At 47.8% G+C, this 54,680-nt stretch carries 48 protein-coding genes and 1 pseudogene (1 of these 49 only partly in view); 19 read left to right on the forward strand and 30 right to left on the reverse strand.

The features are described 5' to 3' along the window. From COW15_RS14905 to COW15_RS15010, 22 genes are all read right to left on the reverse strand, one after another. A protein-coding gene (locus tag COW15_RS14905; protein WP_007651015.1) for a rod shape-determining protein crosses the window boundary here: on the reverse strand, positions 1–905 show its 5' portion. Its footprint begins 145 nt before the window's first position; only the first 905 of its 1,050 coding nucleotides appear in the window; its start codon is at positions 903–905; the stop codon falls past the left edge of the window. 342 nt (positions 906–1,247) lie between these two features. Then, the gene (locus COW15_RS14910) at positions 1,248–5,813 is read right to left on the reverse strand and encodes a DUF6701 domain-containing protein (protein WP_293633337.1); all 4,566 of its coding nucleotides are present in this window, start codon (positions 5,811–5,813) and stop codon (positions 1,248–1,250) included. A 40-nt stretch (positions 5,814–5,853) separates the two neighbouring features. Beyond that, on the reverse strand, positions 5,854–6,300 hold the full coding sequence (locus COW15_RS14915; RefSeq protein ID WP_293633293.1) for an MSHA biogenesis protein MshP: 447 nt from the start codon (positions 6,298–6,300) through the stop codon (positions 5,854–5,856). Further along, the gene (locus tag COW15_RS14920; RefSeq protein ID WP_293633294.1) at positions 6,290–7,153 is read right to left on the reverse strand and encodes a type II secretion system protein; all 864 of its coding nucleotides are present in this window, start codon (positions 7,151–7,153) and stop codon (positions 6,290–6,292) included. Before COW15_RS14920 ends, COW15_RS14915 begins: the two co-directional genes overlap by 11 nt. Next, positions 7,153–7,707: a type II secretion system protein gene (locus COW15_RS14925; RefSeq protein WP_293633295.1), complete on the reverse strand. Its 555-nt coding sequence runs from the start codon at positions 7,705–7,707 to the stop codon at positions 7,153–7,155. Before COW15_RS14925 ends, COW15_RS14920 begins: the two co-directional genes overlap by 1 nt. Beyond that, positions 7,697–8,185, reverse strand: coding sequence for a prepilin-type N-terminal cleavage/methylation domain-containing protein (locus COW15_RS14930; protein ID WP_293633296.1), 489 nt, complete (start codon positions 8,183–8,185; stop codon positions 7,697–7,699). The genes COW15_RS14925 and COW15_RS14930 overlap by 11 nt, the downstream gene beginning before the upstream one ends. Positions 8,186–8,420: 235 nt before the next feature. Further along, entirely contained in the window at positions 8,421–8,936 is a 516-nt protein-coding gene (locus COW15_RS14935; protein WP_293633297.1) for a type II secretion system protein, read from the reverse strand. Between the two features lie 111 nt (positions 8,937–9,047). Continuing rightward, positions 9,048–9,665, reverse strand: coding sequence for a prepilin-type N-terminal cleavage/methylation domain-containing protein (locus COW15_RS14940; protein WP_293633298.1), 618 nt, complete (start codon positions 9,663–9,665; stop codon positions 9,048–9,050). Between the two features lie 76 nt (positions 9,666–9,741). Beyond that, positions 9,742–10,236, reverse strand: a complete 495-nt coding sequence (locus COW15_RS14945) for an MSHA biogenesis protein MshF (protein ID WP_293633299.1) — start codon at positions 10,234–10,236, stop codon at positions 9,742–9,744. 41 nt (positions 10,237–10,277) lie between these two features. Next, positions 10,278–11,498: a type II secretion system F family protein gene (locus COW15_RS14950; RefSeq protein ID WP_293633300.1), complete on the reverse strand. Its 1,221-nt coding sequence runs from the start codon at positions 11,496–11,498 to the stop codon at positions 10,278–10,280. A gap of 2 nt (positions 11,499–11,500) precedes the next feature. Further along, positions 11,501–13,261 (reverse strand): GspE/PulE family protein, encoded by a 1,761-nt coding sequence (locus COW15_RS14955; RefSeq protein ID WP_293633301.1) that lies wholly within the window; start codon positions 13,259–13,261, stop codon positions 11,501–11,503. Then, complete coding sequence (locus COW15_RS14960) at positions 13,258–14,370, reverse strand: tetratricopeptide repeat protein (RefSeq protein ID WP_293633302.1); 1,113 nt, start codon at positions 14,368–14,370, stop codon at positions 13,258–13,260. The genes COW15_RS14955 and COW15_RS14960 overlap by 4 nt, the downstream gene beginning before the upstream one ends. Next, positions 14,367–15,305, reverse strand: coding sequence for an AAA family ATPase (locus COW15_RS14965; RefSeq protein ID WP_293633303.1), 939 nt, complete (start codon positions 15,303–15,305; stop codon positions 14,367–14,369). Before COW15_RS14965 ends, COW15_RS14960 begins: the two co-directional genes overlap by 4 nt. A gap of 6 nt (positions 15,306–15,311) precedes the next feature. Continuing rightward, positions 15,312–16,994 (reverse strand): pilus (MSHA type) biogenesis protein MshL, encoded by a 1,683-nt coding sequence (mshL, locus tag COW15_RS14970; RefSeq protein ID WP_293633304.1) that lies wholly within the window; start codon positions 16,992–16,994, stop codon positions 15,312–15,314. A gap of 14 nt (positions 16,995–17,008) precedes the next feature. Continuing rightward, complete coding sequence (locus tag COW15_RS14975) at positions 17,009–17,326, reverse strand: MSHA biogenesis protein MshK (protein WP_293633305.1); 318 nt, start codon at positions 17,324–17,326, stop codon at positions 17,009–17,011. Next, complete coding sequence (locus COW15_RS14980) at positions 17,313–17,963, reverse strand: MSHA biogenesis protein MshJ (RefSeq protein WP_293633306.1); 651 nt, start codon at positions 17,961–17,963, stop codon at positions 17,313–17,315. The genes COW15_RS14975 and COW15_RS14980 overlap by 14 nt, the downstream gene beginning before the upstream one ends. Beyond that, entirely contained in the window at positions 17,960–18,562 is a 603-nt protein-coding gene (locus COW15_RS14985) for a PilN domain-containing protein (RefSeq protein ID WP_293633307.1), read from the reverse strand. Before COW15_RS14985 ends, COW15_RS14980 begins: the two co-directional genes overlap by 4 nt. Next, a complete protein-coding gene (locus tag COW15_RS14990; RefSeq protein ID WP_293633308.1) occupies positions 18,559–19,437 on the reverse strand; it encodes an MSHA biogenesis protein MshI in 879 nt (292 codons plus the stop codon). Before COW15_RS14990 ends, COW15_RS14985 begins: the two co-directional genes overlap by 4 nt. 249 nt (positions 19,438–19,686) lie before the next feature. Then, a complete protein-coding gene (gene csrD / locus COW15_RS14995) occupies positions 19,687–21,588 on the reverse strand; it encodes an RNase E specificity factor CsrD (RefSeq protein WP_293633309.1) in 1,902 nt (633 codons plus the stop codon). 173 nt (positions 21,589–21,761) lie between these two features. Beyond that, positions 21,762–23,006, reverse strand: a complete 1,245-nt coding sequence (locus COW15_RS15000) for a malic enzyme-like NAD(P)-binding protein (protein WP_293633310.1) — start codon at positions 23,004–23,006, stop codon at positions 21,762–21,764. A 535-nt stretch (positions 23,007–23,541) separates the two neighbouring features. Beyond that, the gene (gene rpmE / locus COW15_RS15005; RefSeq protein WP_063883331.1) at positions 23,542–23,754 is read right to left on the reverse strand and encodes a 50S ribosomal protein L31; all 213 of its coding nucleotides are present in this window, start codon (positions 23,752–23,754) and stop codon (positions 23,542–23,544) included. A gap of 413 nt (positions 23,755–24,167) precedes the next feature. Beyond that, a complete protein-coding gene (locus tag COW15_RS15010) occupies positions 24,168–25,049 on the reverse strand; it encodes a FimV/HubP family polar landmark protein (RefSeq protein WP_293633311.1) in 882 nt (293 codons plus the stop codon). A gap of 104 nt (positions 25,050–25,153) precedes the next feature. Between COW15_RS15010 and priA the strand changes: the two genes are divergently transcribed. The 3 genes from priA to COW15_RS15025 all read left to right on the forward strand — a co-directional run bounded on the left by priA (position 25,154) and on the right by COW15_RS15025 (position 29,939). Then, entirely contained in the window at positions 25,154–27,349 is a 2,196-nt protein-coding gene (priA, locus tag COW15_RS15015; RefSeq protein ID WP_293633338.1) for a primosomal protein N', read from the forward strand. A 133-nt stretch (positions 27,350–27,482) separates the two neighbouring features. Further along, complete coding sequence (argS, locus tag COW15_RS15020) at positions 27,483–29,228, forward strand: arginine--tRNA ligase (RefSeq protein ID WP_293633312.1); 1,746 nt, start codon at positions 27,483–27,485, stop codon at positions 29,226–29,228. Positions 29,229–29,231: 3 nt separating this feature from the next. Next, a complete protein-coding gene (locus COW15_RS15025; protein WP_293633313.1) occupies positions 29,232–29,939 on the forward strand; it encodes an SPOR domain-containing protein in 708 nt (235 codons plus the stop codon). 100 nt (positions 29,940–30,039) lie between these two features. Here the strand turns inward: COW15_RS15025 and COW15_RS15030 are convergent, their stop codons facing one another. Genes COW15_RS15030 through COW15_RS15040 form a run of 3 tightly spaced genes read right to left on the reverse strand, consistent with a single transcriptional unit; the run spans position 30,040 to position 32,398 of the window. Beyond that, a complete protein-coding gene (locus COW15_RS15030; RefSeq protein WP_293633314.1) occupies positions 30,040–30,981 on the reverse strand; it encodes a stomatin-like protein in 942 nt (313 codons plus the stop codon). Beyond that, on the reverse strand, positions 30,981–31,916 hold the full coding sequence (locus tag COW15_RS15035) for a slipin family protein (protein WP_293633315.1): 936 nt from the start codon (positions 31,914–31,916) through the stop codon (positions 30,981–30,983). The genes COW15_RS15030 and COW15_RS15035 overlap by 1 nt, the downstream gene beginning before the upstream one ends. An 11-nt stretch (positions 31,917–31,927) precedes the next feature. Beyond that, a complete protein-coding gene (locus tag COW15_RS15040; protein WP_293633316.1) occupies positions 31,928–32,398 on the reverse strand; it encodes an NfeD family protein in 471 nt (156 codons plus the stop codon). A gap of 485 nt (positions 32,399–32,883) precedes the next feature. On the opposite strand from COW15_RS15040, the gene COW15_RS15045 reads away from it, so the two are divergent. Then, positions 32,884–33,636, forward strand: coding sequence for an outer membrane protein OmpK (locus tag COW15_RS15045; RefSeq protein ID WP_293633317.1), 753 nt, complete (start codon positions 32,884–32,886; stop codon positions 33,634–33,636). Positions 33,637–33,741: 105 nt separating this feature from the next. On the opposite strand, the gene udp is transcribed toward COW15_RS15045, so the two are convergent. Beyond that, entirely contained in the window at positions 33,742–34,500 is a 759-nt protein-coding gene (udp, locus tag COW15_RS15050; RefSeq protein WP_293633318.1) for a uridine phosphorylase, read from the reverse strand. A gap of 413 nt (positions 34,501–34,913) precedes the next feature. Between udp and COW15_RS15055 the strand changes: the two genes are divergently transcribed. Next, complete coding sequence (locus tag COW15_RS15055) at positions 34,914–35,132, forward strand: DUF465 domain-containing protein (protein WP_293633319.1); 219 nt, start codon at positions 34,914–34,916, stop codon at positions 35,130–35,132. Positions 35,133–35,176: 44 nt separating this feature from the next. Here the strand turns inward: COW15_RS15055 and COW15_RS15060 are convergent, their stop codons facing one another. Then, the gene (locus COW15_RS15060) at positions 35,177–36,352 is read right to left on the reverse strand and encodes a type III PLP-dependent enzyme (protein WP_293633320.1); all 1,176 of its coding nucleotides are present in this window, start codon (positions 36,350–36,352) and stop codon (positions 35,177–35,179) included. 337 nt (positions 36,353–36,689) lie between these two features. Beyond that, a complete protein-coding gene (locus COW15_RS15065) occupies positions 36,690–37,169 on the reverse strand; it encodes a hypothetical protein (RefSeq protein ID WP_293633321.1) in 480 nt (159 codons plus the stop codon). A gap of 170 nt (positions 37,170–37,339) precedes the next feature. Here COW15_RS15065 and COW15_RS15070 point away from each other — a divergent pair, with 170 nt between their 5' ends. Together COW15_RS15070 and COW15_RS15075 are read left to right on the forward strand one after the other, a co-directional pair. Beyond that, positions 37,340–38,176: a mechanosensitive ion channel family protein gene (locus COW15_RS15070; RefSeq protein WP_293633322.1), complete on the forward strand. Its 837-nt coding sequence runs from the start codon at positions 37,340–37,342 to the stop codon at positions 38,174–38,176. Positions 38,177–38,293: 117 nt separating this feature from the next. Continuing rightward, positions 38,294–39,832 carry a tetratricopeptide repeat protein gene (locus COW15_RS15075; RefSeq protein WP_293633323.1) on the forward strand — a complete coding sequence of 513 codons (1,539 nt, stop codon included), beginning with the start codon at positions 38,294–38,296 and terminating at the stop codon, positions 39,830–39,832. Positions 39,833–39,896: 64 nt separating this feature from the next. Here the strand turns inward: COW15_RS15075 and COW15_RS15080 are convergent, their stop codons facing one another. Continuing rightward, positions 39,897–40,736, reverse strand: coding sequence for a LysR family transcriptional regulator (locus COW15_RS15080; RefSeq protein WP_293633324.1), 840 nt, complete (start codon positions 40,734–40,736; stop codon positions 39,897–39,899). A gap of 161 nt (positions 40,737–40,897) precedes the next feature. On the opposite strand from COW15_RS15080, the gene COW15_RS15085 reads away from it, so the two are divergent. From COW15_RS15085 to COW15_RS15105, 5 genes are all read left to right on the forward strand, one after another. Next, a complete protein-coding gene (locus COW15_RS15085; protein WP_293633325.1) occupies positions 40,898–41,629 on the forward strand; it encodes an SDR family oxidoreductase in 732 nt (243 codons plus the stop codon). Between the two features lie 508 nt (positions 41,630–42,137). Next, the gene (locus COW15_RS15090; protein ID WP_293633326.1) at positions 42,138–42,467 is read left to right on the forward strand and encodes a c-type cytochrome; all 330 of its coding nucleotides are present in this window, start codon (positions 42,138–42,140) and stop codon (positions 42,465–42,467) included. Between the two features lie 179 nt (positions 42,468–42,646). Further along, positions 42,647–44,377, forward strand: coding sequence for a DUF3373 domain-containing protein (locus COW15_RS15095; RefSeq protein WP_293633327.1), 1,731 nt, complete (start codon positions 42,647–42,649; stop codon positions 44,375–44,377). 55 nt (positions 44,378–44,432) lie between these two features. Then, entirely contained in the window at positions 44,433–45,821 is a 1,389-nt protein-coding gene (locus COW15_RS15100; RefSeq protein WP_293633328.1) for a tetrathionate reductase family octaheme c-type cytochrome, read from the forward strand. Between the two features lie 299 nt (positions 45,822–46,120). Continuing rightward, positions 46,121–47,281 (forward strand): putative sulfate/molybdate transporter, encoded by a 1,161-nt coding sequence (locus COW15_RS15105; RefSeq protein ID WP_293633339.1) that lies wholly within the window; start codon positions 46,121–46,123, stop codon positions 47,279–47,281. Positions 47,282–47,310: 29 nt separating this feature from the next. On the opposite strand, the gene COW15_RS15110 is transcribed toward COW15_RS15105, so the two are convergent. Next, the gene (locus COW15_RS15110; protein ID WP_293633329.1) at positions 47,311–49,116 is read right to left on the reverse strand and encodes a PhnD/SsuA/transferrin family substrate-binding protein; all 1,806 of its coding nucleotides are present in this window, start codon (positions 49,114–49,116) and stop codon (positions 47,311–47,313) included. Between the two features lie 206 nt (positions 49,117–49,322). Here COW15_RS15110 and COW15_RS15115 point away from each other — a divergent pair, with 206 nt between their 5' ends. From COW15_RS15115 to COW15_RS15140, 7 genes and pseudogenes are all read left to right on the forward strand, one after another. Next, positions 49,323–49,925: a response regulator gene (locus COW15_RS15115; protein ID WP_293633340.1), complete on the forward strand. Its 603-nt coding sequence runs from the start codon at positions 49,323–49,325 to the stop codon at positions 49,923–49,925. A 406-nt stretch (positions 49,926–50,331) separates the two neighbouring features. Next, a complete protein-coding gene (locus tag COW15_RS15120) occupies positions 50,332–50,607 on the forward strand; it encodes a hypothetical protein (protein ID WP_293633330.1) in 276 nt (91 codons plus the stop codon). Positions 50,608–50,622: 15 nt separating this feature from the next. Beyond that, positions 50,623–50,817, forward strand: a pseudogene (locus tag COW15_RS20770) (dihydrofolate reductase); the annotation flags it as partial. Between the two features lie 160 nt (positions 50,818–50,977). Continuing rightward, positions 50,978–51,502, forward strand: coding sequence for an ATP-dependent protease subunit HslV (gene hslV, locus COW15_RS15125; protein WP_007651135.1), 525 nt, complete (start codon positions 50,978–50,980; stop codon positions 51,500–51,502). Between the two features lie 19 nt (positions 51,503–51,521). Further along, the gene (hslU, locus tag COW15_RS15130) at positions 51,522–52,850 is read left to right on the forward strand and encodes an ATP-dependent protease ATPase subunit HslU (protein ID WP_293633331.1); all 1,329 of its coding nucleotides are present in this window, start codon (positions 51,522–51,524) and stop codon (positions 52,848–52,850) included. A gap of 190 nt (positions 52,851–53,040) precedes the next feature. Next, positions 53,041–53,427 carry a DUF971 domain-containing protein gene (locus tag COW15_RS15135; protein ID WP_293633332.1) on the forward strand — a complete coding sequence of 129 codons (387 nt, stop codon included), beginning with the start codon at positions 53,041–53,043 and terminating at the stop codon, positions 53,425–53,427. A 502-nt stretch (positions 53,428–53,929) separates the two neighbouring features. Then, the gene (locus COW15_RS15140) at positions 53,930–54,517 is read left to right on the forward strand and encodes a DMP19 family protein (RefSeq protein WP_293633333.1); all 588 of its coding nucleotides are present in this window, start codon (positions 53,930–53,932) and stop codon (positions 54,515–54,517) included. Positions 54,518–54,680 lie beyond the last annotated feature (163 nt).

Genomic DNA, 54,680 nt, shown 5'->3' on the forward strand with positions numbered 1-54,680 from the left:
CGCAGTAAGGCGCCGCCGCCGGTTAACACCATGCCGCGCTCAGAAATATCAGAGGCCAATTCTGGTGGTGATTGCTCTAATGCCACCATGACCGCACTCACGATGCCCGATAACGGCTCTTGCAGCGCTTCTAAAATCTCGTTGCTGTTCAAGGTAAAGCTACGGGGTACGCCTTCAGCTAAGTTACGGCCGCGGACTTCGATTTCTAATACTTCATCACCTGGGTATGCGGTGCCGATTGTGTGCTTGATGCGCTCAGCCGTAGCTTCACCAATTAAGCTGCCATAGTTACGGCGGACATAGTTGATAATGGCATCATCAAACTTATCACCACCGATACGCACGGAAGATGAATACACCACACCGTTCAAGGAGATAATCGCGACTTCAGTGGTACCACCACCGATATCGACGACCATAGAACCCGTCGCTTCAGAGACAGGTAAACCCGCACCAATCGCCGCGGCCATTGGCTCTTCAATTAAATAAACCTCACGGGCCCCCGCGCCCATGGCTGACTCACGAATCGCACGGCGTTCAACCTGTGTCGCACCAACAGGAACACAGACTAAAACCCGTGGGCTTGGGCGAAAAAAGCTATTGTTGTGCACTTGTTTGATAAAGTGCTGCAGCATTTTTTCAGTCACATAAAAGTCAGCGATCACACCGTCTTTCATTGGGCGGATAGCTTGAATATTGCCGGGTGTTCGCCCTAGCATTTGTTTGGCTTCTGTGCCGACTGCGGCAACAGATTTCTGACCAGAGCTATTACGCTCACCACGTATAGCAACAACAGAAGGCTCATTGAGGACTATGCCTTCGTCACGAACATAAATTAATGTGTTAGCTGTACCCAAATCGATCGATAGATCATTAGAAAAAATGCCACGCAGCTTCTTGAACATGTAACTAGCCTGTATTCTGTGGAGTCAGAAGAAAAGAAAAATCAGCTAACTTTATCAATGCCACCCTGATTCCACAAGACCGTTGAGGTTAACAATCGCTAATGGAGTGATTTTTTTTCAAATGCGCTCCTCAAAAACAGTATTTAAGCGGAAAACACGCTTTATTGACTAAATTACCAACAACCAAAAACCGAAAGACATACAAGCTTGCAACATAAACAAAGCATCCATTTTGCATTTTCAGTGGCCACTCAGTTGCACTCGGGTGTTTAAAAAATATTCAACCTATGATTTCCCACTAAAGCGAGGTCAAAATTTAGTGGGATAGATTACTAAAACTAATTAATTGACCTCCCGCCAGTAGATGATTCTGTCGTTGCCTCGGTAACGGCCAAAAAAGGCACTCGCGCGGGGATCGGATAAGGTCGTTGGCGTTATGTCATTCCAGTTCCAATACCATTCGAGCCAAGCGGGTACATCTAAGGGCGCCGTCACTTGTCCGCGATATAACTCACCACTGGTTGTGATCGCTCGCCAGAGTAAATCAAATTGGCCCATTTGAAATGCCGATGCTGCGCCGGAACGATTAATGCTCTGTCCTGTGGTCAAATCTGGGTCAAAGTGATAGCCAAGGCCAGTATCATCAATTTGCGAACCCAGACCATACACAGCCGTTGTGCAGCTATCATCGGTATTTAATATCCAACTCGTCCCACTCCAGTATTCGGCCCTGGTCGGCATCTTCAGGGTTTCTGTTTCTGGGCCGTAGGTATTATCCATTATCACTCGGCCATGGCGCAGGGTTTGAGTGCTGATTTTCTTAGCATTACAGTGAGTGCATAGGCCTGTTGATGCCGCATCCATATCGGGTGAGGCTACATAGCTGAAAATACCATTAGGACGGGGATCGTTATCCAGTGCTTGCACCCCAATATCGAGTGACTCGAAGGGGCCGCCCTGATACAGATTACTCAATACATTAGGAGTTACTCGGCTAACGTTAGCGCGATAAGTGGCATCGACAGTCGCCACACCTTGGCTCCAACTCGCGGCATTGATAGGTAAGGCACTCAAACGGCTCTGGAGATCGATACCATTATTATTGTCTTCACCCACCAATCTTGCGGTCGCGAGGGAGAATGGCGGGAAATAGTTTTGCGTCACATCCCCACCAATGTTGAGCGCACTTAAGGTCATTGACATAGGAAATGGCTGATCCATATAGCTAAAGCTGCCACAGGCAGCAATAACCGAAACATCAGCCACTAAAAATCTGTCGGGCACAAAACGACCTAAATTAGCTGAGTAGGCAATGGGGATATTTAAACTGCCTGCAGCCCCCAGATAGTTCGGCGTCGCCTGCGCTGTGATTTGGAATACGCCGACTTCACTAATGCTCTGATTATTGAGGGTATTGAGATTATTGGCCTGCGCCGAGTGACTGTAGGATGCCACGCCTAATACCCCATCGTGGCCACCACTGGCAATGCTTGGCGCTATGACTCTAGTTGTAAGTTTCATCTGCGCGTCGCTAAAGTTAGCGGTTGGCAGGTTGCCACTGCAAAAATCGGCATCATTATCGGACTCCCAAGCCACAGCTTGCACTGTTATCCCAAAATCTTGCCCCGCCTTGCGATAGACATTACAGCTCATATTGGCACTTGGACAAAGGGCGCTGGTATCGACGGGTTTGACGCATAATCCCGCTGGCACGCTCACAAATTGATCTGCGCCCGTCATCACTAAATCTTGCTCATCACCACTGCCGAGGTATTGGGCAGATAATGCTAGCTTGCCCGCATCTGGGTAATTGACCGAGATGCTTGACTGCCCTGCGGCATCAAACACTAGGTTTAATGCCGTGGGCGTAGCGCTCGAAGTGCTAATCGCCGAGCTATTAATAGTGACGGCTTGGGGCGAAATAGGGACACTTGGTGTTTGATACCCGCTCCAAAAATTTACACTCTTCGTTTGCCCCTGAAAACTCGGCACACATTGCTGGCTTGCATCGGATTTTTTCACCGCTTTGACTAACACATCGACAGATTTATTGGCCAGTTTATCGGGAACATCGAAAATAAAACCGCTATCGGCAAAGGTGAGTGAGCAATTATTTTCACTTAACGCGCCCGCGCCAATCCGGCACAGGGTTTTACTTAAAGGTTTAGTCGTAGGATTTGAGCCCTTGACCCCCAGAGTCACAACCCCAGGCGTATTACGCCTCAGTTGCAATTGCGTCGTACCATTGGTGAAACTGACTTGATTCCCCCCAATCCACACCCCATCGGCCGCAGAATCGGGCAATAAAGTCGCCGTAAGGGGATCGGTGAAAAGCTGGCTACAACTCGCATTCGCACAGGCTCTGATGGTCACAGTCTCAGGATTACAGGTTAATCCCTGGCCCGTATGATCAAATTCGAAGTGATCGATTTGAGCACCAATAGGATTCGATTTAAGTGCACAAATCTGCACATTATCAATCTCATGATTATTATTCGAGCCACCAGTAGAACCTGTTAGCGACAGCAGAAAATCATTGGGGATTGCGGCCTGCCCAGCTTCCGCAGCCGCATCAAACATGGGCACTAAGGTCACAAATCCCGACCCAGTATTGCGCTCAATTTTAACCATAGACCGACCAGCAGATTGGGAGTCGATCGTGATTTTATACCTATGGGCGGGCGACACATTATTGTTATCTACCACTGGTGATAGGCAGCTACCACTGGTATTGGTCGTACCGTCATTACAAGCCCCATGTAAATAGCGATAGCCACTGGTCCCCACACCCGAACCGCGAACCGCGACCGACTGGCGCCGCTGGCCAATATTATAACTGCCGCCCTCACCGGAGAAATTACCGTACTCATCGACCCCAACCCCAAGCCAACCACCGGCAAAACCGCTAATACCGGGTTTATAGCCATAACCTAGGGGGCCGCCAAAGGCACCGGGCTGCGGAGTGATAGACGCATCCGACAACACTAAGGCAATACCGTCGGCACCATTGCCACCGTAGGCATAATGGTCAAACTGGATCTCCACAAGGTTATCTGCGGCTGGAAAGAGCCTTTGATAGGTCGATGCCGTAGATTGGTTCGATTGGGCCTCGGTTAAACGTAAACGACCACCTTGAATCGAAGGAGTAAAGGTTCCGCTACTTCTGGAAACGATCCAATCGTTGCTTAATGTACTCAAGGAGAAATTATCGTTAAAGCACTGCAGCACAACAGGTGCGATTTTCTCTAACGCCACAAAACCATAGTCTTCAGACACATGACTACGGTCAGCGTCTTTATAGGTATCCTCATCATTAACCATACTGACGTGCGATGGGGTAAGGGTACAACGTCTTAGCCAACCACCATCACTTCCATTGTGAGATGACTTACCCGCCACCAAGGTGGGTTCATTTTCAAACCCAGTAAGCGTTGTTGTGTAAGCACATTGTTGGGTTAACGAACTTCCTGATTGATGAGTTATTGCATTGGCAAACTGATAACGAACATCTTCACCACTAAGAACTATTGTTCCGACACTAGGCTCAAGGGCAAGATAAGCAATGGTTTCATCGTCGAGCGACTTTTTATGTCCGGGTTCGCAACGTCGATTATTGCTATTTCCACTATAAACTTCGGAAGTATCTAAATTTAATTGGATGCCGCCACTATAGGACTGGGACACACTGGTTAACCAACAGTCATTATTGCGGGTTTGCAACTGATTTAACCTGACGGTCAAGCCTGAATCCAAAGGCTGATTGACCCAGGATGACGAAGACATATTCAAGGCACTATTTGTCACTACTGTCCCCGCCGTTAAGCGTTTACCATTCGATAATATATAGTTGCCAGGAGTTACAGCGATCCAATGCACTTCTGGCATAGTGACCGCCGCAGTGCTACTTGGCGGTTGCCGCTGAGTCCAACTAAAACCAGTCGCTGATACGCTACTGATAAACGCCGACGAGGGACCATCGCCACTTGGATTTGACGACGAAATTGTCGGCATTAAAAACACTAGCGGCGTGACACCAGCCGGAAACGCATGCTCGAAGGTAACGGAGGTTGAAGTTGCTTTACCAAATTGCAAATCGAGTTGCGGGTTAGTCCTGCTACGGGCATTGATTGTTGCATCTGTGTTCATCTCGAGATAACGGGCGGTAACTCGGCCATTAATGATTGATGAAGTATTCATCTGCAATCTCGCGTCGCTATAGACAAAGCCATTAATACTAGTAGTGTCATTCAAGTTAATGTCGCTATAGCCTATTAAGGTCAAATTATTATTGCCCACTTGATTCACTGAACCATTAGTGAGCCCGACACTATTGCGCACAAATATTCTGACATCACCAAGCAATTCGATTTGCGCACTACCATTAATTTGTAAAGTATCTACCCAGTAATCACCGGCTGACAGCACCAATTTCGCGTCACCACCGAGCTCAATTGAGCGAAACACATATTCAGAAAACGTGGAAGAAGTAGTCAACGTACAAGTATTATATAAAGCAATAGCACCATATTGATTGGTACCGCTATTGCCGACATTAATCGATTGGCCTGCGGTGCAATAAGAGATCCCACCGCCACTTTGTGAATTGCTAGGAAAATCTGAGCTATTGAGTTTTAGCCCTCTTAAATCGCTTCCTGTTATGCTGCACTGTCTTGAGCCACCTAATGCCGTATCGCAACCATTTTCCGCTAAGCCACTGCCGACAGAACAAAAATTTAACGCTAATCCAGCTGTGCCATTGATTTTGGCGTTGGTGTACTGCTTAAACTGTTCACTGTTGATTTGATGACACACGTTGTTGTTATTACCGTGCTGGCCCTGAGCAACAGCAGGGAAATAAATATTGTCATCAATCGGGCCATAGGCGAACGTAGGCACGGCCAACAGCATGGCAACTAGGCTTAAACCAAGATACACACAAAAACGAAAACTAATCACGGGCTTCTACCTCGACTTGGCGGCTAACACGGGTATCACCACTCTCACAAACCGCTTGGCTGGTAATACGGTACTGGGTGACAGATCCCACCGAATACGCAGTGCAACTTAAAGTCACGTTACAGGCATGAAAACCGACCACAGCGGGTGGCGTCCAAGTACTATTTGCCGAACAAACGCCCACGGCACCATTAAGTGGAAATAACAGTGCTAACGCCGCATCGGCGCCGCTATTGGCCGCGGCTAATGCCCGCGTTCCCCACACTTCCTGAGTCAATCCCGTATCCGCATCTTCAACTATGTTGATTAAAGCTGCGGCCAATAGAAACATCACAGTAATCACAAAAATGCCAATAATGAGTGCACTTCCACCTTGGTGGGAGCGCAATGTCACCCTATATGGTCTTGGACGCTCTGGGCTAAAAAAGTTAGGGGACATTGATCACCTGCACTTGATGTCGATATTGGAAGGTTTCACCATTAACCGTAAATCTAGGTTGCAAATGCACCATGGCATTATTCACTAAGGTGGATGGCGTTAGTGTCATCGGCAAATCACTGCTATCGGTGAAACTATTAATCATATTTTGCGCCATCAACACCCCTGCCCCCATATCAATAGGGCGAGGCTGGCTGTTATTAAACTGATACCCAGTATAGCGCTGCAATATTAACTCATTACTAGATGGCACTTTTTCAAAGCAATAACTGACAGGTGCAGAAGCAAAATAAATCCGTTGTCGCGGTGACGCCTCGGCAAAGCGAGTTGACGCCATAAAGGTAAGAGTGACTTGATTAGCCAGATTAGGCGGCTCACCTGGGGGGGTAAAAGTTTTAATCTGTGCCCGCTTTTGTCTGGCGCTGTTATAGACATCGCTATCGATCAAAGGATAAATCCAAATATATTGGTTTTCCTTAATCTTATCGGTCGCATTGAGAATCACAGTTCCCGTTAAGGCAGTCGCATTCGGTGCTATCGGCATAGATAAATAAGTGGTGCTGGCTTCGGTAGGCACAAATTCAACACATTGATAGGTTAACGAATCACTATTAACACGCACACTGTTAGGCAGGGCGCTGCGTAGCTCACGGGTCATACGCTCGACGGCAAAACGGCTCTGGCTTAACACTTGATCGACCGAACTCGATTCGACAAAAATTCGCGTGCCAAAAATAATAAAACTGCTCACCCCCACCACCAGAATGCCTAAGATAAGGATCACAGTGACCATCTCGACTAAGGTAAAACCTCGTGTGGATGTTTGCATACGCTTTGCTGATAAAGAGCCCATTAGTAATTACTCCTCACCATATTGTAAGTAATCACTTCACCATCTGGCGTAGTCACATTAATGGTCACTAACTTAGTATTGGGCGCAGGCCCATAGGCGACTGCGACATTTAAACGATAGTTAGGGTAAGCCTGCGCATAGGTTTGGCTTGAGTTGAGCATAGTCGCGGTTTCAGTTAAGCCGTGGTAATCGTCAACATCATCATAATCGTTGCGACTTTCTCCCTCATCTGCCCATTTCCACTGTGATGGCCCTAAATTGGTCACACTTGAGCAAGGCAGCCCTAGCGGACTCCCACAGGCGGGTACGCCCCCATTGGCATTGGTATTTTCATCGTAGCGCTTACCCCAGATTTCATTCATCACCGAATGGGCCAGTTCGGCGCTTTGCACCCTATGTAAGGTCTTCGCCGCGCGATCCGCCTGGGGAAATAACATACTGCTGAGCATCACTATGGCAATGGCGATCACTAACATGCCGACCACTAACTCAATCAGAGTAAATCCCCGAGGGTGAACCGGGCTTAATCGAATACCTCTAGCGCTAATTGGCATAGATGTAACCCTCGCTAGAGATATTGATGATCACAGTCTCATTGGCGGTGACTTTAATACAGTTGCCATTACAGCCCAACGAAGGCCGGCCATGGGTATCAAAATCAATATTAAAGCCACTGGCATCGTTACTCACTAACGCAAGGCTCGCTCCACCTTGGAATGCTTGGGCATAGAGTGGATTGGGTGAGAGCACAGCACCCGTGCAACCAGTACTATCACGGCCCGCAAATTGACTCGTCTGATAACCTGAACTCGATACGGCGAGGCGATAACATCTATCGGTATTATTGAGGGCCTTTTGCTGCACTTGACGCAGTTCGGCGATAAATTCATTACGCAGGCTATAGGCGCTATAGGATGATTGAGTAAACAGACGCGGCAAGACAGTCACAGCCAAAATCGAAATCAAGATAATGGTCGTCACTAACTCAACTAAGGTAAATCCAGTCTGTTTCGCCATGGGAAAATTAACCATTGTCCATATTAGGTTCTAGGTTCTAGGTTCTAGGTTCTAGGTTCTAGGTTCTAGGTTCTAGGTTCTAGGTTCTAGGTTCTAGGTTCAGTTTCTGCCAACCGTTTGATTAAGGCAAATAAATTGCTATAAATTTGGATGCAAATTCTAAGTAAATTCATTTTGTTGCAACCGATATAACACACCTGTTTTACCTAAAAAAAAGGCCTGCTAGGCAGGCCTTTTTCCGTAGTTCACATTAACAACCACTATCTGTAATAACATATTTAGGCAGTTCAGCAGGGGTTACTGGCGTTGCTGATGTATTAGCAGCTTTTGCTTCTGTATAAGTTAAAAAGCAATTATCAGGAGCACCATGAGCATAAATTTTAGCAGTCCCGGGTGTTCCTGCAGTTGGATCTATAATCCAATCTGCAGTACTAAGCTGAGGATCAGCTTTAACGTCGAAAGTAATATCCATACCAGCTTCTAATGACGCTTTTGTTGCTAGCATATAACCATCAAGAATTGCGATTGTTCCAGTGTCTCCCAACGAAACGCTCGGCTGTGATCCCTTTTCTTTACCAGCTAATGCAGCTTTTGAATAAACTAGGCTATTAGCACCTTGGATTGCACCTTTTACACCCTGTAATGCGGAAGCTCTTGCATCTTTTTGCAGGTTAATAAACTTAGGGGCCGCTGTGACAGCAAGAATACCTAAGATAATGATTACAACGACTAATTCAATTAAGGTAAAACCTTGTTGTCTTTTCATATAAAACTACCTTTTTCCTTGAGGACGATTAAAATTACGCAACTTATAAACTAAACTACTTATAAACCAAGCAACTAAAAATACAAAATAAATTAATACCTTAAATTACTATCAAGGTGAGAATGGGGTTTGGGTAAAGCTTAATACTGTGCCTGTACCAGGGTTATATACCACACCTTTAGCACCCGCTGTGGATAAATCCGGTGCAGGTGTTGGCACACCCGTCGTTTGATTTAGCACTAGTGAGGCCACTTGATGGTAAACACATAAATCTAAACCTGTGACAACCGCACCGGTAATGGCATTGGCACTGCCACCCGCGCCATCGATAACCCGTACCGTATAACGTTGATTGCGGGCATCCTGAGTGTAAAGCACATTACGCGGAGCGCTCTGCAACACAGTATTAAACACTTCTTGGCAACTGGCATCCGTCATAGTAGTCACATCAGTCACAGAGGTACCCGTTGGATAACCAAAACGTGGATCGAGAGAAACTGACGTACCATCCAGGATGACGCTGTTATTTTGGCGTCCATCGACTTCCCACTGCGAGCGCACAAAGCTCACCGCCGTCGATAACCCACCCGCGACACCATCAACGCTCGCATCTTGGGCATCATCAGTCACATTTAAAAAACGCGGAATTGCCGTTGCGGCCAACAGACCTAAAATCACTATTACTATGACCAATTCGATTAATGAAAAACCATTTTGCTTAGTTTTCATCAGCTTCTCCCTATTTTTAACGATATCCATTCTAACAGCTAAATCAGTTTAAAAAAGCCTGTTACTTAACAATATTTTATTTTTGCGTCAAAAAAATGACCCTGCCAGAGTTAAGTTGATAGCCGATACTATCGCCATTTTGCGAGCGATAACGACAGCTAGTGTCCTTGGAAAGAAACTCTCCTACTAAGGTGTCTTCCTGCAGTTCACTTCCCATTAACTGCAGCCATAACTCCTGACAGCCTAGATGATCTAACTGCTTAGGCTGTGGCCAACCTAAGGCACTCATCTTAACAACGCTTTGCCCTACAGTTTGGCTTTGATCGGTAAACACCTCCCAATCTAACTGTAACTGTGCAGGTTTGCCAAGGGATAACCACTGGGAGCGCACCATAGCGAGGACGTTCAAAAAACGCGTATGCTCCAATTCCACGCTCCGAGCTGCAACCTGCGGCATAGTGGAGAAATACCTAATGCCGATGACTGCCATCATCACTAACACTAAAATAATAGTGATCATACGTCCGTAGACCCGCAATAGATCGCCTTCGGCCTTCTGCTGGCTCTGCATCTATTTATCCCCTTCTAATGGCAAATGTGGGGTTATCACTATCATCTGCCACCTTTAACCACATTGAGCATATCCCACATCGGTAGATAGATCCCTAAGGCTAGGACCAATACTATCGCGGCAACAATCCCAATAAGAATAGGTTCTAATTTGGCGGTGAGGTTTTTAAGATCATAGTCCACCTCACCCTCATAGAAGTCGGCGGCATCATTTAACAGTTGATCTATTTGCCCAGTTTCTTCACCTACGGCAACCATTTGCAATACTAAAGGGGTAAATAATTTACTCTGGTTTGATACCCTTAGCATGGAATCGCCAGACTCAATTCCGTGGCGCATGCCGACGATTTTGTCATGCATATAGGCATTATCCACGGCATCTGCCACTAAGCTCAGCGCCTGCGTCATAGGGACACCAGCACTGAGCATCATGGAAAAACTGCGGCAATAACGCGACAGCGTCGAACGCTCAATAATTGAACCTACCGCTGGGATATGGAGCTTCCACTTATCCCACTGTTTTTCGCCTTTTTCCGTATGGTGCCAATAACGGATGCCGACTATGGTTCCCACCAATGCCACTAGCATCAAGGGCCAATAATGGACAAAAAGATTTGATGTTCCAATCAGTATCTTAGTTGCCCAAGGTAAATCGGCACCGAAACGGGCAAACATTTCGGCAAACTTAGGGATCACCATAATATTTAAGATCACCATGGCGATAGTGATGGCGATCAGCACAAATATCGGATAACGCATAGCCGCCTTAATGCGGCGGCGGGTTTCCTGTTCACGCTCAATATAACCAGATAGCTGGATAAAGGCATCCTCTAACTTACCGGTATTTTCCCCCACATGCACCATAGAAACGAACAGAGAATCAAATACATCGGGATGTTGATTCATCGCCGATGAGAGGGGGCGCCCCGCGGTAAGCTGCTCGGAAATATCATTGAGGGCATCTTTCATCCGCTGTGAATGGGCGGTTTCAGATAATCCCGCAATGGCCCGTAGAATAGGAATGCCGGAACGGGTCAGGGAGTACATTTGCCGGGTAAAAATTTGTAGTTCATCTAAACCGACTTTGCTGCCAACCAGCTGAGCCAATGAAAATGATCGCACGACCTTAGCAACTTTCACCTCGAGGGGGATAATGCCTCGGGCCAAGAGCATATCTGCGGCGGCGCTTTCCGAGGTCGCATCCAACTGCCCGGTCACTGGCTGGCCCTGCCCACTGCGTCCACGGTATTGATATATAGGCATAATTACGCCTCAAAGCCTTGTTGGCTCATCATATCCTTAGATAAGGGGATCAGTGATTCACTCACATCCTCCACCAGCTTCGCCACCTCTTCAATGGTGGTCATACCTTCACTCAAATATTGTAGTGCCGATTCGGCAAGCGGGGTAAAGTTGGGGCTCTGCAGGGCTGCGTGGGCAAAATTCTGTGGGTTACCCGAACGCATAGCATCAATCATATTCTCATCCAGTTCGAGGATTTCAAAAATACCGATCCGACCACGATAACCGCTGCCGTTACAACTTTGACAACCCGTGCCGATCCTAAAGTTTGCCGCCGAAAAATCTTTGCGGCTCACACTGCTAAGCCAGGCTTTTTCCTGCGCGCTGGGCTGATAGTCTACCCCGCAGTTATGGCAAACACGGCGCACTAAACGCTGGGCAATAATCACCCTTAAGGCACTCGCCACTAAATAACTGGCGGCGCCCATATCGAGCAAACGCAGCGCACTGGTAACCGCATCGTTAGTGTGCAGAGTGGATAATACAAAGTGGCCCGTCAAGGCACCGCGCAAACCAATTTCAACGGTTTCTTGGTCACGCATTTCCCCGACCATGATAATGTCCGGGTCTTGACGTAATGTGGTACGCAGTACGTTAGAAAAATCGAGTCCAATCTTATGGTTAACTTGAACTTGGTTAATTCGCGGTAATTGATATTCGACCGGATCTTCCACCGTAATGATCTTACGATCGGCGGTATTCAGCTCGCTTAAGATGCCGTATAGCGTGGTGGTTTTGCCGCTACCCGTAGGCCCAGTCACGAGTAACATGCCATGGGGGCGCTTAATCTGCTTACGAATACGCGCCAAAATATGCGCTGGCATACCCGTTTCGTTTAAGGTCAGCAAACCCGCCGATTGGTCGAGTAGACGCATCACCACAGACTCACCGTGATAAATCGGCATAGTCGACATACGGACGTCAATTTGGTGGCCCTTAATTTCCATATGGAAACGGCCATCCTGTGGCAAACGTTTTTCAGAAATATCGAGGCCTGCCATTAACTTAAGCCGCAGGACTAAGGCGGCGGCAATATTCACTTCGTTCAGTATCGTTTCATGCAACTGGCCATCGATACGCTGGCGAATACGCAGGGCTTTATCACCAGGCTCAATATGGATATCCGAGGCGCGCATCTGTACCGCATCCTCGAAAATCGACTGTAGCAACTTAACGACTGTGGTTTCGTTATCGCTGTCGCCCGAGGTTAAGCTTGCCAAATCAAACATTTGATCGGCGGCATATTCCTCTTCGAGCTTGCCCGCAATTTGCGCAATCTGATCCGTGCGGCGATATAAATTATCAAAGGCTTGCAGCAGTTGCTGTTCGGGTGCGACCGCTAAAGTAAGCTTTTTCGGTGCAACTAAGATTTCTAAGTGATCGAGTGCCTGCAGATCCGCCGGATCGCTCATCGCGACTAGCACGCTGTCACCCCGATCTTCCACCGCCAGTGCGCGGAAACGCCGCGCCTGCACTTCGGGAATTAACTGCACAACCTCTGCGGGAATAGGGCGCTTACTAATATCCAGTAGCGGCAAATTCAGCTGCTGCGACAGAAACTGCAACAACTGATGTTCGGTAATTGAGCGTAGATCGATAAGGGTTCGGCCCAGTTTATGGCCGGTGTTTCGCTGCTCGGAGAGGGCCTGCTGTAGCTGTTCCTCGGTAATAATGGATTCTTGAACTAACAGATCGCCCAAACGCATCTTTAATCTGGGTTTCATTGGCTATCTCCTAGTTGGTTTAATCGTTGTTCTATAAAAGCGGTGGCCTGCATTGAGAGCCCTGGATGGCTTAATGCGCTGCGATAGGCTTGGCTGGCTTGAGCAAATTGCTGTTGTGAATCCAGTGCATAGCCTAAGCCCATCCACCATTTCCCCTGCTGTGGCTCAAGCTGCAATAACTGCCGATAGGCCTGCTCTGCCAGGGTAAATTGACCTTGTTTTTGAGCTAAATCGCTCTGCGCTAACCATTTCTGCCGCGCTAACACATGGCTATCGGGAATGTTCGCTAGGCTAGTTAAGGCTGATTCTGTATCTCCCATCGCCTGCTGCACACGGGCTAATAGCAGCGTGAATTCAAATTCTTGTGGATATAATAGCCAGCCTTGCTGTAATACTTGCGCCGCATCGGGTAATTGCCCCTGCCCATAATACAGTGCAGCCAGTTGTTTGCGCGCTTCGTGTAGGCTGGGATCTAAATTTAACGCTTTATTATAGTGCTCAATCGCCTTACTCCAGTCTGCTCGCTTATCTGCATCGATCGCCATGATAAGTTGTTTTTGGGCTAATTGAGTCGGTGTGAGCTTGACTTCCGTCACCGCCATTTTGCCTGCGGCTTGCACTGGTTCAGCAATAGGTTCGGGTGTTGGGGTGAGTTTATGTTCGGCAACGGATTGAGGATGGGGTTCAGTTTCTATTTCTGTTTCGGGGCCAAGAGCCACGCCCGTTACAGGAACCTGAGCCACGGGATCATCAACAGGCAATGCGATATCAACAGCATGCACAACTGCATCGACAGCGGGCACAGTTACTGATGACGCGAGTTCTGTAGTCGCTATTGGCTGTGATGCTTGTGCTTGTGATGCTTGCAATTGCGGCTGCTGCTCTAATTGCGGTTGCGGTTGCGAAACAACATTGTCCTGTTTGTTTATCCCTTGAAAGGCATAAACCGACAAAGCCCCGAGAAGCAAACAGACCACTCCGATCAACCAGCTTTTTTTGGAATGTCCGACGCGCCCCATATATTGCATTTGTGGCGACGTAATATTGGAAAGTTGATGTCCCTGCTGGCGCTTATCGAGGTCCTGCAGCATCTTGTTAATCACGCTCATACTCTATTCCCCCACAGTTGCAGGAGATCCACACCCGAGACAGTGATGGCAAAAATTAAGGCAGATAGGGCAACCAAGGCCAGTGCGAAATACGTTCGCCATTTCCACGCTTTGAATGCATCTCGGCTCGCATCTTCGGTGTCTAAAATGGCACCACGCACGTGGGAAGCCTGTACTTTGGTCGCGCCCTCACCAAAGCTTAACAATAAGGATTTGTGAGCTAATATATTGATCAATCTAGGAATACCTCGGGATGCATAGGCGATTCTCCGGGCGAGTTTGGCGTTAAACAAGGGTTCACCCGCCCGCCCTGCAATCGCTAATCGATGGCGAATATAGGCATCGACTTCATCCCATGTCAGTGGGCGCAGGTTATAGCTGAAGGTAATACGTTGGCGTAGCTGTCGAAATGCTTGCCGCTTGAGCCTGTCATCCAGCTCTGGCTGCCCAAACAACACCACTTGGAGCAATTTACGGCTCTCGGTTTCAAGGTTAGTGAATAAGCGTAGGGCTTCGAGGCTGTCATCGGGTAGCGCTTGGGCCTCATCGAGCACTAATACGATCGAGTGCCCATGGGCACTTAAGGCAAGCAACTGCTGCTGGATCAGCCCTGTAAGCTGCTGCTGATCCATATCGGCAGCGTATTTTAGACCGAGTTCGTTGGCGACCGCCCAGCGCAGTTCGGCGGGCGTGAGATAGGGATTCGGCAAATAAGCACAGTGAAAACCACTCGGCAGTTCATTAATTAACTTCCGACAAATTAAGGTTTTACCAGTACCAACCTCCCCCGTGACCTTGATAAAACCCTCCCCCGTTTGCAGGGCCATTTGCAGCACTTGCAAGGCTTCCACATGTGGCGATAACCCGAAAAAAAATCCGGTATTAGGTGTTAAGGAAAAGGGGGTTTGGCTTAGGCCAAAATGCTTCAAATACATAGAAGCTTACTTATTCTCCGGATACCAACGATCGAGTAAGGACTTAGAACGCTCTAACTCATTCTTCCAAGTGTCGCCGCCAACCACAGTCGGCTTGAGCAAAATAATCAGCTCAGTTTTCTTTTTTTGTTTACTGCGATTTTTAAAGAGTTCTCCCATAAATGGGATATCCCCCAGCAAGGGCACCTGTGAGACGACTTCAATATTCTCACTCTTCATCAAACCACCGATCACCACCACATCGCCAGAGGAGGCGCGGATCACGGTATCGGATTCACGAATTTCACTCTGCGCCAATGGCAGCTCTAACGAGTCGGAGCTGACTTTAATTTCCTTTGTCTGCTCTTTAACATCGATAACCGATGGATGCACATGGAGCAATACGTTACCGTCTTTATCAATTTGTGGGGTAACATCGAGGGCTATGCCCGAGAAAAACGGTGTTAATTCAACCTGTGGCGTCGTGACTGGCGTTGTCCCAGCGACTGTGGTTGAGGAAACATCGGTGACAAAATACTCATCGGTGCCGACTTTAATGACCGCTTTTTGATTATTAGACGCCGTGACTCTTGGGCTGGAGAGCACATCCACATCTCCTTGGGTATCTAGCAAGTTGATCATGGTCGCGAAATCAGAGCCTTTGATGCTAATTGAGGTTACCCCCCCAATGGCGGATGTGATCTTATCGCTTAGACCGGGGCCCGCCGAGGTGCCAAAATTGATATTGGTATTACCCACATGGCCTAAGACGTTTTCCCACTGGATCCCCTGCTGATAACCATCGGATAGGGTCACTTCTAAAATTTTAGCCTCGAGGATCACCTGGCGCTGTAGGTGACTCTCGGCCGAACTTAAAAACGTACGCACCTGACGTAGCTCATTCGGATAGGCGCGAATTGTCACTAAACCTGCCTGTGGCGTCACGACCACTTGGCGGCCATTACCCGTGTCACCGATAATCGCCGTCAGCGTCTCCTTCAATTCTCCCCAAAAATCCGTCTTAGTGCGGGAACGAATAAAAGTGCCGTTGGTACTGTCACTGTTATTGCTGCTCGAGTTACTGCCATTATTCGAATTATTATTCGAGCTATCGTTGAAGTTACTGTTGTTCGAGTTGCTATTCGAGTTGCCGTTGTTCGAATTATTATTGTCGGAGATCCGCCCAGAGCTAACCGAAGTCAACGACAGGCCATCACGCTCCATATATAAATAATTCAGTGGGAATGTTTCGGTACGCATTCCCGCAGGGAATACCCTTAGGACTCGGCCTTCTCGGCTAACTTCATAGCCGTAAATATCTTCAACGACTTGAATAGCTTCACTTAAGGTAACGCCTTTAAGTGAAAGAGAAATAGTACCTTGTACATCTGGGTGCACAGCGACACTCAGGGGTGTGCCTTGTACTAGGCTCGGGAAAAACACTTTTGCATCCACATCATGGGCCGACACATCGAAGCGCCGCTCGGTTTCCATCGGAGGGGTTAACCCCGCCATCAGTGCGCCAGAATTAAGCTCACGTTGCACCGCATCCGGCATAGTTGCCGGTGGAGGTGGCGTTGCGGGTTTATCCGCTGCCGTCATGGATGCCGCGAGTTCCGCCTTTGAGGCTTCAGGCTGCGGCCTATCTGCGGTTTGGCATGCCAACAGGCAAAGTGAGAGTAGAGGTGTGAAGTATTTAATCGCTTTCATCTGAGTTGTATTCCCTATCTCTCTGTTATTGCTTGGAACAATGCCAATTTTCGGCCATCGGAAAGTGACACAGCCGAAGGCGTGATGCGGACGACTGTCACCCCTTGAATGCTGTCACCGACAGACAATATTTTATTATTGATCACGGCGTAGGCCGTCTTCTCTGAACTGACGATGCTAGTTAACACTAAGGCTTGATGATGGGTTTGGCCCCCATGGCCCGCACTGGAAAATCCTTTACCGGGTAAGGTAGGATCACGCAATGCCTCCGCCGATACGCTGGAGGCGAGACCAGCTAATGCAATGAAAATATAAGGCTTATTTAGCAACACTGATAAAGTCCTTATTAATACTCAAGGTATAGAGTTCGATATCTATGCTTCCCTTTGGATAATCGGCGACCTTGTAGTCGAGTCGTTTCCAGTAAAGCTTGTCCGGCATAGCCTCAACCGCTTCAACGAAGCGCAGCACAGAGAAATAATCTCCTTCGAGGCTCATGCGGATCCCATGGCTGTACAAATTAAGCTTTTTTTCTTCCCCTACGGCCAAAAGCGGCACAGGGGCAATCGAGGTAAATTTCAGTAGCTTTACCCCTTGTACCTGCCCGAGTAACTGACTCAATAACTCGGGCATATAATCTGCGGGTACCATGTCGACCATTTGCTCATTGAGCTGCGCATCGATATCTTGATTCTGCTGCAATAGCAAATTGAGTCGTTGTTGATAATCCTGATTGGGATCCATAGCTAAACGCTGCTGGTACAGCTCAAGCTGTTGCACTGAAATGCTATTTTCCTGTTCAAGGGTCTTGAGTTGCTGGGCTATGCTGCTGTGATTTTTCCACAGTGATTCTAATGGCATAAAGCCCAACATACCCAACAATACGAGTAGCGCGACCGCTATCAACACCCGCTCACGCCGACTCAGTACATCAAACTTCTGGCCTAAGCTCTTGAATATCGCTTTCATCGAGTGGACTCCACTGGCATGTCGCTCGTTAGCGTAAACGCTAACGGCTTATCCTCACCGCGATCCATTGTCATAGAAGAAAATGCTTGTCCTTTCAATGTGCTGGTCGTCTTTAGCTTGCCAACCCACAAAGGAATACTCTGTGGATGATCGGCAAAACCCTCAAACATAAAATGTTGCTCATTAATGGTGATACGACTTAGCCAAACACTGGCATCGGAAACTGTGGCTAGTTCCTTAAGCACAGGACCAAAGCCTCGACTCGTGAGGGATGAGCGCACCGCGAGTTCACTCATTAGCAATTGTTTTAACGCTAATTGCTGAGACTCCAAATCGACCCGTGCCACTAAGGCGGGATCGGGTTTGCGAGCGGCAATTTGTGCTTCGAGTTCAAGCTTTTGTTGATCGAGCCGTTGTTTTTGACTGCTGGCTTGTTGCAAAGCAAATTCGGATTGACTCAATTGCCAGTAGCCGTAGGCCCCCACAATAACACAGAGCAAAATCAACCCTGTGGCATAGGCCATTAATCTTGCAAAGGTGAGCCTCTGCTCAGGCGGGAGTAATGTTGCAGAATATAAATTGACCCTGGATTTCATCACTCGGCACCTCGGGAAAATTCACTAAAGGCTAATTCCGCCATTCGAGCCCCGACAGCGCTTTTATCGATGACATTAACGGCTTGATTAAAGTTTGCCGAAACTAACTTAGCTAACGCATCAACGGCACCATCGGCCAATAATTCGATAGAGGCCACTGGCGCTTGCCTGAGCTGGCTCTCAAAATAATCCATCGAACGTTGAATTTCTAAGCTGAGATTATCGGCAAGACCATAATGAAGTTGATCGACGTCGGTTTTATCCAGTTGCATAAAGCCACGGACCCGGCGCTGCATATAGAGTTGGCCTTGCTTAACCACGGTCAGGAGCAATTCCTGTCCAGTATGGTGGCTGACAATGAGGCGCGCCTGGTTGTCATCGATAAATAGGTTAGTCATAACTAACTCTTCAATACTGATCCCGGCAACGCTAAGTCCTTGTGAGTTAATGGCTTGTACTATGTTGACGACATAATCTTTTGCCACCACTACGACACTGATTTTATTGCTTGGTAGCGGCGACTCAAAATAATCTAAGTGGATCTGCGGCACTGGAATAGTCACCATATCTTTGATTGACCACAGCAGTGCTTGGGGCAGTTCTTCGGCATTTACATTGGGTTTATCGGCGACTAATAATTGGTAACAACTGCTCACCAGTACAATTTGCAGCCGAGCATTTGGGAAGGTACGGGCGAGGGCCGCAAAGGCCGTTTGCCATTGCTCATTTTGCAGCTCAAATGATAGCCATTGTTGCGCCAGATTGTCGGTGGCGGGAGCGTATACCCATAGCTTATCAGGACAGACATAGACACCGAGATCTATTGATGTCGCTTTCTTCTGCCAAAAGGCTAATCGACTAATGAGTCTTTTATCCATAAAAATGCCTATAACCTGATGAATTGAAAAGCTAGAGTCACGAGTTCGCTACTGTTTATACCCAAACAACCTGAAAAACGATGGTTCATGAGACGTTGTAATGCAAATGGGGAGCTCATCAAATCCACCGTCATAATTTTGGCACAGGCTAGTCTAGCCGCTAATCTGTGAATTTTATAGAGAAATACGCCAAATCAAGCCTAATCTTCCACTAGGATCACAAGAGTTCGTCAAAATCCTCCCCTTTGACTAGGCCTCAATAGGATCACTAAAATACATGCCTTGGGCCATACCTACCCCTAGGATCTGCAGGGTTTGCCACTCTTCAAATACTTCAACGCCCTCGGCGCACACTTGCACTTCGGTGCGATACAGACCACCGATTAAACTACGAATAAACAATTGATTTTCTGGGCGTAAATGAATATGACGCACTATGGATCTGTGCAACTTAATCATATCGAAGTGACATTCTCTAATATAGTAAGTCCCAACGACCTGTTGGCCCACATGGTCAACACAGAGGCGAGCGCCCATCTTACGTATCATATCGAGCTTAGGCTGCAGCTTTTCTTGATGATGGATAACTATGTCTTCGGAGACTTCAAAAATCAGTTGAGGTGTAAGGTGGCGATATTCCAGCAGAGTGGTTTTTAGCCATTGGGTAAAAGCGCGGCTCATTAGGGAGTCTAAGCTCAAATTCACGCTATAAACTTGGTTTGCAGGCTGTACGTTACTCAGTAAAGCCAAGACACGCTCAATCATCTGCCGCTCAATCTGCGGCATTAATCCACATTTATTTGCCATTGGAATAAAGAGCGTGGCACGGATTAATGCACCTTGATTATCCCGCGCACGGGTAAAGATTTCCCTATGGTGCTCAATGCCATCGGAATCGATAATGGGCTGTCTAAAGGGATAAAAACGCCGTTGTACTAGGGCGTTTTCTAAAAAGCTGCGCCAGCGAACAGAGCCCTTGGCAAACTCTTCATCTATGGCTCCCTTATCGTACATAAACCAATTACTGTTCCCCTGTAATTGCGCGGCGCGCAGTGCCATGTCGGCCTCGTCGATCAACTGGGCCGCATTATCACCCGCAGTAAAATAGGCGCAGCCTAAGTGGAAGAAATTATCGCTATTTTCCACATCGGGCAGGGGCTGACTTAGGCAAACCTTCAACAGCTTACTGGCGAGCTGATCGGCCTCTATTAACGAGATTTGCGGCACGACTATGGCAAACTGATTGTGGGAACGGCGGGCAAAAATACTGTTTGGCAGGCTTTGTAGGATCTGGCTAATGCCATTGACTGTGGCGCTGAGCAGATCCTTTGCCACTTGCTCACCCTTAGCCTGCTGCAGCAGATCTAAATCATCCATCTCCAATAGATAAATGACCCCGTGGGCAACCATGCCTTGGTCATTGCTTAAGGCATCGAGGCGATTATTTAAGAACAGTCGATTACCTATGCGAGTTTCAGCATCGAGGAAGGTATTGGAACGAATAAACTTATCGAAACGGCCACGCTCTTTTTGAGCGTCCTGCAATTCTTCAAGCAGTTTCGTCAGCGCACGATTAATGAGCCTAGGCCTACCCTTTCCCGGCGTCGCCAGTGCCTGCTCGTGTTTACCCAGCAGGATCAAACGACTGCGCTCGGCAAGTTCTTCTATGCCATCCAATTGTTGGGAAAACCAAGAATAACCCAAGCGGACCAAAGCTATTACAGCTAATAGACCAACCCCTAGGATCAAGATTTCATACCAACTGACACTGTAATGTGCAAAGGGCTGCGGCAGGGTAAGTGTCATCCTCAGCCCCGCGGGGTCGAGAAGATGGTTATACACCATAGCATTTTGGGCTAATACATTGCCTTTATAGGCAAATAACACGTCGTCGTTCAGTGTTAAACGAAAGTCAACGGCATTATAGGCCAGTAGCATAGGCGGCAACCAAGACTCCAGCTCCCAATCGGGCTGGGTATGGTAATGGTTAACGAGCATGGATTCGAGTTCGGACACTTTTTGCTGTTGAAACTTATAGGTCAACTGCACAAAGCCCATCATGGCGCTGAGTAAGAATACAAAGGCGATAGCAGCCAAGGACATCAACCAAAAACTGGTTAATTTTGTAGTTAATATTCGAGTGAATTTCATCGATCCGCTATCCTGCAGAATTATTATAATTATCGGTGCACTCTTAACACGAGTTCAACAAATGCTCCCCCTGATTATTCAGTAGCATAACCCAAAAGGCAACCAAGGGTTTTCATACTCGCTAAAAAACAAAAAGAGGCTAATTAGCCTCTTTTTGAATAGATCATTTTTACTTAATCGGCATATTGCGGCAGAGTTGGAATCGCCGCAACGCCAGAGTCAATGGCCGCCTGCGCTACGGCGCGGGCAACCTGAGGCAATAGGCGTGGATCCATTGGTTTTGGCAACACATATTCTGGGCCAAAGCTTAACGAACTGACCTTAGGATAGGCTTTAAGCACACTCGCAGGAACGGGTTCTTTCGCTAATGCGGCAATCGCATGCACGGCGGCGATCTTCATTTCATCATTGATGCAAGAGGCTCGCACATCTAAGGCACCGCGGAAAATAAACGGGAAGCACAGCACATTATTCACTTGGTTAGGGTAATCGCTGCGGCCAGTTCCCATAATCAAATCACTGCGGATCGCGTGGGCCAGTGCAGGCTTGATCTCAGGATCTGGATTAGAACAGGCAAAAATCACTGGCTTGTCGGCCATCATAGCAACGTCGTCGGCGCCAATCACATTAGGACCAGAGAGACCTAAAAAGACATCCGCACCTTTAATCACATCCTGCAGCGTACGTTTATCGGTATCATTGGCAAAAAGAGCTTTATATTCATTCAGATCAGTACGGCCAGAATGAATAACCCCCTTAGTGTCTAACATATAAATATTGGCGCGATTCGCACCACACTTCACCAGCATAGTCATGCAGGCGATAGCGGCAGCGCCGGCACCCATACAGACAAATATGGCATCGCTAATCAGCTTACCTTGAATTTCCAGTGCGTTGATCATACCCGCCGCGGTCACAATTGCCGTGCCGTGTTGATCATCATGGAATACGGGTACCTTGCAGCGCTCAATCAACTCACGCTCAATCACAAAGCATTCTGGAGCTTTGATGTCTTCGAGGTTAATACCACCGAAAGTATCGGCAATGGCCGCAACCGTGTTAATAAACTCTTCGGGTGTATTATGGGTGATTTCAATATCCGTCGAATCGATATTGGCGAAATGCTTAAATAGTAACGCCTTGCCTTCCATCACAGGTTTAGATGCCAAGGGACCTAAATTGCCTAAACCCAGAATCGCAGTGCCATTGGTAATAACCGCGACCGTGTTGCCCTTATTGGTGTAACGGTATGCATTGTCAGGATTAGCGGCAATTTCGCGCACAGGCTCAGCCACACCAGGGCTATAGGCAAGGGCGAGATCGTGACTCGTTTCAGCAGGTTTGGTAAGGCAAACTGCAGTTTTGCCTGGAACGGGGAATTCATGATAATCGAGCGCTTGTTGACGAATATCCGACATTTTAAAATCCTGAAATGCGACATTTATAATTTATGAGAGTAAGGCCTACCAACACACATCTAGTCTCACCAAAGGGTGATGTTAATAGTCTGGCTGGTCGAGGTAAGATACGCCAATAAGGGGAATTTTTAAATAAGAGATTCAGAAATTTCACTTTAGCCTTCAAATACCCCCTCTAAGCTTAGTTTTATAAACTTATCTCCTATAATAAAGCTACATTTCTTAATATATTTTGTAGGAAACAAACATATATTTTGTAGTTATAGCGCAAGTTGTAGCGAATTAATCTCAAAAATGTTGGTTAAATTACAATATATGTCGGCTAGCGTATTTATCTTATAGATAATTGCTATAAATAAGTCGAATTACATACTTGAACTCGCAATACGCAATAAGTTGACGATTAATTGAGTGAAGTCGTACCAGATAGGTATTTAACATAAGTATTAAGATAGGCGTAAATAAAGCAGTTCGGCAAATGACAGAAAGCAGAAAGGCGCCATAGGCGCCTTTTCTAGAAACATTGCAATCGCAATTATTTCTTTGCAAGCACTGCGAAGCGCTTGTTGAATTTGTCGATACGACCGCCAGTATCAACAACTTTTTGTGTACCAGTGTAGAATGGGTGACAAGCACCACATACGTCTAAGTGCAGATCTTTACCAGCAGTAGAGTTTACTTTGATCACGTTACCACAAGTACAGTTTGCAGTGATGATAGCGTATGTTGGGTGGATACCTGGTTTCATTGGGGTTACCTCAAAAGTGTAAGGCCATGTCGCTCTTCCAACCCGTAGTCGGACACCACATGCATGTTAATAACAATATGTTTAGGGCGCAGAATGGTACAGTATCACCACGGCGGATACAAGTAGATTATCTGAGCGTTTCACGGATTATAGTCCTCTTATTCATGCCCTAGATAATTGGCCCTCATTATGCGACATCACAGGGTATTCGACGCAGGCACGCCAGCTATTGATCTCACAAGAAACGCTCCTCAAGGGTTCCAGCGCGCCAAATGTATCTATACACAAAAGCCAGTTCGCCCTCCATGGCTCACGTTCGCAGCGTATCGCGATGCGATGCTCACCATGGCGCCGAGAGCCAGCTTACCGATACCCTGTGGCCTATAAAGTAACCTACAATTTAAAACGGCTATTTAGCCACCGTTTTTACCTTCAAATATTACCTTGGCTTCCCCGGCGTCTGCATAGCGCATCAACATCTCCTTAGAAGGGCAATAGAGCGTCACATTTTTCTTTAGGGCATTGATTTTATTTTTAGCAAAGGCTTTAGGATTCGCATCATAAATCGCCAACATAGCACCGTACATATTCAGTTCCCATTCGGCTGCGTAGCGATTGGCAATGCGCCACAGGGTCTCGTTGGCGGCATAATTGAGCACACATTCCTCCGATGCCAGTACAGTAGACGGACTCGGCTTGGCATTGGGAGTGGTTGGCGCATCCATTAATGTACTTTGCCCCTTAGCCCTTGGGGCGGGATTGGTCGTATCTGTATGTGCAGTTGGAGTGGCTATGGGAATAGCAGCGACAGTGGGAGTCATTGCGGTTGAGTCTGCGCCAGTATGGACAATGTTAGCTGTGCTACCGACCACAGGCTTAGCCGTTTGAGTGGTTTTAACCGTAGGATTAGGGGTAAATTTAGGTTCTGCCACTTGGGGCTCAGGCACTTTATCCGCCCCGAATACTGGCAGACTCTTCACCTCAAACCAACGATCGACGCGATATTCCCGCACCAACAGCAGCGCCTTAGGATCGGTAACATCCTCGACCCCAGTCAGCAAAATCAGGAAGCGATTAAGCTGCTGCGCCATCAACTTTTCTTCACCCGTGGACTGATGCACCACAAACTCTAGACGCGTCATATCCTGATTATCGGTGATCACATTCAGCCGCATCTTAGGATAAGTCCCCAACTCAAACATCCGGCTATTAATGCTCACATGGGATACCTGCGCCACAGTAGCAACGCTGTACATCAAGGCAAGCAGTCCTAATGATTTCGCTATTTTAGTCATTTACTTACTCTCAACTATCCATGGATAAACCGTCATTAGGACTAGCCCTCGCCAGCCGTGCTGAGTACACTAAACCCCATTCCCACTTAAGACTCGCCCAGCATATGTCACTGTTTGTTGAAGTTGCCTTACCTGTGCCTATGCGGCAAAACTTCAGTTACCGCGTTCCTGCGACCTACCAACAAGCTCCCCACATCGGTGTGCGTGTTAAGGTACCCTTTGGTCGCCAGCAACTTATCGGGCTAGTCACAGCAATAACAGATAGCTGCAACCTAGAACCCAAGCAAATTAAATCTGTTATCGAGTTTATTGACGATACGCCTTTACTGCCAGAATCCCTTTATAAATTAACCCTATGGGCAGCAAGATACTACTTTTGCAGCCAGGGACAAATGCTCACTCAGGCGCTGCCCGTCGCCCTACGTAAAGGAATAGATGCCGCGCCGCAAACCATCCACTACTGGCAACTCACCGAGGTCGGAAAAAATATCGCGCCAGAAACCATTAAACGCGCGCCCGCCCAAAAGAAACTGCTCGATTCACTCAAGTTGGCCAGTTTAACTCAGGAGGATCTCATCAGTTTAGAGATCAGTAAAACCGCCTTAAAAGCCCTAGAAGAGAAAGGCTGGATTGAACGTCACGAAAAGCTCGCCGAGCTTAATCTTAATTGGCGCACCGAGCTAGAACTGGATGAAACACCCCACAGACTCAATAAAGAGCAAGCGGTAGCCGTCACTATTCTCAATCAGCAGCAAGGATACCACTGCACCCTGCTAGAGGGCATTACCGGTTCGGGTAAAACCGAAGTCTACTTAGCGGTGCTCGAAGAAATACTCAAACAGGGTAAGCAGGCTCTGATCTTAGTGCCAGAGATCGGTCTGACGCCACAGACTATCAATCGTTTTAAGCGCCGCTTTAAGGTCAATGTCGCGGTGTTACACTCAGGTTTAACCGATAATCAACGCCTCGAAGCCTGGCGACAGGCTCGCTGCGGCCAAGCCGCCATCATCATTGGCACCCGCTCGGCCCTCTTCACCCCTATGGCGTTTCCTGGGGTGATCATTCTCGATGAAGAACACGACAGCAGCTTTAAACAGCAGGAAGGTATCGGCTACCACGCCCGCGACTTAGCCGTCATGCGCGGACACTTAGAAGCTATTCCCGTGATTTTAGGCTCGGCCACCCCCTCACTCGAAAGTCTACAAAATGCCTTAAGCGGTCGCTATCAGCACTTACAGCTTGGTGAACGGGCTGGCGCCGCCAAAAAAGTCCGGCAAGGGATCATAGATATTAAAAATTTACCCTTGAAGGCGGGCATGTCGGCACCACTGATCAATGAAATCCGCGCCCATTTAGATGCGGGTAATCAGGTATTGCTGTTTTTAAATCGCCGTGGTTTTGCCCCCGCCCTGCTTTGCCACGAGTGTGGTCATCTCCATGAATGTGACCGCTGTGATGCCTTTTTCACAGTGCATCAATCCCTTGGAGAAATTCGCTGCCACCACTGCGGCAACCAATATGCCATTCCCAAGCAATGCCATAAATGCGGCAGCACTATGCTGATGGGCCAAGGCATAGGCACTGAACAGTTAGCCCAGGCATTAGAGCAAGAGTTTCCCCAATATCCCGTAGTGCGCATCGATAGGGACACCACTCGGCTCAAAGGTTCCCTTGAAAAACATTTAACCGCCATTCATAAGGGGGAATATAAGATCCTCGTCGGCACTCAAATGCTTGCCAAAGGGCACCATTTCCCCGACGTCACCCTAGTGGGGTTACTGGATGTGGATGGGGCACTCTTTAGTGCCGACTTTAGGGCACCGGAACGCTTTGGCCAGCTCTATACCCAAGTCGCAGGGCGAGCCGGCCGCGCCAGTAAACCCGGCACTGTGTTACTGCAGACCCACCAAAGCGACAATCCTATTTTAAGGGACTTGCTGCATCGAGGTTACGGTGAGTTTGCCCGCAGCCAACTCAAAGAGCGACAACAGGCATTATTGCCACCGGCTTGGCATATGGTGTTAGTGCGCGCCGAGGCCCATTCAGCCTTAGATGCCGATAACTTTCTCAATGCCTTTGCCGCCCTATTGCCCCAGGATAAAGAGTTTGAGGTCATAGGCCCGCTGCCCGCACCACTCGATAAAAAAGCGGGAAAATTCCGCCGCCAGTTAATGTTTCAAGCCAAAAATCGCCACCGCTTGCAACAGGAGTTTGAACGCATTCATCCCCTTATCGAACAACTCCCCGAAGCCAAGCGTTGCCGCTGGAGCCTAGATCGGGATCCGCAGGATCTGTTGTAGCTAGGTTATTTGATAAATATTTCAGCGCCATTTGATAAAAAGTCCTTGGGAAGATAGCAATTAAGCACCACAAACGGCTAAAATATGCGGTTATTCCCTGTATTCACTCTTAAAGTTAGTAGCTAATTAATCCATGAAATCACATATCCAATCATTACTTGAACAAACACTCGAATCCTTTAAACAACAAGGCATTTTGCCGGCTGATTTTGAAGCGCGCATTCAAGTAGATCGAACCAAGGATAAGAGCCATGGCGACCTAGCAACCAACTTAGCCATGATGCTGACCAAGGCGGCGGGTAAAAATCCCCGCGAGTTAGCCCAGTTGATCATCGACAACCTGCCCGCCTCTGCTTATGTGGCAAAAGTCGAAATCGCTGGCCCTGGTTTTATCAACTTCTTCATCGATGACAGTGCCTTAGCTAACCAATTACAGGCCGCAATCCAGGACGAGCATTTAGGGATTAAATTACCAAAGCCACAAACCATTGTGGTGGATTACTCTTCACCCAACCTTGCCAAGGAGATGCACGTAGGCCACCTACGTTCGACCATCATTGGCGACAGCGTAGTGCGCACCCTAGAGTTTTTGGGCCACAGGGTTATCCGCCAAAATCATGTGGGCGACTGGGGTACTCAGTTTGGTATGCTGCTGGCCTATATGGAAGAACTGCGCGCCCAAAATGGCGAGCAGGCTCAGCTTGAACTCTCTGATTTAGAAACATTTTACCGCGCAGCCAAGCTGCGCTTCGACGAATCGGCAGAGTTTGCCACCCGCGCACGCCAACTTGTGGTCGAACTGCAATCGGGCGATGCCTATTGCAACAAACTGTGGCGCGAATTTAACGACATTTCCTTAAGCCACTGCCATGAAGTCTACGCCCGTTTAGGTGTGAGTCTGACTCGCGCCGATGTGCACGGTGAAAGTGCCTATAACGCCGATTTAGAACAGGTCGTAAAAGATTTAGATGCCCAAGGTTTATTGACCGAAAGCAACGGCGCCAAAGTGGTATTCCAAGAAGCCTTCCGCAATAAGGAAGGTGAAGCCCTGCCCGTGATCATTCAAAAGGCCGATGGGGGTTACTTATATGCCACGACCGACCTAGCAGCAATGCGTTACCGCTCGAGCGTGCTCAAGGCAGACCGCGTGCTGTACTTTGTGGATTTACGCCAAGCGCTGCACTTCCAGCAAGTCTTTAGCCTGGCTAAATTGGCTAAATTTGTTCGCGAGGATATGTCACTAGAGCACTTAGGCTTCGGCACTATGAATGGTGAAGATGGTCGCCCATTCAAGACCCGCACAGGCGGCGTAGTCAAGTTGGTGGATTTGTTAGAGGAAGCCAATACCCGCGCGCTGGATCTCGTTCGCAGCAAAAACCCCGATATGGATGAAGTCACCCTGGCAGAAATCGCCCGAGTGGTGGGTATTAGCGCGGTGAAATACGCCGATTTATCGAAAAACCGTACCAGCGATTACATCTTCAGCTTCGAGCAAATGCTCAGTTTTGAAGGCAATACCGCGCCTTACTTGCTCTACGCCTACACCCGTGTAGCTGGCATCTTTAAACGGGCAACCGACGTGGATTTAAGCCAAGCGACTATCGTGCTCGAGCATGAAAAAGAGAAGGACCTAGGTAACAAACTGGCGCAGTTTGGTGAAATCCTTAATCGCGTGGTAGATAAAGGCCAGCCACACGTATTATGTGGTTATCTCTATGAATTAGCGGGCGCATTCTCCAGCTTCTACGAGGCTTGCCCAGTGCTTGCCGCCGATAATGATGCACAACGCGATAGCCGCTTGTTGCTATCACAACTGACGGCTCGCACCCTGCAAAAGGGCCTAAATCTACTAGGTATCGAAACCCTAGAACGGATGTAAGCCATGAGTAATCGCGACTACGCCAACAGAAGACCGCAATCGGGCGCTAAACCGCGCCCTATTCGCGCAACGCGAGCACGGCCTACAACCAAAAAAGCGCCACCTCGCAGACAGCTGCCTATAGCGTTAATCCTGTTTGCCTTTATCGCCGTGGGCTGTTTTGGCTATTTTCTTTGGAGCATCAAGGACACGGCCAAACAGACCCCCCTGGAGGCGGCGACCGTAAAAACTGAGCCACGCGCTAAAGCACAGGAACCCGCGGCAACGCTAACGCCTAAGGTAAAGGAAACCGAACGACAAGCGACTAGTGTTCCAGTGAGTGTTCCCGTTGATGAACCCGCGATTGCTGTGGTACCTAAAAAAGATCCCAATGCTCTGCCGCCACAACCCAAGGAAGAGTGGACCTATTTGAACGAGCTTGAAAACAAGCACGTTGAGGTGGATATTCCCGATGTTGTGGCAAGCCGTACACCACAGCAATATCAATTGCAGTGTGCTTCGTTCCGTCAGGAATCCCAAGCTAATCAGATGAAGGCTGTCATTGCCTTTCAAGGTTTAGAGGCGCAGGTAAGGCAAATCGAAGGCACCACAGGCACTTGGTATAAAGTGGCCCTAGGACCTTACGAAACCAGACGTGAGGCGGAGCGTAAACGCCATGTGCTGCAAAATGCCGGGATCAATGGCTGCCAGATCTTGGCGATTGCCAAGTAATAGCTATGCGCTGAAGTAATCGCGATTCGCTTAAGCAAAAGGCCAAATACCTCGGTATTTGGCCTTTTAGCGAAAGCTAAACTCAGAGCTGTGGTAAGTGTTATTCCTTACTGCTTTTCTCTTTTAACCCTATGCTATTCATCCAATAATCGAAATCGACCATATTACCGGGTAACACCACTCGGCTGCTCTTATGGCTTAAGCCATCGAGTTGTTTCATATATTGCTCACCCAGCTGCATACGCAGTGCATTATGGCCACCTGGCGCGGCAATCACTGTCGCTAAACGCTCAATAGACTCAGCCGTTGCCCGCGATAGGGTTAAAATCTCCTCCGCCTTACCTTCGGCCTCGTTAATACGGCGCTGCATTTCACCCTCAGAGCGATTGACTGTTTCGGCCTTTATCCCTTCTGAGCGGTTAATCTTACTCTGCTTATCACCTTCACTCTTTGCCAGTAATGCACGGCGCTCACGTTCGGCGTTGACTTGCATTTCCATCGCATTTTTAACGGTTTCGGGTGGGGTGATATTTTTAATCTCATAACGGTGTACACGGATCCCCCACATAGCACCCGCTTGGTCGAGCACTTCGACCACTTTAGCGGAGATCACATCACGTTCCTCGAAGGTTCTGTCTAAATCTAAAGTACCAATCACAGAGCGAGTCGTAGTCTGCGCAAGTTGAATTGCCGCATAACGATAGTCGGTGATGCCGTAGCTCGCCTTAACAGGATCGGTGACAGAGATATAAATCACCCCATCGACTTCCACATTCACTTCGTCACTCGAGAAGCACTCTTGAGGTGGTACATCGATAGTTTCTTCTTTTAAGTCATGGATATAAGCAACTTTATCGACAAAGGGGATCAGCGTATGGAAACCCGCATCTAAGGTACTGTGATACTTACCCAAACGCTCGACGATATAGGCCGATTTAGTCGGCACTAAGCGAATCGATTGGAACAGTTTAATCACGAATATGGCAAAAATGAGTCCCCAAATAGCCATCACAGCTAAATCGGTATCGAGTGGGATATTCATTAACGCGCTCCTTTATTAACAGAATGTTGGCCACTCACGGTTTGAGTGACTTGTTCCATCCCTTCGAAGAAACCTTCTAACTTCGCCATTTCAGCGGGAACGACTGACACTTGCGCATCGCTGAGGATTTTGCCGACTTGGGCGATAAACTGCTCTTTTAGCAGCATATTCATCGCATCATTTCCCCCGTTAACCGCTAAGGCTTGGGAGATCATCGCCATCCCCTCCGACTTCGCCTTGGCAATGATGGCGATTTCCTGCCCCGTACCTTTGGCTTCGTTAATCCGCTTCTGTTTTTGTCCCTCTGAAATATTGATCGCCTCCTGGCGCTCGCCTTCGGACATATTGATCATGGCCGCCTTTTCCGCATTGGCTAAGGTGATTTCGGCACGCTTACGACGCTCGGCTTCCATCTGCTTCTCTAGGGTATGGATCACATGGCGCGATGGCGTAATATTGCGAATTTCATAACGTAAGACCTTGATCCCCCAAGGCTCAGAAGCCTTATCAATCTCACGTACTATGGATTCATTTAAGCGGTCACGCTCGGAGAAGGTTTCACTTAAGGTCAATTTACCGATTTCAGAACGCATAGTGGTTTGCGCAAGATTGACTGCAGCCTTACGGTAGTTCTCAATACCATAGCTGGCTAGCTTACCGTCCATCACCTTGAGGTAAACCAAACCATCCACCTCAAGCTGGGTATTATCCTTGGAAATACAACTCTGTGGCGGCACATCGAGCACTTGCTCGCGGGTATCGTGTTTATATGCGACGCGATCGAAGAAAGGGATTAAGAAATGGAATCCCGGTTGTAACACGGTACGGAATTTCCCTAAACGCTCGATAACGTGCACCTCACGCATAGGCACAATCAGCATCAACTTATAGAGAATAAAGAGGAAAAACAAAATAACTAAGGTAAACAGAAACATAGACTCATCCTTTAGTTTTGAGAAGTTGCCTGAATAACAGGCTCAACCACGAGGGCAATGTTTTCACGACAAATAACTCGGACTTCAGTGCCCACCGTAATAATACTGCCATCGCCGAGGGCGGGCCATTCGCTCCCTTGAAACTCGACTCGACCCGTAGTTTGTCCTGGGCCTATGGTTTGTTTAACACGAGCGATTTGATTGTAGATATCGAGTTCTTCATCGGTGTTATCCACATGGGAATCACCACCGACGAGTTTTTGAGTCACTTGTCTGAAGGCTAACAGCAAAACAATGGCCGAAATAAACCACAGAGTCATGCTCTGCACTACCCCGTCCACTAGCCCGATACCTAATGCGCCCGCAACGACTAAGCAAGCCGCGCCCAGCAACACAACTATACCACCTGGCACAACGAGTTCGGCAAGCATCAGGATCAGCCCAATGAGCGCCCACACTATAATTGGATTTGAAAACTCCATATTTCCCCCCTGAAATGAGAGCATCCTGTGCAGCACTATAGCAGCTGAATAACAGATATGCGACATAATATGTCGTAAATTTATCCGCCGATAAAAACGACATCAAGGGAAATAACTGAGGCTCACTAAGGGAGTAAATTGCGTTATGGTAAAAAGTGGGCTTTTCTGTTCTAAAATTAAGCACAATCAATTCAAAATGTTAGCTAAAAACATCAACAAAAAATAACGCAGAGATAAAATAATCAACAAAAATCAATAGATTAAACTCATTTAAATCGGCAATATGATTATGTGATTTTCACAACAACATTCGATAAAAACTTTGAATAATTGTAAATTTTTGCATATATTGCCCGCACTTTTTACCGAGCTCTCTGCCACAGCAGATTCAAGCCACTAAGCCTGAGTCGCTTTGCCGCACTGTTCACAGAGCAGGAACTGAGTACAACCTTATTTAGCTTCAACCCCTACAACAGGAAATAACAATGAAAAAAACATGCCTATGTCTAGCATTAATGCTTTCTCCTCAAGCGTTTGCTGGTGACTTAGTACAGTGGTGGGATTTCAGTGCAACCGCCCTTTATGGCGAAGACTACGACTTGGCTCCATCGGACAAACAAGCCACTGTCACACTCGAAACCGCTGGTGCATGGAAATACGGTGATTGGTTTGCCTTCCAAGATTTTATCACCTTCAAAGGCAACAACAACGGCGTTGAAAGCACCACCTATGGCGAAATATCGCCACGCTTTAGCGCCAGCAAAATCCTCGGAGAGAAAATCGCCTTTGGACCAGTGACAGATCTGTCGCTGGCATTAACCTACGAAGAAGGTGAAGGCCCAGTTCATAGCCTGTTGTACGGCCTAGGTATCGATTTAGCCGTGCCTTACTTCACTTACTTAAACTTCAACACTTACCGCCGCGATGCCATGAGTACCGGTAACCAGAGTGACGGCTGGCAGTTCACCCCAGTATTTCGTATCGACATTCCCGTTGGTTCCGCCAATATCGTATTGGACGGCTTTATCGACTGGGTATTTGCCAGCGACAATAACGGCTATGAAGAGAACTTCCACTTTAATCCACAGTTAAAATATGACCTAGGCAAGAGCCTGTTTGGTGAGCACAAAGCCAACAAACTGTTGGTCGGTATCGAATACGATCTGTGGACCAATAAATACGGTGTGAAAGGCGTCGATCAAGACACTTACTCAGTGATCGCCCAATACCATTTCTAATCGATACTACATCACCTTAAGTCGAAAATAGCAAAGGTGCCCTTAGGCACCTTTGCTATATTTTAACACTCGCTTTGCAGGGGAGTGCCGCCAAGCTTAATAAGATTAAGCGAGCAGTTTTTTCGCCGCAGCAACCACAATAGAAACCGCACTGACTTCGGTTTTTTTCATCGTCGCTTCATCGGGGATTTCTTGCTGGGTACGGTTCACAATCACACCGGCAACACAGGCAGCACGCCAACCTTGAGTCGCACACATAGTGAAGAGTGTCGCCGATTCCATTTCATAGTTCAGCACGCCCATTTCTTGCCATTCTTTCATTGAGCCCGCAAAACGGCGCGTCACACGGCCAGTGACAGTGTCATAGCGCTCTTGGCCTGGGTAGAAAGTATCGGAAGACGCTGTAACACCAATGTGTGGCTCTACGCCCACATCACGACACGCGGCAACCATAGCCGTGGTACATTCAAAGTTTGCCACCGCTGGGAACTCCATAGGTGCAAAGTGTAGGCTAGCGCCATCTAAACGCACTGAGGCTTGGGTCACAATCACATCGCCCACATTCACTTGAGGCTGAATCGCACCTGTAGTCCCTACGCGCAAAAAGGTATTCACGCCTAATTGTGCCAGTTCTTCTACTGCAATAGATGTTGATGGACCGCCAATACCCGTTGAGCAAACGACCACAGGCTTACCATCGGCATAGGCTAAATAGCTCGTATACTCGCGGTGGCTAGCAAGGAAAGTCGCATTATCCATTAACTCGGCAATACGTTTTACACGCTCAGGATCGCCCGGCACAATTGCCAAGGTTGCACCGTCGAGCATCGCTTTGGTCAAACCTAAATGAAATACATCAGCCATTATGAAAACCCCTTTCATTTTTGATAATTAAATTCTTATAAAATCGACTTTAACCTAGTATCGAAGCGGTGAAGGTTAACTTGATCACAGAATTATCGGCAAGAAGTAATTGTTTAGTCGTAATGTAATTACTAAAACTATTATCGTCTGATCACAAAGATAGCAAATCTTCCACGGTTCTGGATGGCAGTCTGAATTCTGCAGGAGAAAGTGTGAGCCAGATCGACTTGCACACCGTAGACTAAGCTTATGGTAATTTAATTAACTGATTTAAAAGCAATTAGATCTAATACTCTTTTACGACTAATCTGAAGGGAGACAAACATTGATCTCAATCACGTTTCCTCCTACTGCATAAGGTTAGGGTTAACGTGAAATCAGCAGTGTAGTAAGTAACGACAAGGAGAACGCCAATGTTTCCAGAGTACAGCGAGTTAATTTCCACCCTCAAATCCCAAGATGCTCATTTTCAACGCAAATTCAGCGAGCACAACCAGCTAGACGAGGAAATAAAACAACTGGAAAAACGAGTCGGTAGCGATTTCAACCCTGCGGTGAAAGAGCTCAAGAGTAAAAAGCTACATTTAAAAGAAGAGATCTACCAGATCCTTAAATCCCACGAACAAAACTAAAACTAAGGGCGCCTAAGCGCCCTTTTTACTATCAACCCAAACCCTTACAAATAGTAATCTTTGAGCGGTGGGAAACCGTTGAAGCAAACAGCCGAGTAGGTTGTCGTATATGCCCCCGCCGTTAACCAATACATTCTGTCACCGATGGCGAGGTCATTCGGCAAACCATAGCTATAGTGTTCGTACATGATATCGGCACTGTCGCAGGTCGGACCCGCAATCACGCATTTATCCAATTCACCTTTCTTCTCGGTATAGATCGGGAACTTGATCGCCTCATCCATAGTTTCAATCAGACCCGAGAATTTACCCACATCGGTAAAGACCCAACGCTCTAAGGCTGTGTAGGACTTCTTGCTGATCAGCACGACTTCAGACACTAAAATACCCGCGTTGGAAATCAATGAACGGCCCGGTTCCAGAATAATTTGCGGTAAATCGTCACCGAAATCTTCCTTCAAGAAATGGGTAATTTGCTCGGCATAAACACCCAATTGATTGGTTTTATCAATATAGTTCGCTGGGAAACCGCCTCCCATATTGATCATTTTCAAGGTGATATTGTGCTCATCACGCAGACGATCGAAGATGCTCTTCACTTTACCAATCGCCGAATCCCAAGCACCGATATCACGTTGCTGTGAACCCACGTGGAATGAAATGCCATAGGGTTCTAAGCCTAGTTCCTGGGCTAAGACTAACAGTTCATAGGCCATTTCATTCTGGCAGCCGAATTTGCGTGACAGTGGCCAATCGGCTGTGTCTGTGCCTTCGGTCAGAATACGCACATAGATACGTGAACCCGGTGCTTCTTCGGCAATCATACGCAGATCGGCTTCAGAGTCGGATGCATACATACGCACACCGCGCTCATAAAAGGCACGCACATCTTGGCGCTTCTTAATGGTATTACCGTAGCTCACACGGTCGGCAGTTACGCCCACCTTAGTGACCATATCTAATTCATAAATCGACGCAATATCAAAGTTTGACCCTTTATCTTTTAATAAGGTCAAGATCTCGGCCGCTGGGTTCGCCTTAACTGCATAATAAACGTGGGCATAAGGAAAACTATTAACCATGTCATCGTATTGTTTCGCAATGATACTGGTATCGATCACTACGAATGGGGTTGCTTTGTCTTTGGCAAACGCTTCAATACGCTTGAATGTGTCCATATCATAATAATCAGCAACATCAATAGATTGAAATTGGCTCATTGGGCCAGAGTCTCCTTTGGGTCAGGTCGTTAAAGAGTGAGAGTCAGTGTTAAAAACGTGCGCAGTAAACGATATTTTTTTACTTTACGCAACGAATTTTTATGCTGAATTACTAACTTTTTATTCCTTAAGGTTTTAAGGAAAGATCCTCTTTAAAAAAGCCTCTATAAAACAAATAATTATGCACACAAACCCTAAGGTAAACTTGTGTTGATAATCAGAATACAAAGTGAATTTTTTACGACACGTAAAAGCGTAAGACGGATAGACGAGCGCAAGCAAGCCCATCCATCCTAAATTGGTAATGATTGACCCACTATCGAGGTAATATTAGCGCCTACTGCGCCCCTTGGAGTTTCTTAAGGGCCTGGCCTAAAGCCTCACTTGAATCAAAATAGGCGATATCCAAAATATTGCGTTTATCGAGCAGTATCATGGTTGCCATATCTTTAGCATCGGGTAATAACTGGCTCACTTCACCTTCCCTATCCAGACCGATGGCAAAGGGCAGCTCCTGCATTTGTGGTATGGCCACAAACTTAGCAATTAGGGATGGCATACCGCTAATATCGGCAACATAAACCAGATGTGGTGGAAACTGCGACTCACTTAAAGGCTGCAAAGTGTCTTTAATAATATCACCGCCTTTCATACTACGACTAAAGAGTACAACCTGAGTTTCATCAGTTACATTTATCGCTTTATCATGCTGATCGAGTAATGAAATGGGATTAATTGCATCACCAGCCACATAGCTAGCAGCAAACGCCAGAATGGGGGTAAACAAAAAAGACAAACATAACAACCGTGTTTTCATCAACACTCAACTCCATTATTGGATAAGTGGACAGCATACCTGAGTCATGCGTTAGGCTCATCAAATCAACCGCGATTACATGATACGCTTCACAGGTAGATGGCAAACCAGTATTGGGTGGGATTTCTGCGTTATACTAGCACAGTTAAATTTATTACAAGGATATCATCATGATAACACCAGGACTCGATCAGGAATTACAGCAACTGCAGGGCGTTTATCAACTCATCACTGAATTTTTAGTGACCTATAGCTTCCAGTTAGTCGGTGCTTTACTGATCTTTTTATTAGGGTTATGGCTCGCCAGTAAAATATCCCGTTTAGTCGCTAAACAGTTCGAAAAACACCATATCGACATTACCCTCAGCAATTTTCTCAGCAATTTTATCCGCATTCTGATCATCGTTATGGTTGGGATCATCGCCCTAGGTAAAATCGGCATCAGTGTTACCCCTATGGTGGCGGCAATAGGTGCAGCGTCCCTCGGCGCAGGCCTCGCCTTACAAGGAATGCTGTCTAATTATGCCGCTGGCATTACGATTATTGTGACTCGGCCTTTTGTGGTGGGTAACACCATCGAAATCAAAGGCGAAAGCGGCGTCGTTAAACGCATTCACTTAGGCATGACCATACTGACCAATGAGGAAGGCGAGCAAATTAGCATCCCCAATAAACATATCGTCGGTGAAATTCTGCATAACTCCTTCAGTAATAAGCTGGTCGAGGCCCAATTTAACCTCAGTTACAACACCGATCCTGAGCGGGCTATTAGTGTAATTACTGAGTTATTAACTAATAATCCCTATGTCTATCAAGAGACTGTCCCCAATATTGGTATCAATGGTTTTAATGCGATCGGCATTGAAATGGGCGTGCGCTATTGGGTGCCCACCCAAAGCTATTTTCAGCATAAATATAAAGTGAACTTAGCCCTCTATCACGCCCTTAAGCAGGCCGGAATCGAGATGGCTTGTCCAGTAAGAGAAATCCATTTACAAGAAAAGTAGCCTTAGCCGCAGGGGTTCACTGGCCCAGCCAGTCGCCCCAAGTCGAGCGGTAAGCTTGCAATTTAAGCGGGAACCTCGTTTACTGTGCACCCCATTTATCAATAGTGATGGAATACTATGTTGTTGATACTTATAATTATAGCCTTTATTGTACTGTTTATTTTCTTCGCTAAATACCAAAAAAAGAAAACTCAAGCCGAGGCGCTTGCCGCGGGCGAACCCAATGCACTACTCAACCATGGGCTCACGCTAATCAATCAAGATGAAGTCAACACGGGCTTAGATTTTATTCATCAAGCCGTCGATAAAGGCTTAGCCATTGCGGCCATTGCGTTGGCCGAGCTTTATTCGGGTCGATTCCCACAGGTGCCCGCCGATGCCAAGGCGTCCAATGATTGGTATAAAAAAGCGGCCGAATTAGACCCGCAATATTTAGCCATGCTTACCCTACCTAGTTTGCTCTCCCCTGAGGCACAAACACCCGCTGAGTTAATCGCGCAGGTAGAACAACTCAAACCCAATGCAGCAGCAGGACAAGCCGAGTTCCAATTTGAGATCGCACGCTTGTATCTAAGACAACCCTTCCTCGATCCCGATGCCAGCCAAGCAATTTACTGGTTCGAACAAGCCGCAGCACAAGAATACCAAGAAGCCTATTACCACTTAGGTGCGCTCTACTGGCACGATGAGCGAGTCATCTCCGACTATAATAAAGCTCGGGAATACTTTGAGAAATCAGCTGCCTATGGTGATGAATTAGCGAAAGAACACTTAGGGCATATGCTGGCCACAGGGCAAGGTGGAGCAAAAGATCTTATTCGCGCCGAAGCCCTACTCAGCGAATCCGCCGCAGAGCACGATTTCCGTCAATATTATCTCGGCAAGCGTTTCCTCTACGGCGAAGACTTTGCTGTCGACTATGGCAAGGCTCGCCATTGGTTAGAGAAGGCCTGCACCGCAGGCAACGTCTTTGCTAAGTTAGCGCGGGCCGAGCTGAGACTGCTCGACCCACAAAATGATTCTGACTATCAGCGGGCGAAAACGGATTTTGAAGCACTGGCTCCCCTATGGCATGAAGAAGCCCTATTCGGCCTAGGTAAGATCCACGAAGCAGGCTTAGGCGTCTCGCGCCAACCGATTAAAGCCTTAATGTACTACCAACTAGCGGCCATGAGCCATAACGCGGACTATCAAGCTGCCTTCGATAGACTCAGTAAACACTTGGGCACCTTGGAAATCCGTGAGGCGCAGAGCCTGTGTAATAACTATGTGCATCAACATCCTATCCCAAATGAGCAGCAAAGCTATTACTACTTTAATCAGGCGACACTCTTTCACACAGGGGAACATCCAAGCCGCGAAGCGCTGCAAACCGCCGAAACCTGGTACCGCAAATCCGCCGACTTGGGCAACCAAGATGCCATGCAAGTCCTAGTTGAAATCAACCGCCATGAGTCGATCGATAAACCGGTACAAGCCTTTATTTGGTCGAGCATACTGCTGCGCCACTTTGGTAAATACGGCATGAATAGCAACCAACTCTTATATCAACAACAAGCCCAATCTCGTTTAACGGAATCCGAGCTTTTGTATGCCCAGACCGAAATCGAGCGCATTGAAACCCAGTTAGCGCCTTACTTACAGAGCAATGAATAAGGGATAAGCAATTAAATGCTAGGATTTGGCCGCCTGGCCAAACCCGATGATTAAGAACCACGGCTTAAGCCGTGGCTTGGGTTAAATGCCGCAGCAATGTCGCCAGCGTAGGCGCTACGGTTTGATGGGATGGATAACACAAGCCAATACGGCGGAACATGCGTGGCCCATCGAATTTAATTTGTTTAAGCCGTGGCTCATCTTCGATTAATCCATCGGGGAGAAAACTCACCCCAAATCCCGCCAGCACCAGCGACATCACTAAAGACTTAGATTCCGCCTTCGCCACCAAATTCAGTGACAAATTGCTGCATGCGAGTAAGCCTATGGTTTGCTGATGCGCCTCGCAGGGTGGGCACTCAATAAAATCGTACTGACTTAACTCTTCGGGGCGAATACGGTTGAGCTGCGCGAGCCTATGCTCACTTGGCACACAAAGCACATAATCCTCCTCCCACAGGGGAAAAAAGATTTCATCCTCATGGCGTAAACTGTCTAAGGTTAACCGACAATCCGCAGGGCTTTGATAATCCACCAGCTCTAAATCTAAATGGTTAATAGCTTGATTGATTTGAGTTAATAACCCAGCAAGACGACGCTGACTCAGATCGGGCATCACGGCTAAGCGCAACTTTTGCCGACTCGCCTTTGCCATAAAAAGAGCGGGTAATTTACTGGCCTCCTCCACTAACTTAACCGCCAGCGGATACAGATAGTGGGCGCTATCCAAGGCTTTTACGCCCTTTTTGCTGCGCTCGAATAAAGCGCCGCCAAGCTCCTCCTCTAACTGTTTGAGCCCAGTCGAGAGCGAGGGTTGGCTAACATAACAGCGCGTTGCCGCCGCAGTAATATTGTTTTCTTCATAAATCGCGATAAAAAACCGCAATAAGCGTAGATCTACCATCTGCCTTCACCTTGTCTTCCCAGCATGCTGTCATAGGTAAAGCCTATCATATTCAGTGGAAATAAGTATTTTTCAGTCTAAAAACCGCCACTTATACTGACAATTAAGTTAAACATTCATCAATCAAGCTTATTTACCGTTTCTAAAGATAGGAATAACAAATGACAAATACCACTCAGCCCCTGGTTGTGATCACTGGCGCCTCATCGGGCATAGGTGCCGCCATCGCTAAACAATTTAGCGCCGCAGGGCATCCGCTATTACTGCTGGCACGCCGCGTTGAGGCAATGCAAGCCTTTGCTTTACCCAATAGCCTGTCCATAGGTGTCGATGTGACAGACGCAGACGCCATCAAGACTGCCATTAACCAAGCGGAAGCGCAGTTTGGCCCTGTGGGTTGCCTTATCAACAACGCGGGCGTCATGCTGCTCGGGCAAATCGATAGCCAAGATCCCAACGAATGGAGCCGCATGCTCAATATCAATGTGATGGGAGTGCTCAATGGTATTCATGCGGTATTAGCCGGAATGAAGGCGCGCAAAACGGGCACTATTATCAACATCGGCTCGGTGGCGGGACGTAAGACCTTCCCAAACCATGCGGCTTATTGCGCGACTAAATTTGCCGTGCATGCCTTAACCGAAAACATCCGCGAAGAAGTCGCAATGGACGATGTACGCCTTATCACCATAGCACCGGGAGCGGTCGAGACAGAACTCTTAAGCCACACCACAGATGATGCTATTAAAGCTGGCTATCAAGATTGGAAAGTACAAATGGGCGGCGTGATTGCCCCCGAAAACGTTGCCGCAGCAACATTATTTGCTTGGCAACAACCGCAAAATGTCTGTGTGCGTGAGATAGTGTTAGCGCCGACACGCCAGCAACCTTAAACGACTTGCTTGACGCGATCTCTCCAGAATCATTGGTGAAACGCAGTGTGCTAGTCGCCGCTGCGTTAAAAAATTTAGAAATCAGTCGAGCGTTATCGACGCCTAGCAGCAGTACAGAATCGTGCCATATTCACACTCCCACACAGTGAAAACCAGACGAAATCATTTCGAATGGCTACTTTAGATATTGCAAATTTTACAAAGTGTTAACTCGATCACTGTCGTTTTTTAGCCATTTTCTAGGTAAAACCCACTTTGCTACACAACAAGCTAATTTAGCTTTAAAAACAAACCTTTGTTTTTAAAAATGTAAATGCCCACCAAAATCAATCCACCGCCAGTCAATTAGATTTTTATCAATGAAATTTTTATCAATTAGATTTTTTTAATGGAAGTGATGCACCTCAAATAAACATCCCATCAGCTTTGATAAATTTATTCACAAGGTGGAAGCAATAGCCACATTCCACCAACAAAGTCATGTGAATGACAACAAAGAAAGGATGAGATGATGAAAACTTCAACTAAGATCGCCATTGCCGTCGCGCTAATCAGTAGCTTAGGCCTCCAAGCCTATGCCGCCGAAGGGGGTAATCCTAAAAAAGGGAAACACCTCTATAAAAAAGAATGTAAAGCCTGCCACAGCCAAGGTGGTGAAGGCGGCGAGCTAACCCCAATGACTAAAACCATGAGCCAGTGGGACCGCTTCTTCGACAAAGATAAACACAAACTCAAACCTGAGGTATTCAACGGCCTCACCGAGCAAGATCTCAAAGATATACAGCAATTCCTGTATGACCATGCCGCCGACTCGGAGCAACCGCAAACCTGCGGTTAATCGCTACCGAGCCGAAAGCAAAGGGATAACCGCAGGCCTGCAACGGCAAGTTAACCCATTGATATAAAAATCAAAGCCCAATAAGAGCAAAATGGGGAGCACACCTCAGGGTCTCCTGTTGGGTAAATTTGGCACCAGACCTTGAGTCTGTGCCAACGGAACACTCAGGGAGAAACCCTATGCGTACACCTACACTCATTTCGATATTGGTTGCTAATGCGTTGTTTATGTCCGGCCAAGCCTTTGCCGCCGCCAATGAAACGCAAGCGGACACTCAAAAAATGGCCGAGCTGAAACAACAGCTTGCCGATATCACAGAAGAGCTCGATGAACTCAATAGCCGCGTCGATAAAACCGAACGCCACACCTCGTTAGACCGCCTTGAAATCACTGGCGACTTTAGAACCAAGGCTCACTCACTGCATTACCGCGATGTCGTTTGGAACCCCGCCATTAAGGTGAACTTTAATGACTTTGGCGCCAAGGCCATGTCCGGCGCCTTTGGTATGCCAAACGATCCTAACTCGCCTCTCGGACAGATGATGCAAGCCAACCCCGAACTGGCCGCCGCCTTTCAAAATGGCATGTTACAGGGCGTGATGCCCTATGTGCTCGCGCCCAAAAGTGTACAGGACATAGATAACGACATCTTTTACACCACTCGCCTGCGGTTAAATCTTAAGGCCAAGGTATGGGATAACGTCAGCTTTGCGGGCCGCCTCAGCATGTACAAAAACTGGGGCGACTCAACCGGCGTACAAGTATTTGATTCTTGGCGATCATTCACTATGGATGGCACCAGCAGCGGCAATACTAGCGGCGACTGGCTGCGGGTTGAACGTGCCTATTTCGACTGGAAAAACATCAATGGCTCTGAGTTTTACCTCTCCATTGGTCGTCGCCCATCCACCTATGGCCCACCAACCCACTACCGTGAAAATGAACTCCGTGGTGGCACGCCCTCAGGCCATTTAGTCAACTTTAACTTCGATGGGGCCACCTTAGGTTACAACCTTGGGGAAATCACCGGAGTTGAAGGACAAGTAGTGCGTTTCTGTTATGGCCAAGGCTTTGAATCCCAATGGGGCAACGGTGAAATGTTTGGCGATATAGTCACCAAAGATACTCACCTCGGCGGCTTTAATATCGATGCTATCAACGATGGTACTAACTTCCTGCAATTTACCCTGTTTGGCGCCAAGGACATCAACGACGGCTTTAAGGGCACTATGGCCTTCCCGACCCAACTGGCGGGTATTTTCGCGCCAACCATGTACCAGGATATGCAAAAGTTTGACAACTTTAACTTTGTCACCCGAGTGCAACCTAGCGGCGTCATTGGCGACATGTACCTCGGCGGCATTGGTTTTGCGCGTGAAGAAGCTAACGATATCAAATGGTTTGCCTCACTGGGCTGGACACGCGCCGAACCTAATGGCAATGCGGGTATGTTCGGCGGCATGTTATCCGACGCCGTCTTCGAGGCCGAGTTAAATAGCACTGGCACTGAAATCATCATGGTACCTAAGACCAGCGATGATACAGACACCAAAGACGGCTATGGCATCTATGTGGGTATCCAAATCCCCGCGCCCTACGGCAAGTTTGGTTTGGAATATAACTATGGCTCTAAATATTGGACGCCTTTTACCCAAGCCCAAGATGACCCTATCGGCAGCAAATTAGCCACCCGTGGCCACGTCGGCGAAGCTTATTACATCTTTGATATCAATCCAAAAATGTTTATCAAGCTTGCGGGGCTCTACTACGACTATGAATACACTGGCAGCGGCACACCTGTAGGCGCACCCCAAAAAATTGATGATGTGCTAGCGGGCACGGCTTACTCAATGCTGCCCGTGGTCGATAAGGCCTTCGATGTTAACGCCTCACTGACTATTAACTTCTAATCCGTCATTGATCACCACTATCGGCCCTCGGCCTCGCCGAGGGCAGGAGTACAAAATGAAAAAACTCATTGTTATTGCCTTAGCGGGTATAGCACTGCAAGTGCAAGCCGCTAATCCCCATAAAGACGTTCTCAAAGGCCCCTTCGCCACAGGTACTGAGGTGACGACTCAGTGCTTAACCTGCCACGAAGAACAAGCCACAGACATGATGAAAACCTCCCACTGGACATGGGAGTTAGAGCAAAAGCTACCCGATAGAAGCGTGCTTCGGGGTAAGAAAAACAGTATCAATAACTTCTGTGTGTCGATTTCAAGCAACGAGCCTCGCTGCACTAGCTGTCATGCTGGCTATGGCTGGAAGGACAACACTTTTGACTTTAAAGACAAAACTAAAGTGGACTGTCTGATCTGCCACGATACCACAGGCACCTATGTGAAAGACCCCGCTGGCGCAGGCGAGCCTATGGCTAAACTCGATCTGGCGAAGATCGCGCAAAACGTGGGTGAGCCGGTGCGGGATAACTGTGGTAGCTGCCACTTCTACGGCGGTGGCGGGGATGCGGTCAAACACGGCGATCTCGACTCCTCCATGGCCTATCCCGACAAAGCCACCGACGTGCATATGGATAGCGACGGCAATAACTTCCAATGTCAAAACTGTCATACCACTGAAAAACATCAAATTTCGGGTAATGCTATGGGCGTATCACCAGGCGGCATCGACCACATTGGTTGTGAGAACTGCCACGAGAGCGCGCCCCACAGCAACAAAAAGCTCAATACCCATACGACGACCGTGGCCTGCCAAACCTGCCATATTCCCTTCTTTGCCAAGAACGAACCCACCAAAATGCACTGGGATTGGTCCACTGCGGGGGATGATAAACCTGAAACTCTTGATCAATATGGTAAACACACCTACCAGAAGAAAAAGGGTGACTTTGTGTGGGAGAAAATGGTCAGGCCCCAATACGCTTGGTACAACGGCACCGCCAACGCGTATATGGCGGGGGACAAGATGGATCCGAATGTGGTCACTAAATTGACCTACCCAATGGGCGATATTAACGATACCAAAGCCAAAATTTATCCCTTTAAGGTCCACACAGGTAAGCAAATTTACGATAAAAAGCTCAACATTTTTATCACCCCAAAAACCTATGGCAAAGGGGGTTACTGGAGCGAGTTCGATTGGAACTTAGCCGCCAAGCTCGGCATGGAGGTTAACACCACTATGATTGCAAAAGGCATCAAGTACAGTGGTGAATATAGCTTTGCTGCGACAGAAATGTGGTGGCGGATCAACCATATGGTGTCACCGAAGGAGCAAGCACTCAACTGTAATGACTGCCACAACAAAGGTACTCGCCTCGACTGGCAAGCCTTGGGCTATCAAGGAGACCCGATGAAAAACAAGCAAGGCCCTAAGCATAAACAACAATAACCATGTTGACTCGCCTAAGGCCTAATCGAGTGTCATGGCATGGCGAGTATCGCTCCCCTGCATATTTTTAAGAGCCCTACCCATTTTAAGAGCTTAGTATGCTGATGGCTAAGCTCTCTTTCTTATCTCACTATTTACGCCGGTAAAGACAAATCGCTACATCCATAAAATCACACTGTCCCAGTTTGTCTCAGTTGATAGGCAATAAAGGGAGTTTGGCTCTGTTTATAAGTCAAATTAACTGATTTTTATGGCATTTATTTTGCCTAGTCAGGCTATGTTCAATTATGGCAACCTCTATGACCGCGGGCAAAACCCCAACCCATTTTACGACTCAACCGTTAAACCGTTTACTCGGTGAAACCAGTGGCGCCTTTGCCGACCTAGGCACCTTTTTACCTTTAGTATTAGGGCTTATCGCCCTTAACCAGTTTTCACCCCAAGGGATATTTTTAGGCTTTGGCGTATTCGCGATAATGAGTGCGTTGTTTTACCGCCGCCCCATGCCAGTTCAACCCATGAAGGTCATCGCCGCCCTCGTCATCGCCCAAGGCTTAACCCCGGGCATGTTACAGGCAAGCGCCATGTTGATGGGTATAATTCTGTTAGTTTTGGCCTTTAGCGGCGCCATCACTTGGCTTGCCAAACAATTATCCCAAGCAGTGAGTGTCGGTATTCAATTGGCGATTGGTCTGCAACTAATGTGGATGGGCGCTAAGATGATGAGCGACTTTTGGCTGCTCGGACTCGGCGCATTCGCCTTGCTATTTGTGAGTAAATTCCTGCCGTTACGCTACCTTGCAATGCCACTCGTTATCGCGGCGGGCATGTTATGGCAAGCCAATAGCCAAACCGAAATCGCTACCAGCCTAAGTATTCCCGCCTTGAGCGCCTCACTGCATTTGGCTTGGCCTACGCTTAACGAGTGGAGTTCGGCGGCGATTTTACTGGTATTGCCACAGCTCGCCCTTACCTTAACCAATGCGGTGATAGCAACTTCAGCCATGGCGCAGGAAAAATTCCCCGAAGATGCCGCCAAACTCACGCCTAAAAACCTAGCCATTAGCTCAGGGCTTGCCAATTTGTTTCTCGCGCTTTTTGGTGCGGCGGCCATGTGCCATGGTGCAGGAGGACTTGCGGTGCAATACCACTTTGGCGCACGCACTCACCTCGCGCCATTAATCTTCGGTGGTACTTGTGTTGTTATTGCCCTATTTGGGGATAGCCAAATGGCTTGGCTACTCGGGCTGATCCCAGTAGCGATTCTCGGCAGCTTACTTTCGATGGGCGGATTGCAATTAGCCTGGTCAAAACGCCTTATCGATGGTAAACCCTTCTGTATCTTTGTGATCCTCGCGACCGCAGTGACTTGCTTGGCTGTCAACGCCGCTGCGGGGCTTGCCGTCGGGATTATTCTCGAGCAGGGTCGCCGTACTTGGTCCATGCTTGCCATGCGCTAACATGGCATGTTCATCCTAGTATTTTGGTGTTATTCCCGAGGTAATATGACCGTCACCACACAGCCCTGTTGCCACGGCAGTAAGACTTGTGCCGATTGTTTACAGTTTTCAATCTCAATACTGCCATGGTGACGGCTGACGACATCCTTACAAATCGCTAAGCCTAATCCGAGCCCTGTATCTTTGGTGGAGGCAAACGAGGCCATTAGCTCACTTGCCTGCCCCTGTAGTCCTTCGCCGTTATCAATGACCAATACTTTGATTTCATTGAGCTGATAATGGATCTCAATCCTTAACTGACGCGCACGGTTATCCTCACAGGCATCCAGCGCATCTAGGCTATTTTTCACCAAATTGACCCACATTTGACTTAGGCCAACACTGTCGCCCATTAATTCAAAGGAGTTACCTTGCACTTGTACGTCAACTTGTACCCCAGCTCGGTCTAATTCGCGGCGTAATAAGGCTAAGGCATCTTTAACCACTAAGGTGATATTGAGCGGCTCAGCCTTAGCCTGACGGCGCTTAAGTAAACCGCGAATTCGATGCACAACGGCGCCTGCCCGTATCGATTGCGCGTTGATTTTACCCAAAATATCATAGAGTTCAGGATTATCTTGCCCCAGTCTTTCTAGCTGTAACATGGCGCCTTCACTGTATTGGGTAATGGCCGCAATCGGTTGATTCAGCTCATGGGCAAGGCCTGCACCAATCTCCCCTAGAATCGCCGCACTCTGTAGCCGCTCTAGCTGCAAGGCTTTATCTTTTAATTGCCGCTCGGTGCTGACTAAGAACTCGCTCTTTTGGCGAAATTTATATTCGAGCCACAGGTGATAAATGGTCGATACGATAAAGATCAGCAGTAATGCCCCGCCCCACTCTTTGTTTTTCTCCATCCATTTATAAACAGTTTGATACAGGGGCGGTGCCGCGCCTTGCAGCTGCAATTCTTTAAATAATTCAATCACCTTTAGCTGACTCACCGGCGCCGTCCAGCCTAAGGTATCGGCGGTAATAGCGGCAACATGGTCGGCGGGCAAGTCAAATAGGGCGCGGGTGATTTGCATGGTAATGCGCGGCGAAACCGTATCTGCCGCCGCAAATGACCAACTGGGGTAGAGTTGAGTGCTGACCTCGCAATCATATCCGGGTGGATTGGTTGGATGGATCACCCGATAATCGGCCTGATTGATAAGCCCGGTTTCGATCATTTCCTCTAGGGTGCAAAAAGGCGCAATGGCGGCATCGGCATTGCTATCGCGCACTTGATAGATCAGTGGCTCTAAAGGAAACCCTAAAAATCGCACTCGACCGAAGAATTGCTCCGGCAGATAACCCATTTTATGCAGCAATCCCATCGCCGCCTGATAGCCACCCAGCGCCTGAGGATCGCTGGCCACCACACTCTTGCCACGCAAATCCTGCAAGCTGCGGATCGGGCTATCGGCATGCACAATAATAGTAGCGCCTATGGTAAAAGTGCTGCCCTGATGCTTACGGCTCTTCATGGTCGCGAGCCAAGAGAGTGGGAAGTTATTACTCAAATGCAGATACTGGCCGGGGTTAGTGACGATAAACTGCAAGTCGTGGCTGAGTAACTGACTGCGCATACCATTAAAATCGACGGGCACCACTTCAAAACGGCTATTGGGAACATTTTCGCTCAAGTAATCCATCATAGGTTGCCAGCGTTGTTTCGCCTGCAACACCCCATGATTAGCCAGCACCCCGACTCTAAAATGGTTCACCTGTGGCTGTTCATCGGCATAGGTTAGATTGAGTCCTATCAGGCTCAAGATACAACTCACCACCAGCGTCCTATACCAAGCACCCATGCTATCGCCTTGTCTTATATGCCTTTGTATTCGAAATACTCTATGCGTTTGGCCCTAGTTAAGCTGTGAATGGCACCAAACTCTGGGATTCACCCCATGGGATTTGGCTAATTTAGTGATACACCTCCCAAGACCTAGGCTTTAAATTGAGCCAGCTACAGGGCAGGCTTAAGCTGATGGAGTTGCAAACCACCGCAGGGGAAACCATGTCCACCAAACTGCCACTGTATTTAGTCGATGATGATGAGGCGATACTCGATTCCTTAGGCTTTATGCTCGGGCAATTTGGCTATCAAGTACAAACCTTTAACAGTGGACTGGATTTTTTAGCGCTATGCCCGTTAACGCAAGCGGGCTGCGTGATCTTAGATAGCCGAATGCCGGAGATCACCGGCCAAGAAGTACAGCAAAAGCTACTCGAAACCCAAAGCCCACTAGGGGTGATATTTTTAACTGGCCACGGTGATTTACCCATGGCGCTGAGCGCCTTCCGTAAAGGAGCCTGTGACTTTTTCCAAAAGCCTGTGTCCGGCAAGGCATTAGTGCAAGCGATAGAAAAGGCACAGCGTGAAAGCCAAACCAGTTTTGAACAACAAAGCCTGCAACACAAATTTGCCCAACTGACCGAACGCGAGCAGCAAGTGTTGGCCCATGTTATCCAAGGCATGACCAATAAGCAGATCTCCGAGGCCATGTATTTATCCTTAAGAACCATCGAAGTGCATCGCGCTAAGATTATGAAAAAGCTCGAAGTCAGCAATATGGCGGAGTTAGTACAACACTTAGGTAATCTGAGTTCTGTCTTATAAAACTATGTCAGCTAAATATGGGCGACGCCTTTTGCCACTCATAATGATTTAACCATTAAACCCATTTGTCCTAGACCATTAAAGATGTCGTAGCTGCGTAACTTTCATCCTACCTGCGACAAGCTGTCGCAGTTTGGGTATTTAGCTTTGTGCACCTAGGCATAAACTGCCACACTCGCCCTAGGTTCTCTCCTTTATGCCCCGCAGGCATTAAAGATCCACTGCTTTTGAACCTTCCCCCAAGGGCGCCAGTTCCCTTGGGGATTTTTTATGAGTCTCACTAACGAATTTCCTCACCCCAAATAACACCTAAAGTAAAAATGGTCCGTTCCAGCTCTAGGCACTCTCTGTAAACCCATTATATAATTTCTAACCATTTCAAATAACGACAATCATGGAAGATAACATGTTTAAATCATTAATATCCCTAAGCTTTAGCTTCTTCACTTTGACCTGTATTAGCGCCTGCGTTGGGCCATTTAACTCAAAATGTGATACAAACTCTCCCTACAGCCAGCAAGAATGCAGTGCGGCCGATGCTGCTGTCTATGTTGCGGCGGCCATGTTGGAAGGCCCAGATAAAGGGCAGAGTTGTGCAGATATGTCGGGCAAAGCGAAACAGGATTGCCTTGCGCAGCAACAGGCACTGAAAGCATCATTAGACAAGCACTCGCGTAAATAACATCAAGGAAGATAAATACAAACCTCTGTATTTATTGCCATCTCACTCGATGGTTATATTGCAACGCCGGATGGAGGTATCGATTTTTTAAATCAACATCCCAGTGGCAATCCCGATAAGGACCTTGGTTATCATGCCTCTATCGACACTATCGATACCACTGCGATAGAACGTAACCGCTTTGAAAAAAACCAATCCTTCGAGGATGACTAGCCCTTTCCCAATAAGCGCTTATTTTTGCTGTCAAAGGGGGGCGGAAGATCGCAAACTCCTTTGGCTTTTCTCGCGATAACTTGAATTTTTGTCATCGATCCCCATATCTATCCCATCATTCACCGCAACTTTGCTGCGGGCCAGAAGAGGATTCATTGTGACCACTATCGTATCAGTACGCCGTAATAATCAAGTTGTCATCGCCGGCGATGGCCAAGTCTCCTTAGGCAATACCGTGATGAAAGGTAACGCCAAGAAAGTGCGTCGCTTATATCACAATAAGGTACTAGCCGGCTTTGCAGGCGGCACCGCCGATGCCTTTACCCTATTCGAGCGTTTTGAGGGCAAACTCGAAATGCACCAAGGTCATTTACTGCGCTCGGCCGTCGAACTTGCCAAAGATTGGCGTACCGACCGAATACTGCGCAAACTGGAGGCTATGTTGGTCGTGGCTGATGCCGAGGCTTCACTTATCATCACGGGTAACGGTGATGTAGTGCAGCCAGAATATGACTTAGTCGCTATCGGCTCGGGTGGTAATTATGCCCAAGCCGCAGCGCTCGCCCTATTGCAAAATACCGAGTTGTCGGCGCTGGAAATCGCCGAAAAATCCTTAACGATTGCGGGCGATATCTGCGTATTTACCAATCAATTCAAAACGATTGAAGAACTCAATTACTAAACAGCCCGTGAGGAATATTATGTCTGAAATGACCCCCCGTGAGATTGTCCACGAGCTGGATGCACATATCATAGGTCAGAAAAAGGCCAAACGCTCCGTCGCCGTCGCCCTACGTAATCGCTGGCGCCGCATGCAGCTGGACGCCGATTTCCGCCAAGAAGTCACCCCAAAAAACATCCTAATGATTGGCCCAACCGGTGTTGGTAAAACTGAAATTGCCCGCCGTTTAGCCAAGCTGGCAAACGCGCCTTTCATCAAGGTTGAAGCGACTAAGTTCACCGAAGTGGGTTATGTCGGTAAAGAAGTCGAACAAATCATCCGCGATTTGACCGATATCGCCATCAAACTGACCCGTGAACAGCAAATGGGCAAGTGTCGCCAACGCGCCGAAGAACATGCCGAAGAACGCATTCTCGATGCCCTGTTACCTAAACCAAAAAACGACTGGGAAAGCACTGAAACCGACTCAAGTTCAAACACCCGTCAAATCTTCCGCAAAAAACTGCGTGAAGGTCAATTGGACGACAAAGAAATCGATATCGATGTGGCGCAACCACAAATCGGCGTCGAAATCATGTCGCCACCTGGCATGGAAGAAATGACCAACCAACTGCAAAGCCTGTTTAAAAATATGGGTCAAGCACCGGCCAAACGCCGCAAGATGAAGATCAAAGAAGCCTTTAAGCTGTTGATCGAAGAAGAAGCGGCTAAACTGGTGAATCAGGAAGATTTAAAAGAGCAAGCCATTGAATTGGTTGAGCAACACGGCATAGTGTTCCTCGATGAAATCGACAAAATCTGTAAGCGAGGCGAAACCTCAGGCCCAGATGTGTCCCGCGAAGGGGTACAGCGCGATTTACTGCCTTTAGTCGAGGGCTGCACTGTGACCACCAAACACGGCATGGTCAAAACCGACCATATCCTGTTTATCGCCTCGGGTGCATTCCAGATGTCTAAGCCATCGGATTTAATCCCTGAGCTACAAGGTCGTCTGCCCATTCGTGTTGAACTAGATCCGCTGTCGGCCGATGATTTTAAACGTATTCTGACCGAGCCACACGCCTCGCTCACCGAGCAATATGTGGCGCTAATGGGCACCGAAGGCGTTAAAGTCGAGTTTACCGAGTCGGGTATCGAGAGCATCGCCAAGGCCGCATGGCAAGTGAACGAACGCACCGAAAATATCGGCGCCCGTCGTCTGCACACTGTGATGGAAAGGCTGATGGAAGATATCTCCTATGATGCTTCCGACAAGTCTGGCAGTTCGTTTGTGATTGATGCCGACTATGTGAGTGCACATTTAGATAATCTGGTGCAGGACGAAGACTTAAGCCGCTTTATCCTTTAACGGATAGCTCTAACGAATTGCTCTAACCGATTAGCGCACAATATCCGCCATGTATGGTAGTAAAAGACAGCCCACATGGCGGACATAAATGCAAAATTGTGACCGTGGCTAAGGCCAATACTTTGTAACCTTAGCCACAAATTGTTATGTTACAGCTTGCCCATTCCTCGCAGTTTCTTGGCAACCGACTATGACGACTACCACACCCAATGTCACCGATCTTAAGCTAAAGCGTAAATCGCGCATTCTAGAAATCAGCTTCGATAATGGCGAGCAATATCAACTCAGCTGCGAAATGCTCAGAGTCTACTCGCCCTCGGCGGAAGTACATGGTCACGGCAATCCCAAACTGGTCACCCACAAGAAAAACGTCAATATCACCAGCATCGAACCTGTGGGCAATTACGCGGTAAAAATCGTCTTCGATGATGGCCACGACACAGGCCTATTCTCGTGGAAAGTGCTCTACGATCTCGCCACCCACCAAGTGGATCTATGGGAGAAATACCTCGCCCGCCTGCGAGCTGAAAAGGCTTCACGCGAACCCCTAATCGCGATGAATATTAAGTACAACTAGTAGGTTAGCTAAGTGGACGCTTAATTGTGAGATTTAGACAATTGGTGGCGAGTTAAATTAAGTGGCATTACAGCAATTCTTAATTTATTAATCTAACCATTAAGCTCTGCGTTAACTAAGATATCATTTCGAGTTAAAGTCGTGGGGCTTCACCCCACACCCGACCAAGGAGGACTACTCGTCTTATCCTCCTTGGATGCTCCAAGACGCCCCTAACGGAGTTGAAGGCCCCTTGGGCATTAAACGTTCTAATGCTATCGCGTCAGACGCTCGTCCCTGATTCGACTGACGCTATCTCGGCATCCATGCCTCGCTCACGCAACGAACGCTAATGCCCTGCGGCAACTCCGAGGGGATGTGTATTCTGTAACTTCGGCGTAAGCTGTTAATACCAAGGAGCCATCTGCATTGTAAAATTTAACAATGGGTGTCTTGATTAATTCCATGGGTAGTTTGTGAATCTGTTACTTCTCTTGCTGACTCGAGTATCTAAGGAAAGATAATGTCGGAAAAAGTCCCCTGCACAACCTGCCAAACCTTAATCATGCCAAGCACCGCCGAGCGAAACGCAGGCTTATGTATGCCCTGCAAAAATGGCAATCGTGAAAATATCGAACAGGCAAAAGTCTATTACCAAAAGGAGCGGGAATTAGATAAAACCTGCCCTTTTAGAGCGCTGTGGCGAGATATTGTGGTGCAGGTGCACGACGATAAACAGGGCTTTCACACGTTAAGCGAAGCGGCGCAGCACTATTACGCAGTCAATTGTCTCTCTGGCGAAGTCTACAACGGTGGCTTTATCCAGTATTTCGATAACTCATCGGGCGAGCATTATGCTGTTGCCGAGCGCGGCCTTCGGCAAATTGGCGCTTTGCACTCGTTGGCCCTATTACAACAGGCTAAACAGGCGGTATTTGGCGACCATCCCGTCCCTACCGACAGAGGCCAACGCCTCGCCGCAACCGATAATCCAGTAGCCGAAACCCGACTCAATCAACTCGATGATGAGTTTTATAAAGACTTGGATAATCTTGATATCAAGCTAGAGAGCTATGCAATACAAACGGGATTGGTTAACGCAATCGAATGATTGCGGGTTTACTTTGAGTACTTTACGCAAGTAATTTAGCGATACTTTTCAGTAGTCTTTTTAAGTTTAAAGTCGTGGGGCTTCACCCCACACCCGACCAAGGAGGACTGCTCGTCCTATCCTCCTTGGATGCTCCAAGACGCCCCTAACGGAGTTGAAAGCC

This window comes from Shewanella sp. CG12_big_fil_rev_8_21_14_0_65_47_15 (genome assembly GCF_002783505.1).
Lineage (GTDB): Bacteria > Pseudomonadota > Gammaproteobacteria > Enterobacterales > Shewanellaceae > Shewanella.

Excerpts from the sequence above, each read along its gene's own strand:
- COW15_RS14910 (WP_293633337.1), bottom strand. The coding sequence starts at position 5,813 with ATGCTGTTGGCCGTGCCTACGTTCGCCTATGGCCCGATTGATGACAAT.
- COW15_RS14915 (WP_293633293.1), bottom strand. The coding sequence starts at position 6,300 with ATGTCCCCTAACTTTTTTAGCCCAGAGCGTCCAAGACCATATAGGGTG.
- COW15_RS14920 (WP_293633294.1), bottom strand. The coding sequence starts at position 7,153 with ATGGGCTCTTTATCAGCAAAGCGTATGCAAACATCCACACGAGGTTTT.
- COW15_RS14925 (WP_293633295.1), bottom strand. The coding sequence starts at position 7,707 with ATGCCAATTAGCGCTAGAGGTATTCGATTAAGCCCGGTTCACCCTCGG.
- COW15_RS14930 (WP_293633296.1), bottom strand. The coding sequence starts at position 8,185 with ATGGTTAATTTTCCCATGGCGAAACAGACTGGATTTACCTTAGTTGAG.
- COW15_RS14935 (WP_293633297.1), bottom strand. The coding sequence starts at position 8,936 with ATGAAAAGACAACAAGGTTTTACCTTAATTGAATTAGTCGTTGTAATC.
- COW15_RS14940 (WP_293633298.1), bottom strand. The coding sequence starts at position 9,665 with ATGAAAACTAAGCAAAATGGTTTTTCATTAATCGAATTGGTCATAGTA.
- COW15_RS14945 (WP_293633299.1), bottom strand. The coding sequence starts at position 10,236 with ATGCAGAGCCAGCAGAAGGCCGAAGGCGATCTATTGCGGGTCTACGGA.
- COW15_RS14950 (WP_293633300.1), bottom strand. The coding sequence starts at position 11,498 with ATGCCTATATATCAATACCGTGGACGCAGTGGGCAGGGCCAGCCAGTG.
- COW15_RS14955 (WP_293633301.1), bottom strand. The coding sequence starts at position 13,261 with ATGAAACCCAGATTAAAGATGCGTTTGGGCGATCTGTTAGTTCAAGAA.
- COW15_RS14960 (WP_293633302.1), bottom strand. The coding sequence starts at position 14,370 with ATGAGCGTGATTAACAAGATGCTGCAGGACCTCGATAAGCGCCAGCAG.
- COW15_RS14965 (WP_293633303.1), bottom strand. The coding sequence starts at position 15,305 with ATGTATTTGAAGCATTTTGGCCTAAGCCAAACCCCCTTTTCCTTAACA.
- mshL (WP_293633304.1), bottom strand. The coding sequence starts at position 16,994 with ATGAAAGCGATTAAATACTTCACACCTCTACTCTCACTTTGCCTGTTG.
- COW15_RS14980 (WP_293633306.1), bottom strand. The coding sequence starts at position 17,963 with ATGAAAGCGATATTCAAGAGCTTAGGCCAGAAGTTTGATGTACTGAGT.
- COW15_RS14990 (WP_293633308.1), bottom strand. The coding sequence starts at position 19,437 with ATGGATAAAAGACTCATTAGTCGATTAGCCTTTTGGCAGAAGAAAGCG.
- csrD (WP_293633309.1), bottom strand. The coding sequence starts at position 21,588 with ATGAAATTCACTCGAATATTAACTACAAAATTAACCAGTTTTTGGTTG.
- COW15_RS15000 (WP_293633310.1), bottom strand. The coding sequence starts at position 23,006 with ATGTCGGATATTCGTCAACAAGCGCTCGATTATCATGAATTCCCCGTT.
- rpmE (WP_063883331.1), bottom strand. The coding sequence starts at position 23,754 with ATGAAACCAGGTATCCACCCAACATACGCTATCATCACTGCAAACTGT.
- COW15_RS15010 (WP_293633311.1), bottom strand. The coding sequence starts at position 25,049 with ATGACTAAAATAGCGAAATCATTAGGACTGCTTGCCTTGATGTACAGC.
- priA (WP_293633338.1), top strand. The coding sequence starts at position 25,154 with ATGTCACTGTTTGTTGAAGTTGCCTTACCTGTGCCTATGCGGCAAAAC.
- argS (WP_293633312.1), top strand. The coding sequence starts at position 27,483 with ATGAAATCACATATCCAATCATTACTTGAACAAACACTCGAATCCTTT.
- COW15_RS15025 (WP_293633313.1), top strand. The coding sequence starts at position 29,232 with ATGAGTAATCGCGACTACGCCAACAGAAGACCGCAATCGGGCGCTAAA.
- COW15_RS15030 (WP_293633314.1), bottom strand. The coding sequence starts at position 30,981 with ATGAATATCCCACTCGATACCGATTTAGCTGTGATGGCTATTTGGGGA.
- COW15_RS15035 (WP_293633315.1), bottom strand. The coding sequence starts at position 31,916 with ATGTTTCTGTTTACCTTAGTTATTTTGTTTTTCCTCTTTATTCTCTAT.
- COW15_RS15040 (WP_293633316.1), bottom strand. The coding sequence starts at position 32,398 with ATGGAGTTTTCAAATCCAATTATAGTGTGGGCGCTCATTGGGCTGATC.
- COW15_RS15045 (WP_293633317.1), top strand. The coding sequence starts at position 32,884 with ATGAAAAAAACATGCCTATGTCTAGCATTAATGCTTTCTCCTCAAGCG.
- udp (WP_293633318.1), bottom strand. The coding sequence starts at position 34,500 with ATGGCTGATGTATTTCATTTAGGTTTGACCAAAGCGATGCTCGACGGT.
- COW15_RS15055 (WP_293633319.1), top strand. The coding sequence starts at position 34,914 with ATGTTTCCAGAGTACAGCGAGTTAATTTCCACCCTCAAATCCCAAGAT.
- COW15_RS15060 (WP_293633320.1), bottom strand. The coding sequence starts at position 36,352 with ATGAGCCAATTTCAATCTATTGATGTTGCTGATTATTATGATATGGAC.
- COW15_RS15065 (WP_293633321.1), bottom strand. The coding sequence starts at position 37,169 with ATGAAAACACGGTTGTTATGTTTGTCTTTTTTGTTTACCCCCATTCTG.
- COW15_RS15070 (WP_293633322.1), top strand. The coding sequence starts at position 37,340 with ATGATAACACCAGGACTCGATCAGGAATTACAGCAACTGCAGGGCGTT.
- COW15_RS15075 (WP_293633323.1), top strand. The coding sequence starts at position 38,294 with ATGTTGTTGATACTTATAATTATAGCCTTTATTGTACTGTTTATTTTC.
- COW15_RS15080 (WP_293633324.1), bottom strand. The coding sequence starts at position 40,736 with ATGGTAGATCTACGCTTATTGCGGTTTTTTATCGCGATTTATGAAGAA.
- COW15_RS15085 (WP_293633325.1), top strand. The coding sequence starts at position 40,898 with ATGACAAATACCACTCAGCCCCTGGTTGTGATCACTGGCGCCTCATCG.
- COW15_RS15090 (WP_293633326.1), top strand. The coding sequence starts at position 42,138 with ATGATGAAAACTTCAACTAAGATCGCCATTGCCGTCGCGCTAATCAGT.
- COW15_RS15095 (WP_293633327.1), top strand. The coding sequence starts at position 42,647 with ATGCGTACACCTACACTCATTTCGATATTGGTTGCTAATGCGTTGTTT.
- COW15_RS15100 (WP_293633328.1), top strand. The coding sequence starts at position 44,433 with ATGAAAAAACTCATTGTTATTGCCTTAGCGGGTATAGCACTGCAAGTG.
- COW15_RS15105 (WP_293633339.1), top strand. The coding sequence starts at position 46,121 with ATGACCGCGGGCAAAACCCCAACCCATTTTACGACTCAACCGTTAAAC.
- COW15_RS15110 (WP_293633329.1), bottom strand. The coding sequence starts at position 49,116 with ATGGGTGCTTGGTATAGGACGCTGGTGGTGAGTTGTATCTTGAGCCTG.
- COW15_RS15115 (WP_293633340.1), top strand. The coding sequence starts at position 49,323 with ATGTCCACCAAACTGCCACTGTATTTAGTCGATGATGATGAGGCGATA.
- COW15_RS15120 (WP_293633330.1), top strand. The coding sequence starts at position 50,332 with ATGTTTAAATCATTAATATCCCTAAGCTTTAGCTTCTTCACTTTGACC.
- hslU (WP_293633331.1), top strand. The coding sequence starts at position 51,522 with ATGTCTGAAATGACCCCCCGTGAGATTGTCCACGAGCTGGATGCACAT.
- COW15_RS15135 (WP_293633332.1), top strand. The coding sequence starts at position 53,041 with ATGACGACTACCACACCCAATGTCACCGATCTTAAGCTAAAGCGTAAA.
- COW15_RS15140 (WP_293633333.1), top strand. The coding sequence starts at position 53,930 with ATGTCGGAAAAAGTCCCCTGCACAACCTGCCAAACCTTAATCATGCCA.